The organism is Rhodococcus sp. DMU2021, assembly GCF_019641445.1.
Classification (GTDB): domain Bacteria; phylum Actinomycetota; class Actinomycetes; order Mycobacteriales; family Mycobacteriaceae; genus Rhodococcus; species Rhodococcus pyridinivorans.
On the sequence record NZ_JAIFKB010000014.1, the window covers coordinates 57,672 to 115,342 of the forward strand.

The 57,671-nt window shown below is 68.4% G+C and carries 47 protein-coding genes (2 of these 47 cut by a window edge); 27 read left to right on the forward strand and 20 right to left on the reverse strand.

The window, feature by feature from the left end:
- Positions 1-5,144, forward strand: the 3' end of a protein-coding gene (locus K3M35_RS18255) for a non-ribosomal peptide synthase/polyketide synthase (protein ID WP_220666844.1). 25,417 nt of this gene lie to the left of the window's left edge; 5,144 of the gene's 30,561 nt are visible here — the last part of the coding sequence; its start codon lies off the left edge, out of view; it ends in the stop codon at positions 5,142-5,144.
- Between the two features lie 7 nt (positions 5,145-5,151).
- Here K3M35_RS18255 and K3M35_RS18260 read toward each other — a convergent pair whose 3' ends face one another.
- Complete coding sequence (locus K3M35_RS18260) at positions 5,152-6,030, reverse strand: triacylglycerol lipase (protein ID WP_217579500.1); 879 nt, start codon at positions 6,028-6,030, stop codon at positions 5,152-5,154.
- Between the two features lie 115 nt (positions 6,031-6,145).
- On the opposite strand from K3M35_RS18260, the gene K3M35_RS18265 reads away from it, so the two are divergent.
- On the forward strand, positions 6,146-7,120 hold the full coding sequence (locus tag K3M35_RS18265; protein WP_217579501.1) for an alpha/beta hydrolase family protein: 975 nt from the start codon (positions 6,146-6,148) through the stop codon (positions 7,118-7,120).
- 94 nt (positions 7,121-7,214) lie between these two features.
- On the forward strand, positions 7,215-8,165 hold the full coding sequence (locus K3M35_RS18270) for a hypothetical protein (protein ID WP_138844359.1): 951 nt from the start codon (positions 7,215-7,217) through the stop codon (positions 8,163-8,165).
- Positions 8,166-8,223: 58 nt separating this feature from the next.
- Here K3M35_RS18270 and K3M35_RS18275 read toward each other — a convergent pair whose 3' ends face one another.
- The gene (locus K3M35_RS18275; protein ID WP_220666845.1) at positions 8,224-11,403 is read right to left on the reverse strand and encodes a (Fe-S)-binding protein; all 3,180 of its coding nucleotides are present in this window, start codon (positions 11,401-11,403) and stop codon (positions 8,224-8,226) included.
- 434 nt (positions 11,404-11,837) lie between these two features.
- Between K3M35_RS18275 and K3M35_RS18280 the strand changes: the two genes are divergently transcribed.
- Positions 11,838-12,536 carry an ammonium transporter gene (locus tag K3M35_RS18280; RefSeq protein ID WP_193902579.1) on the forward strand — a complete coding sequence of 233 codons (699 nt, stop codon included), beginning with the start codon at positions 11,838-11,840 and terminating at the stop codon, positions 12,534-12,536.
- Between the two features lie 332 nt (positions 12,537-12,868).
- Here the strand turns inward: K3M35_RS18280 and K3M35_RS18285 are convergent, their stop codons facing one another.
- The 5 genes from K3M35_RS18285 to K3M35_RS18305 all read right to left on the reverse strand — a co-directional run bounded on the left by K3M35_RS18285 (position 12,869) and on the right by K3M35_RS18305 (position 21,688).
- Positions 12,869-14,176: a S1 family peptidase gene (locus K3M35_RS18285; protein ID WP_006553038.1), complete on the reverse strand. Its 1,308-nt coding sequence runs from the start codon at positions 14,174-14,176 to the stop codon at positions 12,869-12,871.
- Positions 14,177-14,342: 166 nt separating this feature from the next.
- Positions 14,343-15,674, reverse strand: a complete 1,332-nt coding sequence (locus tag K3M35_RS18290; protein WP_064256522.1) for a S1 family peptidase — start codon at positions 15,672-15,674, stop codon at positions 14,343-14,345.
- Between the two features lie 138 nt (positions 15,675-15,812).
- The gene (locus tag K3M35_RS18295) at positions 15,813-17,390 is read right to left on the reverse strand and encodes a hypothetical protein (RefSeq protein WP_254707498.1); all 1,578 of its coding nucleotides are present in this window, start codon (positions 17,388-17,390) and stop codon (positions 15,813-15,815) included.
- Complete coding sequence (locus K3M35_RS18300; RefSeq protein ID WP_094980087.1) at positions 17,381-19,858, reverse strand: LuxR C-terminal-related transcriptional regulator; 2,478 nt, start codon at positions 19,856-19,858, stop codon at positions 17,381-17,383. The genes K3M35_RS18295 and K3M35_RS18300 overlap by 10 nt, the downstream gene beginning before the upstream one ends.
- A gap of 9 nt (positions 19,859-19,867) precedes the next feature.
- Positions 19,868-21,688 (reverse strand): Hsp70 family protein, encoded by a 1,821-nt coding sequence (locus K3M35_RS18305; RefSeq protein ID WP_259444212.1) that lies wholly within the window; start codon positions 21,686-21,688, stop codon positions 19,868-19,870.
- A 265-nt stretch (positions 21,689-21,953) separates the two neighbouring features.
- On the opposite strand from K3M35_RS18305, the gene K3M35_RS18310 reads away from it, so the two are divergent.
- The 4 genes from K3M35_RS18310 (at position 21,954) to K3M35_RS18325 (ending at position 28,193) form a co-directional block, all read left to right on the forward strand.
- Complete coding sequence (locus K3M35_RS18310; protein ID WP_217579504.1) at positions 21,954-23,972, forward strand: IniB N-terminal domain-containing protein; 2,019 nt, start codon at positions 21,954-21,956, stop codon at positions 23,970-23,972.
- A 71-nt stretch (positions 23,973-24,043) separates the two neighbouring features.
- Entirely contained in the window at positions 24,044-25,861 is a 1,818-nt protein-coding gene (locus K3M35_RS18315; protein WP_064061282.1) for a dynamin family protein, read from the forward strand.
- Positions 25,858-27,321: a dynamin family protein gene (locus K3M35_RS18320; protein WP_217579505.1), complete on the forward strand. Its 1,464-nt coding sequence runs from the start codon at positions 25,858-25,860 to the stop codon at positions 27,319-27,321. Before K3M35_RS18315 ends, K3M35_RS18320 begins: the two co-directional genes overlap by 4 nt.
- 95 nt (positions 27,322-27,416) lie before the next feature.
- Positions 27,417-28,193, forward strand: a complete 777-nt coding sequence (locus K3M35_RS18325) for a MerR family transcriptional regulator (RefSeq protein WP_006553030.1) — start codon at positions 27,417-27,419, stop codon at positions 28,191-28,193.
- Positions 28,194-28,248: 55 nt separating this feature from the next.
- On the opposite strand, the gene K3M35_RS18330 is transcribed toward K3M35_RS18325, so the two are convergent.
- On the reverse strand, positions 28,249-29,160 hold the full coding sequence (locus K3M35_RS18330; RefSeq protein ID WP_006553029.1) for a hypothetical protein: 912 nt from the start codon (positions 29,158-29,160) through the stop codon (positions 28,249-28,251).
- A gap of 388 nt (positions 29,161-29,548) precedes the next feature.
- On the opposite strand from K3M35_RS18330, the gene dnaK reads away from it, so the two are divergent.
- From dnaK to K3M35_RS18355, 5 genes are all read left to right on the forward strand, one after another.
- A complete protein-coding gene (gene dnaK / locus K3M35_RS18335; protein ID WP_024101921.1) occupies positions 29,549-31,390 on the forward strand; it encodes a molecular chaperone DnaK in 1,842 nt (613 codons plus the stop codon).
- Positions 31,387-32,031 carry a nucleotide exchange factor GrpE gene (gene grpE / locus K3M35_RS18340; protein WP_024101920.1) on the forward strand — a complete coding sequence of 215 codons (645 nt, stop codon included), beginning with the start codon at positions 31,387-31,389 and terminating at the stop codon, positions 32,029-32,031. Before dnaK ends, grpE begins: the two co-directional genes overlap by 4 nt.
- Before the next feature lie 32 nt (positions 32,032-32,063).
- The gene (gene dnaJ, locus K3M35_RS18345) at positions 32,064-33,236 is read left to right on the forward strand and encodes a molecular chaperone DnaJ (RefSeq protein ID WP_064061281.1); all 1,173 of its coding nucleotides are present in this window, start codon (positions 32,064-32,066) and stop codon (positions 33,234-33,236) included.
- The gene (locus K3M35_RS18350) at positions 33,236-33,640 is read left to right on the forward strand and encodes a heat shock protein transcriptional repressor HspR (RefSeq protein WP_024101918.1); all 405 of its coding nucleotides are present in this window, start codon (positions 33,236-33,238) and stop codon (positions 33,638-33,640) included. The genes dnaJ and K3M35_RS18350 overlap by 1 nt, the downstream gene beginning before the upstream one ends.
- 143 nt (positions 33,641-33,783) lie before the next feature.
- A complete protein-coding gene (locus tag K3M35_RS18355) occupies positions 33,784-35,319 on the forward strand; it encodes an FAD-binding protein (RefSeq protein ID WP_033096233.1) in 1,536 nt (511 codons plus the stop codon).
- Between the two features lie 80 nt (positions 35,320-35,399).
- Here K3M35_RS18355 and K3M35_RS18360 read toward each other — a convergent pair whose 3' ends face one another.
- From K3M35_RS18360 to K3M35_RS18380, 5 genes are all read right to left on the reverse strand, one after another.
- Complete coding sequence (locus K3M35_RS18360) at positions 35,400-35,852, reverse strand: hypothetical protein (protein ID WP_220666846.1); 453 nt, start codon at positions 35,850-35,852, stop codon at positions 35,400-35,402.
- Between the two features lie 96 nt (positions 35,853-35,948).
- Complete coding sequence (locus tag K3M35_RS18365) at positions 35,949-36,938, reverse strand: LLM class flavin-dependent oxidoreductase (RefSeq protein WP_019291024.1); 990 nt, start codon at positions 36,936-36,938, stop codon at positions 35,949-35,951.
- 98 nt (positions 36,939-37,036) lie between these two features.
- Positions 37,037-37,531, reverse strand: coding sequence for a flavin reductase family protein (locus K3M35_RS18370; RefSeq protein ID WP_006553021.1), 495 nt, complete (start codon positions 37,529-37,531; stop codon positions 37,037-37,039).
- Positions 37,532-37,609: 78 nt separating this feature from the next.
- On the reverse strand, positions 37,610-37,999 hold the full coding sequence (locus K3M35_RS18375) for a nuclear transport factor 2 family protein (RefSeq protein ID WP_024101913.1): 390 nt from the start codon (positions 37,997-37,999) through the stop codon (positions 37,610-37,612).
- Positions 38,000-38,104: 105 nt separating this feature from the next.
- Complete coding sequence (locus K3M35_RS18380) at positions 38,105-39,007, reverse strand: LLM class F420-dependent oxidoreductase (RefSeq protein ID WP_064852469.1); 903 nt, start codon at positions 39,005-39,007, stop codon at positions 38,105-38,107.
- A 31-nt stretch (positions 39,008-39,038) separates the two neighbouring features.
- On the opposite strand from K3M35_RS18380, the gene K3M35_RS18385 reads away from it, so the two are divergent.
- From K3M35_RS18385 to K3M35_RS18395, 3 genes are read left to right on the forward strand one after another with little or no spacing between them, the layout of a single operon-like run.
- A complete protein-coding gene (locus tag K3M35_RS18385; RefSeq protein WP_006553018.1) occupies positions 39,039-39,920 on the forward strand; it encodes an alpha/beta hydrolase in 882 nt (293 codons plus the stop codon).
- A gap of 47 nt (positions 39,921-39,967) precedes the next feature.
- Entirely contained in the window at positions 39,968-41,680 is a 1,713-nt protein-coding gene (locus K3M35_RS18390) for a 3-ketosteroid-delta-1-dehydrogenase (protein WP_220666847.1), read from the forward strand.
- Positions 41,681-41,709: 29 nt separating this feature from the next.
- Positions 41,710-42,228, forward strand: a complete 519-nt coding sequence (locus K3M35_RS18395; protein ID WP_064061275.1) for a hypothetical protein — start codon at positions 41,710-41,712, stop codon at positions 42,226-42,228.
- A gap of 25 nt (positions 42,229-42,253) precedes the next feature.
- Here K3M35_RS18395 and K3M35_RS18400 read toward each other — a convergent pair whose 3' ends face one another.
- On the reverse strand, positions 42,254-43,045 hold the full coding sequence (locus tag K3M35_RS18400) for an FAD-binding oxidoreductase (protein ID WP_019291028.1): 792 nt from the start codon (positions 43,043-43,045) through the stop codon (positions 42,254-42,256).
- A gap of 197 nt (positions 43,046-43,242) precedes the next feature.
- Between K3M35_RS18400 and K3M35_RS18405 the strand changes: the two genes are divergently transcribed.
- Positions 43,243-44,796 carry an AMP-binding protein gene (locus K3M35_RS18405; protein WP_033096228.1) on the forward strand — a complete coding sequence of 518 codons (1,554 nt, stop codon included), beginning with the start codon at positions 43,243-43,245 and terminating at the stop codon, positions 44,794-44,796.
- Between the two features lie 99 nt (positions 44,797-44,895).
- On the opposite strand, the gene K3M35_RS18410 is transcribed toward K3M35_RS18405, so the two are convergent.
- Genes K3M35_RS18410 through K3M35_RS18425 form a run of 5 tightly spaced genes read right to left on the reverse strand, consistent with a single transcriptional unit; the run spans position 44,896 to position 46,810 of the window.
- Positions 44,896-45,420 (reverse strand): hypothetical protein, encoded by a 525-nt coding sequence (locus K3M35_RS18410; RefSeq protein ID WP_232512559.1) that lies wholly within the window; start codon positions 45,418-45,420, stop codon positions 44,896-44,898.
- 55 nt (positions 45,421-45,475) lie between these two features.
- On the reverse strand, positions 45,476-45,754 hold the full coding sequence (locus K3M35_RS18415; RefSeq protein ID WP_064061273.1) for a hypothetical protein: 279 nt from the start codon (positions 45,752-45,754) through the stop codon (positions 45,476-45,478).
- Positions 45,755-45,786: 32 nt separating this feature from the next.
- Positions 45,787-45,936: a hypothetical protein gene (locus K3M35_RS26275; protein WP_254707500.1), complete on the reverse strand. Its 150-nt coding sequence runs from the start codon at positions 45,934-45,936 to the stop codon at positions 45,787-45,789.
- Complete coding sequence (locus tag K3M35_RS18420; protein ID WP_254707501.1) at positions 45,936-46,490, reverse strand: hypothetical protein; 555 nt, start codon at positions 46,488-46,490, stop codon at positions 45,936-45,938. Before K3M35_RS18420 ends, K3M35_RS26275 begins: the two co-directional genes overlap by 1 nt.
- Positions 46,487-46,810, reverse strand: a complete 324-nt coding sequence (locus K3M35_RS18425) for a hypothetical protein (RefSeq protein ID WP_232512561.1) — start codon at positions 46,808-46,810, stop codon at positions 46,487-46,489. Before K3M35_RS18425 ends, K3M35_RS18420 begins: the two co-directional genes overlap by 4 nt.
- A gap of 226 nt (positions 46,811-47,036) precedes the next feature.
- Here K3M35_RS18425 and K3M35_RS18430 point away from each other — a divergent pair, with 226 nt between their 5' ends.
- From K3M35_RS18430 to K3M35_RS18440, 3 genes are all read left to right on the forward strand, one after another.
- Positions 47,037-47,504 carry a hypothetical protein gene (locus K3M35_RS18430; protein WP_228044656.1) on the forward strand — a complete coding sequence of 156 codons (468 nt, stop codon included), beginning with the start codon at positions 47,037-47,039 and terminating at the stop codon, positions 47,502-47,504.
- Positions 47,505-47,549: 45 nt separating this feature from the next.
- A complete protein-coding gene (locus tag K3M35_RS18435; protein ID WP_220666848.1) occupies positions 47,550-48,116 on the forward strand; it encodes a hypothetical protein in 567 nt (188 codons plus the stop codon).
- Positions 48,117-48,283: 167 nt separating this feature from the next.
- Positions 48,284-48,781, forward strand: a complete 498-nt coding sequence (locus K3M35_RS18440) for an ester cyclase (protein WP_374107776.1) — start codon at positions 48,284-48,286, stop codon at positions 48,779-48,781.
- On the opposite strand, the gene K3M35_RS18445 is transcribed toward K3M35_RS18440, so the two are convergent.
- Positions 48,762-49,922, reverse strand: a complete 1,161-nt coding sequence (locus K3M35_RS18445; RefSeq protein ID WP_024101900.1) for an FAD-binding oxidoreductase — start codon at positions 49,920-49,922, stop codon at positions 48,762-48,764. The two genes, K3M35_RS18440 and K3M35_RS18445, sit on opposite strands and share 20 nt — an antisense overlap.
- 270 nt (positions 49,923-50,192) lie before the next feature.
- On the opposite strand from K3M35_RS18445, the gene clpB reads away from it, so the two are divergent.
- The 7 genes from clpB to galT form a co-directional block, all read left to right on the forward strand.
- Complete coding sequence (gene clpB, locus K3M35_RS18450) at positions 50,193-52,748, forward strand: ATP-dependent chaperone ClpB (protein ID WP_217579508.1); 2,556 nt, start codon at positions 50,193-50,195, stop codon at positions 52,746-52,748.
- A gap of 67 nt (positions 52,749-52,815) precedes the next feature.
- Entirely contained in the window at positions 52,816-53,763 is a 948-nt protein-coding gene (locus K3M35_RS18455; protein WP_217579509.1) for a hypothetical protein, read from the forward strand.
- A 29-nt stretch (positions 53,764-53,792) separates the two neighbouring features.
- Positions 53,793-54,452 carry a hypothetical protein gene (locus tag K3M35_RS18460; protein WP_217580286.1) on the forward strand — a complete coding sequence of 220 codons (660 nt, stop codon included), beginning with the start codon at positions 53,793-53,795 and terminating at the stop codon, positions 54,450-54,452.
- A gap of 157 nt (positions 54,453-54,609) precedes the next feature.
- Positions 54,610-55,392, forward strand: coding sequence for an SDR family oxidoreductase (locus tag K3M35_RS18465; protein WP_019291039.1), 783 nt, complete (start codon positions 54,610-54,612; stop codon positions 55,390-55,392).
- A 184-nt stretch (positions 55,393-55,576) separates the two neighbouring features.
- Positions 55,577-56,164, forward strand: a complete 588-nt coding sequence (locus K3M35_RS18470; RefSeq protein WP_019291040.1) for a LemA family protein — start codon at positions 55,577-55,579, stop codon at positions 56,162-56,164.
- A gap of 86 nt (positions 56,165-56,250) precedes the next feature.
- The gene (pyrE, locus tag K3M35_RS18475; protein ID WP_006552999.1) at positions 56,251-56,790 is read left to right on the forward strand and encodes an orotate phosphoribosyltransferase; all 540 of its coding nucleotides are present in this window, start codon (positions 56,251-56,253) and stop codon (positions 56,788-56,790) included.
- Positions 56,791-56,794: 4 nt separating this feature from the next.
- Positions 56,795-57,671 carry the 5' portion of a galactose-1-phosphate uridylyltransferase gene (gene galT, locus K3M35_RS18480; RefSeq protein WP_217579510.1) on the forward strand. Its footprint extends 239 nt past the window's final position, so 877 of the gene's 1,116 nt are visible here — the first part of the coding sequence; the start codon lies at positions 56,795-56,797; the stop codon falls past the right edge of the window.

Here is a 57,671-nt window from a genome sequence, read left to right on the forward strand (position 1 = left end):
AGCAGTTCGATGTCGGACCCTCCGATGTGGTGTTGCTCAAGACTCCCGCGACCTTCGACGCTTCGGTGTGGGAGTTCATGCTGCCGCTGATCTCCGGTGCCCGCCTCGTGATCGCATCGCACGACGGACACCGCGACCCCGCCTATCTCGCTCGGGCGCTGGTGGACTTCGACATCACGATCGCACAGTTCGTACCGATCGTGCTCGACGCCGTGCTCGATGAGTCGACGGAGCCGACCCCGGCATTGCGAGCGGTGTTCGCCGGCGGAGAAGCATTGTCGTCGGCGACCGTCGAGCGTGCCCGTTCGAAGTTCGGCGCGGACGTGCACAATCTCTACGGCCCAACCGAGGTGACGATTCAGGCGACGCACCGTGAGGCGAGCGCCGACGACGACGTCGTGGTTCCCATCGGTACACCTGTATGGAACACGCACGCGCGTGTTCTGGACGCGCGACTGCGCCCCGTGCCCGTCGGCGTGATGGGCGAACTGTATCTGTCGGGCATCCAGGTCGCGCGTGGATACGAGGGACGTGCGGGACTGACTGCCGAACGTTTCGTGGCCGACCCGGCCGGTGGTACCGGCGAGAGGTTCTACCGCACCGGCGATCTCGTTCGGTGGAACCGCGACGGCGAACTCGAATACGTCGGTCGCAACGACCTGCAGGTCAAACTGCGCGGCCAGCGCCTCGAGATCGGCGAGATCGAAGCGGTGCTGCGCGGCACGGATCGGATCGCGGCAGCAGCGGTCGACGTCCGGTCGGATCAGCTGGTCGGTTACATCGTTCCGGTGGGTGACGTCGACGCGACCCAGCTGCGTGGCGCTCTAGGCGAAGTGCTGCCGTCGTACATGGTTCCGACACAGTTCGTCGTGCTGGATTCGTTGCCCCTCAATGCGTCCGGAAAGCTGGATCGGAAGGCGCTACCGGCTCCGGAGCTCGAGGAGCGGGAGTTCCGTGCCCCGGTCACGGAAACCCAACGTGCTGTCGCATCGGTGTTCGCAGACGTACTCGGTGTCGAGCAGGTCGGCCTGGACGACGACTTCTTCGCCCTCGGCGGCAACTCCCTCGTGGCGACCCAGGTCGTGTCCCGTCTCGGAGCGGCCGTCGAGGCGCGGGTCCCGTTGCGTTCGTTGTTCGATGCGCCGACCGTCGAAACTCTCGCTGCGAACCTCGAAGGACGGGCCGGTGCCGGTGCTGTGGTTCCGCTGGTGGCACAAGAACGTCCCGATCAGATTCCGCTCTCACTCGCCCAGCAGCGGATGTGGTTCCTGAACCGGTTCGATCCGGAGTCGGCGGCGTACAACATTCCATTTGCAATTCGCCTGAGCGGCGACCTCGACATCGAGGCCCTCGAGAGAGCGATGCGGGAAGTGATTTCCCGGCACGAGGTGCTGCGCACGGAGTATCCGGAAGTAGACGGCGTGGGCACCCAGAAGGTGCTTCCTGCAGGTTGGATACCGGCCGGCCTCGAACCTGTTCGGGCGGCTGATGAGGACGAGCTACGACTCCGCGTCACCGAGCTTCTCACCAGTGGTTTCGACGTCACGAACGCGCCGCCGATTCGTGGTGCACTACTGCGGATCGACGAGGACGAACACGTCCTTGCGCTGGTTGTGCACCACATCGCTGCCGATGGGGTTTCGATCGGACTGTTGGCGCGGGACGTCGTCGTTGCCTACACCGCTCGCATCGCAGGGCAAGCTCCCGCATGGCCACCGCTCGAGGTGCAGTATGCGGACTTCGCACTGTGGCAACGTGCCGTGCTCGGTGACGAATCCGATCCGGACTCGATGATATCCCGACAACTCGATTACTGGACCGGGTTCCTTGCGGATCTGCCGGACGCATTGGATCTTCCTACCGATCGGCCACGCCCGGCGACTCGGGGCGGGTTGGGCGCACGCGTCGATTTCACGGTCCCGCCGGAAGTCGTGGCTCGCGTCAGGCAGCTCGCCGCCGCGCAGCACGCTACTCCGTTCATGGTGGTGCACACGGCCTTGGCGGTGCTGCTGGCCCGATTGTCAGGTACCGCCGATATTGCGATCGGCACTCCGGTGGCCGGTCGTGGTGAGCGCGCGCTGGATGACCTGGTCGGGATGTTCGTCAATACTCTGGTGTTGCGGACCGAGGTCGACCCGAGCTCGTCTTTCCGTGAGTTGATGACGGCCACGACCCGGGCGGATCTCGAGGCGTTCGCGCATGCGGATGTACCGTTTGAGAAATTGGTGGACCGGATCAACCCGGTACGGTCCCAGTCGTTCTCTCCATTGTTCCAGGTGATGCTGGCCTTCCAGAACTACACCCAGTCTGCAGTCGAAATCCCCGGACTTTCCCTTTCGGCGTTGGAATTCGATCGCAAGTCCGCGCAGTTCGATTTGTCCTTCAGTCTTGCCGAGACGCCGGGCGGTGACGGGTACCTCGGTCAGATCGACTACGCCACAGACATTTTCGATGCAGACACCGTCGATCTGATGGCGGAGCGCCTGGTCCGGCTTCTCTCGACGACGACCGCCGATCCGGATCTCTTCATCGGTGATGTGGACGTAATGGAGGATGCCGAGCGGCACCGCATCCTGACAGAGTGGAACGACACCGCGGTACCGGTAACCGATGCTCTCCTGCTCGACGGGTTCACCACTCAGGCGCAGCGCACGCCGCACGCACCGGCAGTTGTGTTCGGCGACGGTGTCCTCGACTACGGCGAGTTCGATCGTCGGGTCGACGCGCTCGCCGGGTACCTCATCGGACATGGGGTCGGGCCCGAAGTGTTGGTCGGCGTCTGCATGAGTCGGTCGCCGAACATGCTGGTCGCGATCTATGCGATCCTGCGTGCAGGTGGGGGATATCTACCGATCGATCCGGAACATCCGCTCGACCGGACGGCGTACGTCCTCGCGACCGCAGCACCGTTGCTGACTCTCACCACGGCAACGGATGGAGCTTCGCTTCCGGCGTCTGCAGTCGCGGTGGACGTCGAGACGATCGATCTCGATGCGCACGACGTGAGCTCGGTTCTCCCGGTTGCGCCGCACCCGGACAACACGGCGTACGTCATCTTCACGTCGGGATCGACGGGGCGACCGAAGGGCGTCACCGTCTCGCACCGATCGGTCGTCAATCAGATCGCGTGGATGGCGGAACGGTACGGCCTGGGTCCGGGAGATACCGCGCTTCACAAGACACCGATCACGTTCGATGCCAGCGTGTGGGAGCTGTTCTACCCGCTGCAGATGGGTGCGCGTCTCGTGATCGCGGAGCCCGGCGGCCACCGGGACCCGGAGTATCTGGTGCAGGTCGCACGTCGGTGGGATGTGTGCATCATGGAGTTCGTCCCATCGATGTTGGCGTTGTTCGTTGCGGACGAAGGACTCGAGCTTCCGTCGTCGCTGCGGTATCTTTCGGCGGGCGGTGAGGCGCTCTCGCCGGATCTCGTTGCACGTGTCGTGTCGCGTTCGGATGCGGTACTGGACAACACCTACGGCCCGACCGAGGTGACTGTGACGTCTACGGCGTTCCGATGTGTGGGCACGGAATCCGTGTCGGTTCCGATCGGTGTACCGCTCCGCGGTGTCCGTGCCTACGTGCTCGACGGACGTCTGAACCCGGTCCCGGTCGGAGTGCAGGGCGAGTTGTACCTGTCGGGCGTCCAGGTGGCGCGCGGGTACATCGGACGAGCCGACCTGACGGCCGAGCGCTTCGTCGCGGACCCGTTCACGACCGGAGGTGGCCGGCTCTACCGCACCGGTGACAGGGTGCGATGGAACGCCGACGGCATGCTGGAGTACCTCGGCCGCACCGACTTCCAGGTCAAGGTGCGCGGTCTGCGGATCGAACTCGGGGAGATCGAGACGGCTCTGACGGGCCTGCCCGAGATCGGACAGGCAGCCGTCGTGGTGCACGAAGGTGAATTCGGTCCGCAGTTGGTGGCCTATGTTGTTCCTGCTGCGGGCATAACCGTCGAACTCGACAGCGTTCGTGACGCACTGGGAGCATCCCTTCCCCGGTACATGGTCCCGGCGCAGTTCGTCGTTCTGGATGCGCTACCGCTCAATGCGTCCGGGAAGCTCGATCGCAGGGCATTGCCGGAGCCCGAACTCGCGGCGCGGGAGTTCCGGGCGCCGGTGACGGACAGCGAGCGTGCCGTGGCATCGGTGTTCGAGGACGTGCTCGGAGTCGAGCGGATCGGCCTGGACGACGACTTCTTCGGACTCGGTGGCAATTCGTTGGTTGCAACCAAGCTCGTCTCCCGGTTGAACGCGGAACTCCCCACGCGAGTACCTCTGCAGTGGCTGTTCCGGGAACCCGGCGTCGAAGGACTCGCGGCGCTCATCGATCGTGAAAGTGCCGGTGACGTCGAAGAGTCCGTGGCCCCGGTCCTGCCGATCCGGAGGCAGGGTGCGGGTACGCCGCTGTTCTTCGTCCACCCGATCGTCGGATTGTCGTGGTGTTACACCGCCCTCGCGCGTCAGCTCGATCACGACGCACCCGTCTACGGTCTGCAGACCCCGGCCGTCACCGAGGACGACTTCGAGCCCGCCACCCTCGACGAACTCGCGGCGCGCTACGTCGATGAACTGCGGGCCGCGCAGCCCGAGGGGCCGTATCGGTTGTTCGGCTGGTCGCTCGGCGGCGTGATCGCCCACGCGATGGCCGTTCGTCTGCAGGCGGAGGGGGAGCGTGTCGACACGTTGGTGATGCTCGACAGCTTCGCCGGCAACGGTGCACGGACGGGCGAGTCGAGCGATGTGTCGATGAGCGAGCTGCTCGCCGGATTCGGACTCGACGATGCAGACGCAGCCGGCGCTGAGGACATCGACGACCTCGTCACGTCCGTCGCCTCACTTACGGGCAACACCGAGGACGACACGAGACGTGTGATGACCAGGCTGGTCGCGGCGGCACAGCGGAACTCCGAGCTGATGGCGGGCCATCGGCCGGGGACGTACGACGGCGACATCGTCTACTTCACCGCCGCAGCCGACGACCCGACCGGAACACGCGGCGCGTCCGGCTGGAACGCGGCCGTGACGGGTGCCGTCGACAACCATCAGGTGCCGGCGACGCACTGGCAGATGACCTCACCCGACGCGCTCGACGTCATCGTGCCCGTGCTCGACGCGGTGCTCTCCGAGCGGGAGAGCTGAGGTGCTGTCAGTCGACGCAGCCGGTCGGCGCCGGAACGGTCTCGTCGAGGGTGGAGAGCACGAGCTCCGCGGTTAGCCGGTCGGCGAGCATCTCCAGGTGCGTGGTCTTCGCGGAGGAGCACACGTCCTGCAGAACGATGTCGGTGACGTTCGGGTCCTCGCCCAGGCCGCTCGTGTACGGCTGCACCACGTCGTCGTGGGCGGTGAGGATGTTCGTGTACTCCACCGACTCGACGAAGCGGCCGGTCGCGGCGAGATCCTCGAGGAACTGCGAGCCGGGAAGCATGTCGGCGCAGGCGGGGCAGGTCGCGTATTCGAAGTCGCGCATCATACCGTCGCTGGTGACGATGGTCGTTCCGTCCCACAGGGGAGCGAGCGACACGAGCCGGTCGACCTTGCCGGCGCCGCCGTCACCGATCCACTTCGACGCGACCAGCGTGCCCTGCGAATGGCCGACGATGTCGACCTTCTCGGCGCCGGTCTGCGCGAGCACCTCGTCGACGAATGCGGAGAGCTGATGTGTGCTCGGCTCGAGCGGCGCCATCCCACCCAGAGCGCTGACGGGCCACGGACCGGGGAACGCGCCGAAGGTCGGAGCGAAGACGCAGTAGCCGGCGTTGGCGAGCAGAGGCGAGAACGTCTGCCACGCGACCTGCCGGTTACCGCTGGTGTTGTGGACCAGCACAACAGGATTGGGCTTGTCGGGGGTCGGGCGGCAGTTCGGGTCGTTCGATCCGGGAGCCGAACCACCCGGATTCTCGAGCTCCAGAGCCACCGTGTCGGGAAGTTCGTACGGCACGGGCAGCGTGGCAGGCGAGGCGGCCGCCGTGCCGGAGCCGAGAAGACCCGCGGCGAGAACGGTCAGCAGGAGCGATCGGCCAAACACGGGTCATCCTTCGAACAGTGACGACTATCGGTAAGTGCACTGCGGCCCTATAAGGTGTTCCGGGGGCTGCGCAGGGGAACGGAATCGGAGTATATCTATGCGGCGGATATCCGCGTTGGCTGTCGTGACGACCGTCGTGGCGTCGACCTGGGGACTCGGAGCGTCGACGGCGTCCGCAGAACCCGATGAGGCCCGGCTCGTGAGCACTACGGTCGTCGACGACCAGCAACTCGACATCGAGGTCTACTCGCCGTCCATGGACGAGAACATCGAGCTGCGGATCCTGCGCCCCACCGACACCGTCACTCCCAGCCCCACGCTGTACGTGCTGAGCGGCGTCGACGGCGGGTCGTACAACAACAGCTGGATGGACCAGTCCGACATCGTCGACTTCTTCTCCGACAAGCACGTCAACGTCGTCATCCCGAAGGGCGGCGAGTCGAGCTACTACACCGACTGGAAGCACGACGACCCGAACCTCGGCCGCTACAAGTGGGCCACCTTCCTCACCGAGGAACTACCGCCCGTCGTCGACAGCACCTACGCGACCACCGGCACCAACGGCCTGATCGGCTTCTCGATGTCGGGCACGTCGTCGCTCAATCTCGCGATTGCCGCACCGGATCTGTACGACGCGGTGGGCAGCTTCAGCGGCTGCGCACGCACAAGCGACCCCCTCGGCCAGGCCTTCGTCACCACGACCGTCGTCAACTTCTTCGGCAACCCGCTCAACATGTGGGGTCCGTTCGACCACCCCACCTGGGTCGCCAACGATCCGTACATCAATGCGGAGAAGCTGCGCGGCACCACCTTGTACCTGTCGTCGCGCACCGGCCTGCCCGGCCGCTACGACAATCTCGAATCCGAGTGGATCAAGGACGAGGAAGACCTTACCGACGTGGTCATCAAGGGCGGACTCATCGAAGCCGCAGCGGCCGACTGCACCCGACGCATGGCGACGCGCCTCGACGAACTGGGCATCCCCGCCACCATCGACATCCACGACGACGGCACCCACAACTGGGGCTACTGGCAGGACGACCTGCACAACTCGTGGCCCGTCCTCGGTCCCGCGATCGGCGCGTCCTGACGGTTCATCCACAGGCGGTCGGTTCATCCACAGATCCGGCCGATTCGTCCTCGTAGGCACCTGCGGCCCGGGGCGACGGGCGATGCTAGGCGCCATGGGGGAGTTGATTCTGCGGCGCGAGGCAAATGCGCGCGGCGTCACCGATGCGGAGATCCGACGTCTGGTGCGGAACGGAACGTGGACTCGGCTCGCGTCGGGAGTCTTCGTCCAGTCCGACCAGTATGCGGGGGCCGACGATCACGCTCGACATGCTCTTCGGGCACGGGCGTTCATCGCCAATGCAGGACCGACCTCGGCGCTGAGCCACGTATCGGCCGCGGTGCTGCACGGGCTCGACGTCTGGCAGATCCCACTCGACGATGTGCACCTCACCCGCAACGCGCCGAGTGGAGCGCGGAGGACGCCCGGCCGCGCCATGCACGCGGCGCTCTTCCGTGAGGCGGACGTCGTGGATCGGAGGGGAGCGCGGGTGCTGTCGGTCGCACGGACGATCACGGATGTGGCCGCAACGGTGCCGGTGGAGCAGGCCGTCGTACTTGCCGACAGTGCGCTGCGAGCGGGGCTGGTTGCCTCCGACGAGCTGACCCGTTCCGTGGAACGGATGGGGAGTCATCCCCGCATCGCGCATGCGCGTCGTGCCGTGCAGCTGTCGAGCGGGTGCAGCGACAGCGCCGGCGAGTCGCGGAGCAGGGTTCTGTTCGTCCGTGAGCAGATCCCGATGCCGCTCACGCAGGTGGACGTCTTCTGCGCCGACGGCAGGTGGCTCGCTCGCGTCGACTTCCTGTGGCCGGAGCACGGTGTGATCGGCGAGTTCGACGGTCGGATCAAGTACCGCCGCGACGGGGTCGCGACCACCGCCGCCGAGGACGTGGTCTACCGCGAGAAGCTGCGGGAGGACGCACTGCGTCACGCGGGGTGGACGGTGGTGCGGTGGACGTGGCAGGACCTCGGGACCCGCGGCGCCGTCGCAACGAAGGTGCGGGAGGCGTTCGCACGGGCGGCGCGGGGGAGCGGGCCGACGGGGAGGTACGCAACAAAGAAGTAAGGCTCGCAACGCCAGCAGTCACTGCCAGCGTTGCGAGCCTCAACCTCGCGTTGCGTACCTACTTGCGGCCGGGTGCCTTCGCGCCGGGCTTGAAGCCGAGCGCGCCCGGCTTCGCCTTCGGTGCCTCGACCTCCGGCTTCGCCGGGGTCGCGGGCGCCTCGGGCTCAGCCGGAGCCTCGGCGACCGGCTCGGGTTCCGGCGTCGGCTCCGCCTTCGCCGGAGCGGCAGGCGCAGCCTTCTTCGCGCCCGGACCCTTCAGACCGCTCTTGAGCTGCAGTCCGCCCGGCTTCGCCTGCGGGATCGCCGACTCCTTCGGCTGCTCCGCAGCAGGCGCCTCGGCCGTAGACGACTCCGCCGCGGGAGCCTCGGCAACAGGTGCCTCCTCGGCAGGTGCAGCCGGAGCTGCGGACGCCGCCGGAGCCGCCTTCTTGGCGCCCGGTCCCTTCAGGCCGCTCTTGAGCTGCAGTCCGCCCGGCTTCGCCTTCGGCACCGTGGGTGCTTCGGCAGCGGGAGCTTCCGACGACTCGGCAGGAGCGGCGGGAGCAGCAGGTGCGGCCGGCTTCGCAGCGCCCGGGGCCTTCGCGCCCGGTGCCTTGAGACCGCCCTTCATCTGCAGCCCACCCGGCTTCGCCTTCGGCGCTGCCGGTGCCTCGGCCTCAGGAGCAGAAGAAGCCTCGGACGACGCGGCCGGAGCCGCAGCCTTCTTCGCGCCCGGACCCTTCAGGCCACCCTTCATCTGCAGTCCGCCCGGCTTGGCCTTCGGCGCTGCCGGCGCCTCGGCAGCCTCGGCAGCAGGAGCCTTCGCGCCCCCGGGAGCCTTCGGTCCGCCCGGAGCCTTCAGACCGCCCTTCATCTGCAGGCCGCCGGCCTTCGGGCCACCGGTGGTCTTCGGAGCAGCCGGCGCTGCCGCTGCCGCCTCGACCTCCTCGACGCGCTCCTTCTCGACCTCTTCCGCGGTCTCCTCGACCTCGACCGGAGTCTTCGGCTGCTGGACCACCTTGAGGTTGTCGCTGAGCTTCGCGGCCTCGACGCGAGAGATCGACTCGAGCATGAGCTGCGCAACGTCGATGACCTCGACGCCCTCGCCCTTGCCCTCTTCCTGACGCGCCGTCACACCGTCGGTGAGCATGACGCGGCAGAACGGGCAGCCCGTCGCGATCTTGGCGGGATTCGTGGTGAGCGCTTCGTCGACACGGTCGATGTTGATGCGCTTACCGATCTTCTCCTCCATCCACATGCGGGCACCACCGGCACCACAGCACATGGACCGCTCGCCGTGACGCGGCATCTCGACGAGCTTCGCACCCGACGCCGCCATCAGCTCACGCGGAGCGTTGTAGACCTTGTTGTGCCGTCCGAGGAAGCACGGGTCGTGGTAGGTCACGTCCTGGCCGACGGCCTTGACCTGGACCAGCTTCTTCGCCCGCACCAGACGGTTGAGCAGCTGCGTGTGGTGGACGACCTCGTAGCTGCCACCCACCTGCGGGTACTCGTTGTTCAGCGCGTTGAAGCAGTGCGCGCAGGTCACGACGATCTTGCGCTTGCTCTGCTCGACGCCCTCGAACACACCGTTGAGGACCTCGATGTTCTGCTGCGCCAACTGCTGGAACAGGAACTCGTTGCCCGCGCGGCGAGCGGAGTCGCCGGTGCAGGTCTCCTCGGCGCCGAGGACCATGAACTTCACGCCAGCGGTCGCGAGGAGCTCGGCGACGGCCTTCGTGGTCTTCTTGGCGCGGTCCTCGTAGGCACCGGCACAGCCGACCCAGAAGAGGTACTCGTAGCCGTCGAAGCTGTCGGCATCCTGGCCGAAGACCGGGATGTCGAACTCCATCTCGTTGATCCAGTTGAGACGGTCCTTGGCGTTCTGCCCCCAGGGGTTGCCCTTGTTCTCGAGGTTCTTGAACAGACCCGCGAGCTCGGACGGGAAGTCCGACTCGATGAGCACCTGGTAGCGACGCATGTCGATGATGTGGTCGACGTGCTCGATGTCCACCGGGCACTGCTCGACGCACGCACCACAGTTGGTGCACGACCACAGGGTCTCGGTGTCGATGACGGGAGCGAGCTCGCCTGCTTCCAGCAGTCCCTCGGTCTCGCCGACGAGCTTGCGACCCGACTCCTCGCGAGCCGACGCCGGGATCTTCGCCAGCTTGGCCTCGTCCGGGTTGCCCTCGGCGTCGACCAGGCCGACCTCGTCGCCACCGAGATCGGTGCGACCACCGGCGAGCAGGTAGGGAGCCTTGGCGTAACCGTGGTCGCGCAGCGACGTGATGAGCAGCTTCGGCGACAGCGGCTTACCGGTGTTCCAGGCGGGGCACTGCGACTGGCAACGACCGCACTCGGTGCAGGTCGTGAAGTCCAGCCAGCCCTTCCACGTGAAGTCCTCGATGCGGCCGGCACCGAAGGTGTCCTTGTCCGGATCGGCGTCTTCCATGTCGACGGGCTTGCCGCCGGACATCATCTGACGTGCGGCACCGAGGGCGGGACCGCCGTCGTCCTCACGCTTGAAGTAGATGTTGAAGAAGGCCGAGAAGCGGTGCCATGCGACACCCCACGTGATGTTGCGGCCGACGATGTAGAGCCACACCATGCCCGACATGAGCTTGATGAACGCGAAGACCGACACGAGTTCAGGGCTCTCCGGAAGGATCCGGGCGACCTGCATCGTGAAGAAGTCGGTGTAGGCGTTGTGGTGGTGGTAGGTGGCGATCTTGCCGGCCTTCACCAGGATCATGCCCAGGCCCTCGAGCAGCACGACCGCTTCGACGAAGTAGGCGGCCTTGAAGTTCGAGCCGCTGAAGCGCGACATCCGACCGGGCTGACGTGGATGATTGCGCTGGCGGATGTAGATCAGCGTCAGGATGCCGATCACCGTGCCGAGGCCGAGGATCTCGTCGATGAAGTGATAGACGACGGTGTCACCGATGAGGGGCCAGTGGAAGCTTGGGTCGAACGTCTGGCCGTAGGCCTCGAACCAGACGATCGCGCCGAGCATGAAGCCGACCATCACCAGCCAGTGCGCCCAGCCGACGGTCCGGAACTTGACCATCTTCGTGTGCGCGAGGAATTCGACGACCATCTGCTTGAAGCGCGGGAAGAACGGCCGCCAGCGGTCCGGGGCCGGCTGGCCGACCCGGATCGTGTTGACCATCTTCAATGCGCCGCTGATGAACGCGAACCAACACACGAGGCTCAGCAGCACGCCGATCGTGCCCAACGTAATCGTCAGGGCATTCATACGTGGCCTTTCGTGTCGGGGGCGGCGTCGTGCCGCCTGGTATGAGTCACCGCATCGTAACGCAAGCTAAGTTACCCACCGGTAACTTGGTCTGAACTGGAGTTACCCGCCAGTAGCAAAATCTGCGTCGAATCGGAGACCGTGTGCCCGGACACGCTAGAGGTCAAACGCGATACCGCCGTCGCGCAGGATGTCCTAACTCGCCCGAAACGAGGCGTGTGTCACACGGAGGTCACGACACGCTCTACCGGCCACGATGCGGTATCCATTCGGACAAAGGGGTATAACGCTCCGGATGTGATGTCGGTTATGATTTGCCCGGTACGTGGGGTTCGCACGTGGGATGTACACGTCGGGGGACGTAGAACTCCAGGTCGATACAGCAGAATGGGGGCGTCTTAACAGGCGTGCGCCATGTCACAGAACGGAAAAAGATGAAGCTGAAGAAGCTTGCCGCTGTGGCGACGATGACGATCGCCGCCATGGGCATCACCGCCGGAACTTCGTACGCCGCTCCGGCCGCAGCCGACGAAGACGCGATCAACTACGAGGTCCGGCCCGAGGGTGAGTCCGTCGTGACCGTCATCGACGCAGGTTCCTTCCAGGTCTCCGGAGACGGAAAGAGCGTCGAACTGCAGGACGACGAGGGTGACACCGTCCTCAGCCTGCCGCTCGCGATCCAGCTCGGCGATCTGCAGCTGCCCTTCGAGCGTGAGGTGAGCGAGGACGGCAAGACCCTGACGCTGACCCCGGTCACCGACTTGTCCAAGACGGTCCCGGTTGCTCCCGAGGACAAGGTCGGACCGTCGCTCACCCCGGTGGCGCTGAAGCTCACCGATGTCGCATCGCCCGAAGAGAACCTGAAGTCGCAGCAGAACTTCGTGTCGCAGTTGGGCATGGCCACCGCTATCGGCACTGTCGCGGGCGCGATCATCGGTTGCATCGTCGGAGCGATTCCCGGAACGATCGTGCCGGGCGCAGGGACCATCCTCGGCTGTGGTGCCGGTGCGGGCGTCGGTGGCACCATCGGCGCGTTCACGGCTGGCGGCCCGACGGCTGTCATCGCGGGTATCGCGGTGGTCCAGGATCTGCTGGCGGCTCCGGGAACCACGCAGTGGGCCGAAGGTAAGTAAGCAGTAGTACGAAACGGCCCCGTCGCCCTGCAGGGTGACGGGGCCGTTTCGTATGCAGATCAACCGGCCAGGAAAAGCCTGATCAGATTCCACAGCACCTGCTGATCCGTGAGCAGCACCGCAATGCTGCCCACGATCGATGATCCCAGCACTTCGATCTCCCTCTGTCCCTGCGGTCCACTCGTCCGGTCCGACCGATCGGGCGAGCCTATCCGATTCGATCTTGGTGCCCGAACGACGCTCCGAGAAGGGCGCAATCTGCGGAGATGAGACGAAACGAGGCCCGGCCTCCGCGGTGCGGAAGCCGGGCCTCGTCGTCGTGTGGACTCGCGCTACCAGGTGCGGACCTTCAGGCCCGGGTTCTCGGCCAGGACCGTCTTGATCGGCGTGGCGAACAGCTCGGGGCTCTCACCGAGCAGGCCGCTGACGAACCCGGCGATCTCGCACATGCCGTACTGGCCGACGTTCGAGGCGCTGGAGATGCCGAGGGCGAGAGTGCCGGTGACGAGGGTGCCACCGCTGTCGCCCTGCAGGGCACACAGGTTGGTGGAGAAGCCGTTCTCGAGCACGCGGTGGCCGATCTCGACGTTCTGATTGGCGGCCGTCACGACGCCGCAGCTGTAGCCGGTGCGCAGGCCCGACTTGCAGACCGGAGCGCCGACGACGGGATCCGCGACGCCCGTGATGGTCAGCGGAGCGGCGAACGGAACGCGCACGCCGTTGTTCTCGAAGCGGGCTGCGGCCTCGGCGGAGGGACGGATCAGCGCGTAGTCGCTGCGGTCGAGTACCGTCTTCTCGAACGAGCCGAGGTGCTGACCCAGGTTGTCGCCGACGAGCTGGTGGACCTGGGACGCCCATCGCGTACCGGCCTGGGCGCGGTTGGGGTCGCAGTGACCGGCGGTGATGTTCACAGGACGTCCGCTGCCGTCCTCGGCGTTGAAGCCGAGCGAGCAGCGGAGCCCTTCGCCGGCACCGAGCGCGGCGTAGGCGTCGCCGCCGAAGAGCGCGTCGGGCGCGCCGAGACCACCGGCGATGGGCTGCAGGTCGGTTGCGCCCTCCGGGGTCAGTTCGGCGGGAGCGAACAGCACGCGCACGCCGTCGAGGAAGTCGGGGAGCTCGACGCCGGACACGTTGTCGGTGCGCACGACGACATCGTTGTTGACCACGTCGACGGCGATGCCGCGGATGACATCGGCGACGGCGGGCGGCTGGGTCTCGAGCCAGTCGCCCAGCGCGCCGAGCTGATCTTCGAGGGCGTCCTCGCTGCGCTCGGTCTCGGCGACGGTGAATCCGGCATCCTCGGCGGCCTTGCGGGCCTCCTCGAAGCCGTCACCTTCGGTGAGGCCGACGGTGGCGGTGCCCTGGTCGTCCAGCCACACACCGGCGAAGACGGCTTCGAACTGCTCCCGTGCCTTCTCGGCGAACGCGGCGAGATCCTGGCTGCGCTGCGCATCGGCGAGGAAGCGCTCGGCATCGATGTTCAGGTCGCGCTGCAACGCCTCGACGAGCTCGGCCGGCAGAGACGATGTCTGCGCCGGTTCGGTCTCGGGTTCGGCCTGCGCGATGGCAACGGCAGGGCCGAGGAGCAGCAGTGCGGTCGAACCGATGACGGCCGTCCGACGTGCGAAGGTGCGTCGCATGGATACCTTTCTCGTTCCTTCGCGCATGCACGCGCGAAGGCGCCGTTCCCCCGCGGATCGGCGTCCGTCCGATCCTAAGGGGTGATCGCGGAAGTACGTAGCTACTTCTCGGTTACGTATGAGACTCGTGTGACTGTTGTGACGAACGGCCCAGGTGTTCCGGGCATTATGACGGGTTCGCCGCAGTACGGACTCGGGCGCCGGTGGCGTTCTCGATCTCTTGGATCGGGATGCCGAGGCTGGAGGTGCCACCGTTGGGCGCGAGTACCAGATTCGCCTCGACGCAGTTCGGTGCGCCGGCGCTGTTCGATCCGCTGATCACGCCGAGGGCGAGGGTGCCGGTGACGATGGCACCACCGCTGTCACCCGCGAGGGTGCAGGCGGAGGTCGCGAAGCCGCGGATGGTGCTCGAGAAGCCCGAGTCGTAGGTCAGCTGGGTCTCGATGCGATCGGCGACGACGAGCCCGCACGTGAACGACGACGACTGTCCCGACTTGCAGACGGGCGCGCCGACGACCGGAACGGCCGTGCCGGTGACCGTGAGGGTCGAGCCGTTGCCGCCGCGAACCGCCGGGCGGTCCAGGCCCGCCTCGACGCCTGCCTTGTCGAGCGAGACGATGCCGTAGTCGAGGGTGCTGTCGGTACCGACCGTGGACTCGGTGAACTTGCCGATCCGGACGCTCTCGTCGATGTTGGCGCGATTGGGCAGGTAGACCGCCGAACCACCGTCGGAACGAGCCACCGCGTCGCAGTGACCGGCGGTGAGGTTGACTGCATTACCGTCGGCGTCGACACCGTTGAAGCCGAACGAGCAGATGCCGATGCGCTCGATGGGCGTGGCGCGGACGTCACCGTCGGCGGTGATGTAGGTGTCGCCACCCATCGGGGCCGGATCGTTCGGCGGCATGCCCGGCGACAGCTGGACCTGCACGTTCGCCACCAGCGACGGCAGGTTCAGTGCGCGCCCGATCGGCGAGTTCACGATGTCGAGGACGATCTGGTTGTTGAGCACATCGATCGACGCGGAGTTGATCTGCGACGACACCTCGCGCGGGAGCCCCGCCACCCAGCGGTTCAGTTCGGCGAGGGCCTGCTCGAGTCCGTCGGCCGAGACCGGCGCGACCGTCGCCCGGTAGCCGTCCTGGGCTGCCTTCTCTGCGGCCTCGGGGTTCGTGACGGCGATGACGGGCTTGCCGTCCTCGCCGAGCCAGGCGCCTGCGAACTCGGAGGGACGCTCGGAGCGGAAGTCGCGGGCGTAGTCACCGAGTTCCTGCGCCCGCGCGGCGCGATCGAGGTATTCCTCGGGCGTCAGACCCAGGTCGCGCTGGATCGCTTCGACGAGCTCGGCGGGAAGTTCAGCGGAAGGCAACTGTTCGGCGGGCGCGGCGTTCGCTGTGGCGCTCAGAGGCACAGCCAGCAGAACCGCGGAGGCCGCTGCGACTGCGACGCGGCGGGTGGTGGAACGGACTGCGGCGCGCGACGCCGACGAGAGACGCATGGAGGCCTTTCATGTGTGCTCGATGTGCTCTTGAACAGGTGCTTCGTGGAATCGGCGAGCCGACCCGCGGGACAGCCTACGGGACGGCCCGGCGACCGCCGATAGTGCCGTAGGTCACCACTCGGATAGCCGCGCTGTCTAGCTGCCGGTCTCAGTCTCTGTCGTTTCCGGAATGTCCGTCGAGGGTGGTTCCTCAGAAGGGTCGGGATCGGTCGGGGCGGTCGTCGGCTGGGTCGTCGTGGTGGTGGTACTGCCACCGCTCCCGCCGCTGCCACCACTGCCGCGTCCGCCACCCGAGGAATCATCGGGCTGGTTCCGCCGCGACCAGCCGGTGCTCGAGGTGGTTGAGGACGTGCTCGAGGTGGTCGAGCCGGGCGACGACGACGAAGAGGACTGTTCGCTCGTGCCGGTGGTGGGATCGACCCAGGTCTGCTGCACGACCGGCGGGGCCACCGGGACCGCCTGCTCGGCGGTGGCCGGCTCGGTCGACTCCTCGGTGGTGGTCTCCTCGGTGCTGCGGGGAGCCGGCGGCTTGCTCGACTTCGAGGTCGTCGTGGTTGCGGGAGCGGTCGGGGTCTCGGCGACCTGCGTGCCCGCGGTGGCCGTCGGGGAGTCCCGCAGCCCGAACACCAACGCGCCGACGCCTACCAGCAACGCGATCGCCGCAGCCGCCGCGATGGCCGTGACCTTCGACGAGCGACCCGAGGGCTTCTCGTCGGCGGCATCTCTGGCTGCGACGGCGGCGACCGTCGCCTTCGGCGTGTTCGCCGCGGCGGCAGCGGGCGTGGCGCCCGGAGGGGGAGTCGCGGTGATCTTCGAGATCACCGCGGTGATCTCGGGGTCGAGTTCGCTGCGTCGCGGTTCGGTGAGCTTGGCGGTGGGCAGGATCTGCGTCGAACCGAGGAGGTCGACCGAGCCGGCGGCCGCGGCGAGAGCGGCGCCCCGCACCATCGTCTGGTGCGGGGCGGGCGCCAAAGCACACCGCACACCGAGACCGGTCTTCACCGACTGTGCGACGAGCTGCGCGGCGCTCGGATCGACTGCTTCGTCGATCGTGACGACGATGGCGTCGAGGTTGCTCACGAGCCAGCCGAACGCGCCGAGCGCCGACGAGAGCTGCGCGGCGACCGACGGAGCGTCGTCCTCAGGGAATCGGAAGGCCTTACCCGCCGCGACTCCAGAGCGCACGAGCGTGACGGTCGAGCCCTGCGGGTCGATGTGGTAGACCGCGAGGAGCCGTCCGGTCTGGTGCGCGACCTGCGATTCGAACCATGCCGCGGCGGCCTCGGCGTCGGAGACGAGCGAGACGTGACGCAACCCGACGTAGTCGAGGGCGTTGCGCAGCACCGCGACCGTCGAGCTCGGCCAGTCGGTGGGATGCGTCGCCACAGCCGTGTACGGGGTGTCGCCGATGAGGGAGGCTGCGTCGGCGAGGAGACATTCCATGGCCGTTGCGACCAGGTCTTCGGCGCGGGAGAGTGACCCGTCGTTGGCGCGGACACCGCCGGAGTGGCCGAGGCGGTCGACGAAGCCGGTGAAGGAACTGGTGTGCCCGTCGACGACGTCGTGGTCGCCCAGCGTCGCGGTGCCGTCGGAATGCAGGTGGACGGCGGTGAACCGCTCGATCGGTGCGGGGTCCGGCCGTCCCGGCGTCGGTGAGGTGACCGCAACCGACGACACGGTGGTCCCCACCCTCAGGCCTACGCCTACGGACATGCCGGCTTTCCTCCATTCCGGTCGGAGTGCATGTGACGGGATACATCTGCGCCGTGCCCCATGGCTCGGAGCAGTGACAGGAGCTCCGAGCGGGAACCGGCACCGAGTCGGCGCCGGATACGGGCGACATGATGTTCCACGGTCTTCGCGGAAATGTACAGGTGGTTCCCGACTTCTCGGTAGGTGAGGCCCGAAACCACCAGGTCGGCCACCTGCGCCTCGCGCTCGGACAGTGCACCCGGTTTCTCCCGTGCGCCGAGGGGTGATTCGTCCGGAACGCTCGGGGGAGCGGCGGGGGCGACGTCGACCGGTGCGCGACCGGCCGGGCCGTCCTGCCGGATCGTCCGCGCGACCTGCAGCAATCCGGTGGCGACGGTGGTGTCGTCCGTCCGGAGCGCTGCTTCTCCCGCGAGCTTCGCGCCGTCCCACGGGAGACCCACGGACGCGAGGGACTCGGCCGCCTCGCGGATGCGCGTCGCGTCGACCTCACCGCGCAGCACCGAGAGCCATGCATGCCCGGCCCGCGCGAGCACCGCGGCGTAGGCAGTGGTCTCCGCGGCCAGGGCGAGCGCGCGGGCGTGCGGGACAAGGTCGGCCGGACGGTCCGCGGCGATCGCGGCCTGCACTCCGTACCAGTGCAGCGCCGCACCCCACAGCGGTGGCTCGCCGAGGGTGGTGAGCAGCGCACGGGCACCGACGACGAGGTGCGCGACCCGCGCGGACTCCCCGAGGCGGACGGCGGCCAGCCACAGTTCACCCAGGGGCAGCAATCCGAACAGGTCGACGGAGTACTCGGCGACGACCGCCTGCGCAGCCTGCCATCGCACCGTCAACGCTCCGAGGTCGGCGTTGCGTCGCGCCAGCCCGACCTGCAGGGCGTGGAAGAAGAGGAGATTGCGTTGCCCGGTCACCTCGGGAGCGACGGCTTCGGCGGTCGCCGCGGCGGCGGTGAGATCACCGCCGAGCATCTCGGTCCACGCCACCAGGATGCGATTGCGCACGGTGGGAGTCTCCGGACGGTCGAGGATCGCGCGTGCGTACCCGAGTTCGCCCGAGTGCAGACACAGCAGTGCGGCGACGGCGTCGACCGTGTCGGGCCAGGCGCGCAACGAACCGTCGGATCCGAGGCTCGTCAATGCGCGGGCGAGGTGATTCATCGCGATCCGGCCGTCGCCTCCGACGGATTCGCGCAGGCCCTCCTCGAGCAGTCGTGCGGCGGAGGCCGCAGAGGTCGGCGCACCCGAGACGGCGGCACCGCGGAGACGTTCTGCGGCCGAGGGGCGTCCGGCGGCGAGCAGCACTGTGGCGGCGAGAGGAGCGTCCGTACCGACCCGTTCGGGGCCGAGCCATTCGAACAGGTCGGCGCTGCGGTCGAGCATGCCGCGATGCGCGGCGATACTCGCGGAGATCCGGGTGGCGGCGCGCACGTCGTCGACGTCCACCGTGTCGGCGCGGTCGAGCAGCCGGTCGGTGACCTGCTCGGCTCGCTCGAGATCCCCTGCCGCAAAGGCGACTTCGGCGCGTCGCACTGCGAGGGCATCGGGATCGGCTCCCGCCGGTACCGCGGCGTCGAGAAGATCGGCGGCCTCGCGCGGCGTTGCGTCAACCGCGAACTCCACGAGCCGTCGGGCGAGATGCGGATCGGTGAGGCCGATCGTGGCGAGCCCCCGGGCGAGGTGCGGCGTGAGTGTTCCGGCGTCGATGCGTGTCGCAAGGAGGCGGCGGGCGACGGCGAACAGGTTGTGTCTCCCGAGGACCGCGGCGGGCACGCCGCTCGCTCCCGCAGTGAGACTCGCTGCATCGGCCCCGAGCAGACCGCTCGCGCGGGCCGCGTCGACGAGATCGAGGGCCCGCTCGGCGGGTACCTCGAGTACGGCGGAGAGTTCGCCGGGATCGAGCGCCGCACCGAGATCGACGAGCGCGAGGGCTGCGGTGAGATCGAGATCGGCGAGGAGCTGCCGGCGGATCCCCTCCTCGACGGCCTGCCGGACATCGGCCTCCGTCCGCACGGCTTCGAGGGCGGTGTCGACGAGATGCGGTACGCCGCCCGTCAGGCGGTGCAGGGCACGCACCTGGGGTGGCGCGAGCCGAAGCTCGAACGATGCCGCGCGACCGGCGATCTCACGGGGCGTCCACGAGCCCAGTTCCACCACTGTCCCGTTTCCCGCGAACGCTGCGGTCAGCGAACGCATCTCGGCTCGGTGGGGTCGAGCTTCGGTGGCCACGACGATTCCGGTCGGCGCATTCCGGACGTGGTCGACGAGCTCGTGCAGTTCCGCGGCGGTCATGCGGTGCGCGTCGTCGACGGTGCGGGTGTCGCCGAGATCGGTTCGGAGCGAAGCGAGTACGGCGGACTTCCCGCTTCCGGTGCCGCCGACGAGCAGCAGTCGCGGGGGAGCGGCCGCGGTCAGGGCACGCGTGACCTCCCGGGGGACCGGGCGTCGCGGAGGAGCGGGAGCGGACGTCATCGGGATCGGTCAGCGTCCGGTTCCGAGCAGTCCGCCGACGACCTGCCCCGTGCCGTCGAGGACACCCCCGACCACGTTGCCGGTGCCGTCGAGCACCCCGCCGACGCCGTTACCGACACCCTCGACGACCGCACCGGCACCCTGACCTGCGCCGGACAGGGCGTCGCCGACGCCGCTGCCACCCGTGCTCGGCGGGGTCGGTTGCGGCGCAGGCTGAGGGGCGGGCGCCGGGGCCGGAGCAGGAGCGGGTTGCGGCGCAGGCCGGGGTGCCTGCGGGCTTTGACCGGGTGCTACCGGCGCGGGTGCGGTCGGGTCCGGCGCAGGTACAGCGCCGGTGGGTGCGGCGCCGGAAGCGGGCGTCGCGGCGACCGGAACAGCGGTCACGGTGCCGTCCGGTCCCTGCACCCCGATCGGGACGGTGGTTCCCGCCTCGGACGGCTGCGCGCCAGTCGTGCCGGGAACGGTCGTACCGGGGACGGTCGCGGTGGTGGTCGAGTTGCCGGCCACGACCTCGCTCGACGGACCCACCTCCGAACCGGGTGTCTCGGCCTCCGACGACAGGGTGCCGATCGCCAGTCCACCCCCGGCGAGGACGACGACGGCAGCGACAGCGGCACCCACCAGCGCGAACGAGCGGGCACGGGCGCGTGAGGGTGTGCCGGACCCGGTGTCGACGACCGCAGGCCGATGCGCGGCGGCGACCGGCGGCGCCTCAGCGGCGGGCACCACCGGGAGCGCGACGGTCTCGGGCTCGTCGTCGACGACAGGTGCAGGAGGCGCCATCGGCACCGCGGCAGTCGGGGCACCGTCCGCGGCTGCTGCAAGCGCGGCCCCATGCGCTGCGGTGAAGGCCGGTCGCGCCGACGAGACGATCGGCAGACCCAGCTCCGACGAGATCAGTTCGGCGACGAGCGGGGTGGACGAGCCACCACCGATCAGCAGTACGCGTCCGATGTCCGCACGATCGAGCCCGGCCCCGCGGATCGCGTCCTGCACCACGGCGAGCGACGCCCCGAGCGGTTCCCGGGCGAGTTCCTCGAACTCGCTGCGCACCAGACGCAGGTCGCGGTGCAGGCCGGGCAGCGCGACCGGCACCACCGTCTCGGTGTCGCTGGACAGTGCCTCCTTCGCCGCGCGGCACCGACCGCGGAAGTCGGCGAGTGCCGCGACGGTCGCGGAATCGAACGGATCGAGGCCGGTCGAGTCCCCGCCGAGCGTTTCCAGCAGATAGGTCGTGACGAGATGGTCGAAATGGTCGCCGGAGACGTCGTCGCTGCTCAACGGGCGGCCCAGCAGCATGGGATGGGCGCCGCCCTGCACGACGGTGACGTCGAGGCTGCGCGCACCGAGGTCGTAGACCACCGTCACGTCGTCTCCCAGCGGCCCGTGTGTGGCGTCGAGCCAGCGCACCGCCGCGATCGGTTCGGGGATCGTCCGTGCGGTCACGCCGGCGCGGACGAGTGCCGCCTGTAAGGTCTCGACGGTGTGAGCCGACCACGCGGCGGGATGTGCCAGCATCGTCGGCACATCGGAGGTGCCGGTGCGGTACTGCAGGCAGGCCACGGTCGACGCGACGAGATCCTCACCGAGATAGGTGGAGCCGTCGTCGGCGAGGATGCCGACCGGATCGCCGACCCGGGCCGCATAGCCGGAGAACACCTGCGCACCGGGGGCCGGGGTACCGGCGCCGAGGACGAAGGCTCCGCCCTCGGGGAGGTGGAGTTCGGTGGGGACCGACAGAACGCTGGGATCGCCGGCTCGGGGCTGGTCGAGCACGGTGAGGGCCACCGAGTTGACCGCCCCGATCGTGACGCCGAGTCCTGAATACATGCACGCTCCCGTGTTCTGGGCGGACATCGGTCCGCGATCTCGTTCCACCGTTCGGTCTCGATGAGCCTGTCGTTCCCGCCGCGCGGCCCGTTAGCGCCCACGCCGCCACCGGCCCGATCGTAGGGACTGTCCCCTAACGACCCCCACGCCCCCGAACCCCGATCCCCTAACGGGTGACGGCGGACAGGGGGGCCGCACCCCCTGTGCCCGCGACCGGCCGTTTCGTAGCGTCGTCCGTAGATCCCGACGACTCAGGAGACACGCGATGGCCACCAACGCCGTACTCGACTTCATCCTCAGCCTGTTCCGTGACGAGAAGGAACTCGCCCGGTACTGCAACAACCCCGAGGCCGTCCTCGCCGAAGCCGGATTGGACAGCGTGTGCCACGCCGACATCGTCGCCGTCGCCCCGCTCGTTGCGGACAGTGGTCTGTTCGCCGGAACCGCCGCCGAACTGACCGCAGCGCTGAACGGTGCGGCGAACGTCGGGGCGTCGATCGCAGGCACCGCCGCAGCCGGTCTGGGCGGAGCAGCGGGCCTCGGTGGCGCAGTGGGCCTCGGTGGCGCCGCCGGCCTGGGCCTCGGTGTCGGAGCAGGCCTCGGTGGGGGCCTGGGTCTCGGTGGTGGAGTTAACCTCGGCGGCGGACTGGACCTCGGCGGGACCGTCGGCGCGCAGACCGGGATCGTCGTCGACCTCGGTGCGCAGCTCGGAGCGGCGCTCGAAGCCGGTGGCGAACTCGGCGCTTCCCTGGGTGCAGCGCTCGGTGGTGCTCTCGACGCAGGCCTCGAACTCGGCGGATCCTTCGACGTCGGAGGTGCCGTGGCCGGAGCGCTCGAAGGTGGGCTCGGCCTGGGCGTCGGTGCCGCTGCAGACCTGGCCGCGGCGATCGACGCGGCCGTCGAGGCCTCGGGCGGCCTCGGCGCAGATCTCGCCACGACCCTCGAAGGAGCCTTGGGCATCGGCGGCACCCTCGGCGCCGACATCGGGCTTGCCCTCGGTGGCCTGCTGGAATCGGCCGTCGGCGTCGGCGGCACCTTCTCGACCGAACTCACCGCGGCCCTCGAGGGCGGCGCCGAACTCGGTGCCGCACTCGGCACGACCCTCGGTGGCGTTCTCGGCGTGGGCACGGAACTGACCGGCGCGCTCGGCACGAGCCTGGGCGGCGTCCTCGGTGGTGTGGCCGATCTCGGCGCCGGACTGGGAACCGACCTTTCCGCCGGTCTCGACGCCGGTGTGGGCGCGACGCTCGGCCTCGGTGCGTCCCTCTCGGCCCTGCTCGGAGCGGGCGGTGGAGCTGCGGCCGATCTCGGCGCCGCGCTGGGGACCGTCATCGAGAACAGCGCGCAGGGCGGTCTGCTCGGCGGTGTCGACCTCGACGCGGTCCTCTCGGGTGGTGGTGAGATCGACGCTGAGGCCGGGGCGGGCGTCGAACTCGGCACGCTGGTCGGCGGGGTGCTCGGAGGTGCGCTCGGCCTCGAGACCACCGCGGCCACCGAACTGTCGTCGGCGCTGAACGTCGCCATCGGCTCGACCACCGGTATCGGCGCGACCGTCGATTCGACCGTGCAGGCGGGGACGAACCTCGGATCGGATCTGTCGTCCGTCCTCGGCTCGACCTTCGCGACCGGCGGCTCGGCCGGCGCCGAGCTCGGCCTGCAACTCGGCAGTGCACTCGAGACGGCCGCAGGGTCGGCGTCCCTCGATGCGGGGGCCGATCTCGGCACGCAGCTCGCGTCGACGATCGGCGGCAGCCTCGATGCCGGTGCCGAAGCCACCGGTCAGCTCGGCTACGCCCTCGACGGCGCACTGGACGCGGCGGCGGAACTCGGGGCCGGAGTGAACGTGGGAGCGGACCTCGGCGCGGCGATCGGCTCGGGGATCGGCGCGGCCGGTGGACTGGGAACGTCCGTCGATCTGGGTGCAGCCACCGATGTCGAGAACGGGTTGGATCTCGGTGGTGCAGCAGACCTGGGCGCGGCTGCCGACCTCGGTGTCTCCGGCGGTCTGGAGAGCGCAGCCGACCTCGGTGCCGAGCTGTCCACGCAGGTGGGGACGGCCCTGTCGGGCGGGGTCGATACGGCCCTGTCGGGCGGTGCGGACAGCTGGGCATCGGTCGGCGAGGACGTCTTCGGCTCTGCCTCGGGAGCTGCGGGCTTGTTCGGCTCTGCCTCGGGAGCTGCGGGCTTGTTCGGCGAGGGTGGTCTCACCGCGACCTCCGGTCTCGGCGGCGACTCCTCTCTCGGCGCCACCGACTCCACCGAGCTCGACGAACTGCTGCCCTGACCCGCAGCGGTGCGGGCTCCGGGACATAATGTCCGGAGCCCGCACCGACGGAAGGCGAGTCGACGCAGCCCATGCAGCATTCACCGGATACGCAGCATCCATCCGATCCTTCGAGACGCCGAGCGCTCCTCGACCTGATCGACTCCGCGATCGCGCGATCTCGCAGCGCCAGGCGCAACGATCTCACCGACCGGTTGACGGCCGCCCGTACGAAGGTCTCCGACCCGCGACTGCGGGTGGTCGTCGTCGGGGGTCTGAACCAGGGCAAGAGCCGGTTCGTGAACGCTCTGCTCGGCCTCGAGGTGTGTTCCGTCGGCGACGACGAGACCACCGCGGTCCCCACGCTCGTGCAACACGGGCAGGAGCCGTCCGCCGAACTCGTCCCGACCGGTTCGGCGCCGCGCATCGCCGTGCCCTTCGACGACCTGCAGCAGGTCGCGCCGCGCAGCGCCGGCCGGGACGTCGACCGGCTCGAGGTGAGTGTGCCGAGTCCGCTGCTCGCCGACGGACTCGTGTTCGTCGACACCCCGGGTGTGGGAGGCCACGGAAATCCGCACACAGCAGCCACATTGACGCTCCTGGCCACCGCGGATGCGGTCTTCGTCGTCTCGGATGCGAGTCAGGAGTTCACCGCACCGGAGATGTCGTTCCTGCGACAGGTGCAGACGTTGTGCCCGGCGTCGGCGGTGCTCGTCACCAAGACGGACGTGTATCCGCACTGGCGCGCGATCGTCGACGCCGACCGCGAACACCTGCAGCGAGCGGGGATCGACCTGCCGCTGCTGCCCGTCTCGTCCCTGCTGCGCGAGTACGCCCTGCGCACCGAAGACGCCTCGCTGCAGCAGGAATCCGGCTTCGACGCGATCTACGACTTCCTGCGCGAACAGGTGGTCGCGCGCAACGCCGACTCGGCGCGACTGTCGGTGGCGCACGACGTGAAGACCGTCGTCGACCATCTCGCGCTCGGATGCGAGAGCGAACTCGCCGCCCTGCGCGACCCCGACTCCGGGAACGCCGCGATCGAGGACCTGCACCGGGCACGCGCCGCGACCGAGGCATTGCGGACGCGGGCGGCGCGGTGGCAGATCACGTTGTCGGACGGCATCGCCGATCTCGCGGCCGACATCGACCACGACCTGCGCGACCGGCTGCGCACGGTGACCCGCGACGCCGAAGCGTCCGTGGACGACTGTGATCCGGGCAAGGAATGGCCGCGGCTGGGGCAGTGGCTCGCCGAACAGGTCGCCGAATCCGTCGGTGACAACTTCGTGTGGGCGCACGAACGCGCCGAGGCGCTCGCAGGCAAGGTCGCCGAGCACTTCGCACTCGACGACGACTCCTTGCCGTCGTTGCATCTCGGCGACCTGTCGAGACTGCTCGAGCCCGTCGAGAACCTGTCCGATCTCGAATCGGGCCGGATCGGTATCGGTCAGAAGGTACTCGTCGGCATGAAGGGTTCTTACGGTGGCGTGCTGATGTTCGGTCTCGTCACCACCCTGATGGGGATGGCGCTCGTGAACCCGATCTCGGTGGGAGCCGGAGTCGTCCTGGGTACCAAGGCGTATCGCGACGACAAGCAGGTGCGGCTCGCCAAGCGCCGCGTCGACGCGAAGAGCGCGATCCGCGCCTTCACCGACGACGTGAGCTTCCAGGTCGGCAAGGAATCGAAGGACCGGCTCCGGCTCATCCAGCGTCAGTTGCGCGATCACTTCACCGAGATCGCAGAGCAGACACTACGTTCGCTCGACGAGTCGCTCGAAGCGGCCCGCCAGGCCGCGACCGTGCAGGAACAGGAACGCCGCCGTCGGATCGGTGAACTCGACACGCAGGTCGCGGAACTGGGCCGATTGCGCGAGCGCGCCGCGGAACTCGCGGGAGTGTCGGCGTGACCCCGACTCTCTCGCGCGCCCGCGACCTGCTCGACCGGGCACGCGCGTCGTACGGCGGGAACCCGGCCGTCGCGGACCGGCTCGACCACTGCGCCGCGCGACTCGATCAGCCGTTGCGGATCGCGCTCGCCGGATCGCTCAAGGCCGGCAAGTCGACCCTACTCAATGCGCTTGTAGGACAGGACATCGCGCCCACCGACGCGACGGAGTGCACGCGCGTCGTCACCTGGTACCGCAACGGACCCGTGCCGACGGTGAACGCCTGGTACGACGGGAACCGCCGCATGCCGGTGCCCGTGCAGCGTCCCGACGGCCGTTTGACCTTCGACCTCGGCGAACTCACCGCCGACCGCGTCGACTTCATCGACGTCGAATGGCCGGCCAGCGCGCTGGCGCAGACCACCATCATCGACACCCCGGGCACGTCGTCGTTGTCGCAGGACGTGTCGGCGCGGACCCTGGCGCTGCTCACCCCGGAGGAATCGGCCTCCGGTGCCGACGCCGTCGTCTACCTGATGCGTTCGCTCGGAGCCGCCGACGTCGAGTTCCTCGAACGGATCGGCCGGCACGTCGGCGGGGGATCGGGACCGCTCGGCATCGTCGGGGTGGTGTCGCGCGCCGACGAGGTCGGTGCGGGTCGTGCCGACGCGATGATGTCGGCGAAGCAGGTCGCGGCGAGGTTCACCGACGAACTCGAACGCACCGGACTGTGCCAGGCGGTCGTGCCGGTCGCCGGGTTGCTCGCCCTCGCCGCACGGACCCTGCGGCAGAACGAGTTCGCGGCCTTCGAGGCGCTCGCACAGGTGCCGGTGGAACAACTGCAGGTCGCGATGCTGTCGGCCGACCGTTTCGCGCGGCCCGACGTCGACCTGCCCGTCGACCCCGGGATGCGGGCACGTCTCGTCGACCGGTTCGGTCTGTTCGGCATCCGCACCGCAGTGCTGCTCGTGCAGCTCGGCGCGCGCGATTCACCGTCCCTCGCCGCCGAACTCGTCGCGCGCAGCGGGCTCGACGAGCTGCGTCAGGTCATCGACGTGCAGTTCGGTCAGCGTGCCGATCAGCTCAAGACCCATTCGGCGCTGCTGGCGCTCGAGCGGGTGTTGCACGCGTGCGGCGACCACGAGCTGCTGGGAGCCGTGCGACGCGAACTGGCCGACGACCACGGCTTCGCCGAACTCCGCCTGCTGGGCAGACTGCGGTCGTCGTCGGTGTCACTGCCCGACGAGGAGGTCCAGGCGCTGCAGCGCGTGGTCGGTGGATCCGGGATCGGCGCCACCCGGCGCCTCGGTCTCGCCGACGGCGCCTCACCTGCCGAGATCCGCGCTGCGGCCGTCGATGCGGTGCGGCACTGGCGATCCCGCGCCGAACATCCGCTGCTCGATCCGTTCACTGCGAAAGCCGCAGCGGTGGCAGCGCGCAGTGCGGAAGGGCTGGTCGCGGGAGCCGGCCGACAGATGTGAGCTGTAGCCGAACGATTCGGCTTGCACCTCACGTAACGTGAGGTCATAGCGTCGATCGTGCCGGCGCACGGAGTGCCGGTGGAAGTGGGTGGACGATGCCGGCGACTGGTTCCGGGCAGCAGACACGTTCCGGACAGCACTGGAAGGTGGGGCGTCTCGCAGCGGAGACAGGCCTGACCGTGCGGACCCTGCATCACTACGACGACATAGGCCTCGTGCGGCCGTCGGGTCGGACGGCGTCGGGCCATCGGCTGTACGAGGAGTCGGACGTCGAGAGGCTGTACCAGGTGCTGGCGCTGCGTCAGCTCGGGCTGTCACTGGACGCGATCGCCACGGTCACCGACGGCGACACCTCGCTGTCGGAGATCCTCGACGCGCACCGTGCCTACCTGGACGATCAGCTCGCGGCGACCCGCACGCTGCGTGCGCAGGTCGAGATGCTCTCCCGCACGGTCCGAACGTCGCCGGATGCATCGGTCGCCGACTTCCTTCACGTGATCCGAGGAGTGATCGAAGTGGACGACATCTTCGAAAGGTATTTCGACAAGGGACAGATCGCAGACCTCGCGGAACGACGCGCGATGCTGGGCGACGACGTCATCACGGCGGCAGAGACGTCGTGGCAGGAACTCATCCCGCGTGTCGACGCTGCGCTGAGTTCGGGGATGGATCCGGCCTGTTCGGAGGCCCAGGAGATGGCACGGCAATGGATGGATCTGCTCGAGCAGTTCCACGGCGGCGACGAGGGCCTACGCGACAGCCTCTACCGCATGCACGAGGACAACGCGCAGCAGATCGAGCAGGAGTTCTGCGGGCCGAGTCGCGAACACATCGAGTTCATCACGAAGGCGAACGAGGCGCGATCTACGTAAGCACAGGGACGGATGCTCGATGTCGTCATCGAGCATCCGTCCCCGAATCGTGCAATCAACGTCGACGGGCTCTGCCGGCGGCGCGAACCAGGCGGGCGTGGACGGCCTCGAAGCGGAACAGATCCGCCCACGTCCATCGCACGACCTCGAAGCCCAGAGCCCTGATCGCATCCTCCCGCAGCTTCTCGCGATGGACGGTCTCGGCCGTCGCGCCGGGCTCGTCCGAGCCGTACTTGCTCCTTCCGTCGAATTCACCGACCACGCCTTCGTCCTCCCAGAGGAAGTCGGGACGAGCGACGAATGCTCCGGAAGGGGTCCGCAGCTCGTGCTGCAGCTTCGGCGCCGGTAACCCCGCCGACCGGATCCGTAGTCGGCTGAGCGACTCGCCGGGACTTTCGCTGCGACCGTCGAGGAAAGCAACGGTCCGCCGGGCAGCGGCGATCCCGTGCCGCATGCCGGACGATGCCAGCGCATCGAGGAGCAGGGGCGCGATATGGGGATGCGCCCGCAGCGCCGCGTCGCCGGCGATGACTGCCGAGTCCACCGACAGTGTTCGTGCCAGGTCGACAACCGTCCGCGCGACGGTCGTGGTGCGCAGACCCGCGACGACGCAGACCTCGTCGGGTTGGTAGGTGCACCTGTGTACATGGAGGGTCGGGGTGCGGCGTCCGCTCGACGGCCGTTCGCGGCTGATGTGCACCGGGGAGAGGTCGACGTCCCAGAGAGGAAGGCCGTGCAGCACCGCAGCGGAGACATGGCTGACGACGGCGTCCGGGGTGATCCGTCCTTGTCGCGCCAGTACGCGCGCATGGTGCAGGGTGAGCGGGTCGAGGTCCGCGCCACCGTCGACGTACACACCGCGCGTGACGTTCCGCAGTCGTCCCACACGGACAGCCTGACGGATCTCGTCCGAGGTCGTCCCGCCGGCCAGCAGGTCGGAGCGCAGAAGGAAGTTCGGTTCGTCCATGCAGCGAGGGTCGTGTACGGCGACGACGGACCCGGAGCATCGAAGCCCTCGACCCGACCACCTGTGGATCGACGGGGTCCCTGTGGACAACCCGTCCTTGCGCACCGGTGCGGACAGTGGCGCCTTGTCGACATCGGGTATCGGTCCTCGAATCGAGCAGATGCGACCGATCGAAGTGATGTGCGCCACCCTCGGAACAAAAGTCCACGACCTGCCGTTGGATGAGTCAGACAACTTGAGCGCATAAGACTCAACTTCACTTGACGGCGTGGACCGCTCGGGTGCAGGCTTGAGTCGACCGCGCTCACCTGAGCCGAACGGGCTCAGGTCGGGCATGGAACGTTTTCGCGGCGCGCACGCGTCGCGGCAGGAACATTGGAGGAAAATTATGGCTCGTGCGGTCGGCATCGACCTCGGAACCACCAACTCGGTCGTTTCCGTTCTGGAAGGCGGCGAGCCCGTTGTGGTCGCCAACGCCGAGGGGTCCCGCACCACCCCGTCCGTCGTCGCATTCGCGAAGAACGGTGAGGTTCTGGTGGGTCAGCCCGCCAAGAACCAGGCGGTCACCAACGTCGACCGCACCATCCGTTCGGTCAAGCGCCACATCGGCACGGACTGGACCGTGGCCATCGACGACAAGAAGTACACGCCGCAGGAGATCAGCGCCCGCACGCTGATGAAGCTCAAGCGCGACGCGGAGGCCTACCTCGGTGAGGACATCACCGACGCGGTCATCACCGTCCCGGCGTACTTCAACGACGCCCAGCGTCAGGCCACGAAGGAAGCCGGCACCATCGCCGGTCTCAACGTCCTGCGCATCGTCAACGAGCCCACCGCGGCTGCCCTCGCCTACGGTCTCGACAAGGGCGAGAAGGAGCAGACCATCCTGGTCTTCGACCTCGGTGGCGGCACCTTCGACGTCTCCCTCCTCGAGATCGGCGACGGCGTCGTCGAGGTCCGCGCGACCTCCGGCGACAACCACCTCGGTGGCGACGACTGGGACGAGCGCATCGTCAACTGGCTCGTCGACAAGTTCAAGGCACAGCACGGCGTCGACCTGACCAAGGACAAGATGGCCATGCAGCGTCTGCGTGAGGCTGCCGAGAAGGCCAAGATCGAGCTGTCGTCCTCGCAGTCGACCTCGATCAACCTGCCGTACATCACCGTCGACGCGGACAAGAACCCGCTGTTCCTCGACGAGCAGCTCACCCGCTCGGAGTTCCAGAAGATCACCGGCGACCTCCTCGAGCGCACCCGCGCTCCCTTCCAGCAGGTCGTCAAGGACGCCGGCATTTCCGTCGGCGACATCGACCACGTCGTGCTGGTCGGCGGCTCGACCCGTATGCCCGCCGTCACCGACCTGGTGCGCGAGCTCACCGGTGGCCGCGAGCCCAACAAGGGCGTGAACCCCGACGAGGTCGTCGCCGTGGGTGCAGCCCTGCAGGCCGGCGTCCTCAAGGGCGAGGTCAAGGACGTGCTGCTGCTCGACGTCACCCCGCTGTCGCTGGGTATCGAGACCAAGGGCGGCGTGATGACCAAGCTCATCGAGCGCAACACCACGATCCCCACCAAGCGGTCGGAGACCTTCACCACCGCCGACGACAACCAGCCGTCGGTGCAGATCCAGGTCTTCCAGGGCGAGCGTGAGATCGCGGCGCACAACAAGCTGCTCGGCTCGTTCGAGCTCGGCGGCATCGCGCCGGCTCCGCGTGGCGTCCCGCAGATCGAGGTGACCTTCGACATCGACGCCAACGGCATCGTCCACGTCACCGCCCGCGACAAGGGCACCGGCAAGGAGAACACGATCAAGATCCAGGAAGGCTCCGGCCTGTCCCAGGAGGAGATCGACCGGATGGTCAAGGACGCCGAGGCGCACGCCGAGGAGGACCGCAAGCGTCGCGAGGAGGCCGAGGTCCGCAACCAGGCCGAGTCGCTCGTGCACCAGACCGAGAAGTTCATCAAGGAGAACGAGGACAAGGTCCCGGCCGACGTCAAGGAGAAGGTCGAGGCTGCGATCAAGGAAGCCAACGACGCCCTCGCCGGCTCCGACATCAACGCGGTCAAGGCCGCCGTCGAGAAGCTCGCGACCGAGTCGCAGGCCCTCGGCCAGGCCATCTACGAGGCGCAGGGCGCCGAGGGTGCCGCTGCCGGTGACGGCGCGGCCGCAGGTGCCGACGACGTCGTCGACGCCGAGGTCGTCGACGAGCCGAACGATTCGGAGAAGAAGTGAGTGCCGACAAGCCCGAGCAGGAACCGGTGACCGTCACCGACAAGCGACGGATCGACCCTGAGACCTTCGAGGTGCGCGACCCCGCCGAGGAGCCGCGCGCCGAGGAGGGCGAGGTGATCGAGTCGGTTCCTGCGGAGGGCGACGCCGAGAAGGCCGAGCGGACCGAAGGACAGTCGCAGGAGGCGAAGGAACTCGCCGAGCGCACCGCCGACCTGCAGCGCGTGAGCGCGGAGTACGCGAACTACCGTCGCCGCGCCGAGGCGCAGCGCACGGCGATCGCGGAGGAGGCCAAGGCCTCCGTCGCGGCGAAGTTCCTCGACGTCCTCGACGACCTCGACCGGGCACGCGCCCACGGCGACCTGGAGACGGGTCCGCTGAAGGCACTGTCCGGCAAGCTGACCGGTGTGTTCGACAGTGTCGGACTCGTCGCGTTCGGTGAGGAAGGCGACGCCTTCGATCCCGAGTTGCACGAGGCCGTCCAGATGGAAGGCGACGGTCACCACCCAGTGCTCGGGACGGTGCTCCGCAAGGGTTACCGCTTCGGCGACCGCATCCTGCGGCACGCGATGGTGACGGTCACCGACGGCGATCCGGCGGACACGCCGGGTGACGCGCGGTCGGCGGAGCCGGGCACAGAGTAAGAACAAGAAAACGCGAGAGGAGGAGACGCCCGGTGAGCCAGCGGGAGTGGATCGAGAAGGATTTCTACAAGGACCTGGGCGTCTCCCCCGACGCAACGCAGGACGAGATCAAGAAGGCCTACCGGAAACTGGCGCGGGACCTGCATCCCGACGCCAACCCCGGTGACGCCAAGGCCGAGGAACGCTTCAAGGCCGTCAGCGAGGCCAACGCCGTCCTGTCGGATCCCGCCAAGCGCAAGGAATACGACGAGACCCGGCGCCTGTTCGCCTCCGGCGGCATGCCGGGTGGCTTCCGTCCCGGCGCCGGCGGATTCTCCGGTGGTACCGGAGCGACCTTCGACATCGGCGACCTGTTCGGCGGTGGCGGCGACGGTGGGCTCGGCGACCTCTTCGGTGGCCTGTTCAACCGCGCCGGTGGCGGCACTGCTTCCACCGCCGGCCGTTCGCGTCCACGCCGCGGATCAGATGTCGAGACCGAGACGACGCTCGACTTCCGCGATGCCGTCCAGGGCGTCACGGTTCCCCTGCGGATGACCAGCCCGGCGCCGTGCACCACCTGCCACGGCAGCGGTGCCCAGCCGGGAACGAGCCCGCGGGTCTGTCCGAACTGCAACGGAAGCGGTGTGGTCTCCCGTAACCAGGGCGCCTTCGGATTCTCGGAACCGTGCGACGACTGCCGGGGCAGCGGATCGATCATCGACAACCCCTGCAGCGACTGCCGCGGTACCGGCGTGCAGAACCGCACCCGCACCATCACCGTGCGGGTCCCCGCAGGCATCAAGGACGGTTCGCGCATCCGCCTCGCCGGTCAGGGCGAGGCCGGTCTGCGCGGCGCCCCGTCCGGCGACCTGTTCGTGACGGTGCACGTCCGTCCCGACCGCGTGTTCGGGCGTGAGGGCGACGATCTGACCCTCGTGCTGCCCGTCAGCTACGGCGAACTCGTCCTCGGCGGCACCGTCTCGGTGCCGACCCTCGACGGCCGCGTCGGGCTGAAGATCCCGCCGGGAACGGCCGACGGCCGGGTCCTGCGGGTCCGCGGACGCGGCGTCCCCAAGCGCGGGGGCGGCGCCGGTGACCTTCTCGTCACGGTGAAGGTCGCGATCCCGCAGAATCTCGACGAGAAGGCGACGGAAGCGCTGCACAACTATCTTCGTGCAGAAGAGGCAAGCGGTTTCGATCCTCGAGAGGGATGGGCAGGTGCGTGATGAGCGAGACGAGAATGCCACGGAATCTGTCACCGGATCCCGATGCGCGCGTCTACGTCATCTCGGTGGCAGCAGAACTCGCCGGGATGCATGCGCAGACGCTGCGTAACTACGACCGGCTCGGACTCGTCACCCCGCACCGCACCAGCGGCGGCGGCCGCCGGTACTCGCCGCGCGACGTCGAACTGCTGCGCGAAGTGCAGCGCCTCTCCCAGGACGAAGGTGTCAACCTCGCCGGGATCAAACGGATCATAGAGCTGACCAACCAGGTCGAGGCACTGCAGCAGCGCGTCGCCGAACTCAACGCCGAGGTCGCCCAGTTGCGTTCGACACGCGGCGATCTGGTGCCCATTCCGCGCAGCAACGCCCTCGTCGTGTGGAAGCCGCGCAACAGGCGCGACTGACCGCACCGCGGTCGAGCGGGACTGATCCGCCGGATCGGTCGAGAACGAAAATCTCCCGCCCAGCGAGACGATCGCCCTGTGGAGCCTCGACGTCTGCCTAGTGTGGCGTGTTCCACACGAACGGTCGACGGAAGGCAACAGTCATGGCGGAGTGGGCGGAAGAATGCGACGTCCTCGTGGTGGGGTCGGGAGCCGGAGGGTGCTGCGGTGCGTACACCGCTGCGCGCGAAGGACTGTCGGTGATCCTCGTCGAGGCATCCGAGTACTTCGGCGGCACCACGGCGTACTCCGGGGGCGGCGGCGTCTGGTTCCCCACCAACGCGGTCCTGCAGCGTGCCGGTGACGACGACACCCTCGAGGACGCACTGACCTACTACCACGCGGTCGTCGGCGACCGCACCCCGCGCGAACTGCAGGAGGCGTATGTCCGCGGCGGCGCCCCGCTGATCGACTACCTCGAGTCCGACGACGATCTCGAATTCATGGTCTACCCGTGGCCCGACTACTTCGGCAAGGCGCCCAAGGCCCGTGCCCAGGGACGTCACATCGTCCCGTCGCCGCTGCCCATCGCCGCCGATCCCGAGCTCAACGAGTCGATCCGCGGCCCGCTCGGCCGCGAACGCAACGGCGAACCCCTGCCCGACATGCTCATCGGAGGTCGCGCGCTCGTCGGACGATTCCTCATCGCCCTGCGCAAGTACCCGAACGTGGAGCTGTACCGGAACACCCCGCTCGAAGAACTGATCGTCGAGGACGGTGTGGTCGTGGGCGCGGTCGTCGGGAACGACGGCGAGCGACGGGCGATCCGCGCGCGCAAGGGTGTCGTCCTCGCCGCCGGTGGCTTCGATCGGAACGACGAGATGCGCAGCAAGTACGGGGTGCCCGGCGCCGCGCGGGACTCGATGGGCCCGTGGTCGAATCTCGGCAAGGCCCACGAGGCGGGCATCGCCGTCGGCGCCGACGTCGACCTGATGGATCAGGCCTGGTGGTCGCCGGGACTGACCCACCCGGACGGACGCTCGGCGTTCGCGCTGTGCTTCACGGGCGGCATCTTCGTCGACCAGGACGGTGCGCGGTTCACCAACGAGTACGCACCCTACGACCGTCTGGGCCGCGACGTCATCGCCCGCATGGAGCGCGGCGAGATGACGTTGCCGTTCTGGATGATCTACGACGACCGGAACGGTGAGGTCCCACCGGTCGGGGCGACGAATGTGCCGCTCGTCGAAACCGAGAAGTACGTCGACGCGGGACTGTGGAAGACCGCCGACACCCTCGAGGAACTCGCCGAGCAGATCGGTGTGCCAGCCGAATCCCTGAAGGCGACCGTCGCGCGGTGGAACGACCTGGCCGCGAAGGGAGTCGACGAGGACTTCGGCCGCGGGGACGAGCCCTACGATCTCGCCTTCACCGGCGGTGGGTCCGCGCTGGTCCCGATCGAACAGGGCCCCTTCCACGCGGCACAGTTCGGCATCTCCGACCTCGGCACCAAGGGCGGTCTGCGGACCGACACCGTCGGGCGGGTGCTCGACAGCGAGGGTGCTCCGATCCCCGGCCTGTACGCGGCGGGCAACACGATGGCCGCACCGAGCGGCACCGTCTACCCCGGCGGCGGCAATCCGATCGGCGCGAGCGCACTGTTCGCGCACCTGTCCGTGATGGACGCTGCGGGACGCTGACACACAGAGGCGGGACGCCGACGCACATACGAACCGGGCCCGGAGGATACGCAGGTATCCTCCGGGCCCGGTCCGTCGTCTCAGGGTCGGGTGACGGCGAAGTCCGCTGTCATGAACGGATATCCGTCCTCCACAGTGGTCGCGACCTCGAAGCGGTGCCGGTTGGCACCGCCGATGTGGGTGCCGTCGCCGTTCGCGACGCCCGTGCCGTAATTGTTGGCCATGAGCGCCACGGTCGCGTCGCCGGGCATCGTGTAGTCGATCTGGATGCCGAACCCGCGCCGGTCGGCGCTGCTCGCCGAGACCGTCTCGGTGGAGCGGGCCGACACCACGGTGGCCGGCTCGTCCACCCATGTTCCGTAAGGGTTCTCGGTCGACGTGAGCACCATCGGCGCATCGGTGTCGTTGCGGATCGTCAGCGTGATGGTGGGCCCGTCGGTGGGCAGGGAATCGGCGGCCGCAGTGGCGGGTGCGGTGATCGCCGCTGCAGCGGTCAGAACTGCCGCTGCGACAGCGCGGGTGCGGTACTTCATCGTGCTCCTGGCGGTTGACGACTCGTGGTTCTCAGCCGTGCCTGGCCGGCCGCTGAAGTGTACCCGTCGGTAGCCCGATCCGTCGGTCTTCGGCGATCAGGCCGGGACGAGGTCGCTGACCTGCGCAACAAGCTCCAGCGAACGCAGCCACGCGTCGCGTCCGGGAGCCGACGACACGACGATCAGCTCGTCGGCCTGCGCGCGCTCGGTGAACCGGTCGAGGTAGTCGCGCACCTCCTGCGGCGTACCCACGGCGGTGTACCGAAGCATCTCGAGCACCTGCATGCCGGCGGGGGAGTCGAGCAGCATGTCGATCTCCTCCTCGCTGAACGTGCGCCCGCGTCCGACCATCTGGACGACCCGCGCCCGCTTGGTCGCCTCGAACAGCGACTGCGCCTCCTCGGCGGTATCGGCGGCGATCACACCGACACCCGCGATGACGTACGGCTCCGAGTGGTCGGGGGAGGGCTGGAACTCGCGGCGGTACAGCCGCACCGCGTCCTCGAGGGCCTGCGGCGCGAAGTGCGACGCGAAGGCGTACGGAAGACCGAGCAGAGCAGCGAGTTTCGCGCCGAACAGCGACGAGCCCAGGATGTACAGCGGCACATCGGTGCCCTTACCGGGGATCGCGTCGACTCCAGGGATCCGCGACTCACCCTTCAGGTAGGCCTGCAGTTCGAGGACGTCCTGCGGAAAACTGTCGGCCGACGTCGGGTCGCGGCGCAGCGCCCGCATGGTCTTCTGGTCGCTGCCGGGAGCGCGGCCGAGACCGAGGTCGATGCGGCCGGGATGCAGCGTGGCGAGAGTTCCGAACTGTTCGGCGATGGTCAGCGGCGAGTGGTTCGGCAGCATGATGCCGCCGGCGCCGAGACGGATCGACGAGGTGTGCGCGGCGACGTGCGCAATGAGTACGCTCGTCGCCGACGAGGCGATCGTCGGCATGTTGTGGTGTTCGGCGTACCAGATGCGCCGGTAACCCCACTGCTCGGCGAGCTGGGCCATCTTCACGCTGGCGTCGAAGCTCTCACGGGCGGTCTCGCCCTTGCCGATGTGTGCGAGGTCGAGGATGGAGAGGGGAACGGTCACCGGTAATCCTTCGCGTCGGGGCCCGGTATCGGCCGCCGGGCACACCTTCGGAGCAACCTCGACCGGTGACCGTCTATTCCCTCACCTGTCGTTCGGCGTCACCGCCGTTCGAAACCGCCGTAGGTGCCCTGGAAGAACAGGAGCGGACCGCGGGAGTGCAGCGACGTCAGCCCCGTGACCCGTGCCAGCACGATCGTGTGGTCGCCGGCCTCGTACTCGGTCTCCACGGTTGCCTCGACCCGCGCCAGGGCTCCCTCGATCGCCGGAGCGCCGTTGTCGCCCGGCTCCCAGCGCACCCCGCGGAACTTGTTGCCGCCGCTCACCGCGAACGCACCGCACAGGGTGCGCTGGCTCTCGGCCAGGACGTTGACGGCCAGGTTGCCGACCTCCCGGATCTTCGGCCAGGTCGTCGACGTGCGGGCGGGACAGAACGAGATGAGCGGCGGGTCCAGCGAGACCGACACGAACGACTGACAGGCGAATCCCAGCGGTTCGTCGCCGTCGAGCGCGGTGATCACCGTGACACCCGTGCAGAAGTTGCCCATCACGTCGCGGATCCGTCGGGGATCCAGTACCGCGTGTTCCGCTGTCATCGAAACTCCAATCGATCGGCGTTCGTTCCAGTGTCCGTCACCGACGACACAGTGTGCGAACCCTGTCCCGCCGACCGGTCAGCGAACACGCATGTCGCTGGGAGCCCAGACCGCCCGCATGCTGGTGATGCGTCCCTCGTCGTCGAACGTCATGACGTCGATGGGCTCGATCTCGTAGGTCTGCTCGCCCGCCTTCGTGACCACACGGAAGTGGAAGGCCGCGGTCGACCCGGCGATCCGGAGCGTGAGCAACTCGGTGGTGTTCTCGGTGGCCTCGACACCCTTGTAGAACTCGGCGATCGCTGCCCGGCCCACGCGAGGCTCGCTTCCGGCAGGATCCTCGAGGGTGGCGTCGTCGGCGTAGAGGGCGGCGATGTCGGCGGCCACGCCTGCGGCCACGGCATCGAGATAGGCGTGCACGGTGGTGCGGATGCGCTGAGTGCGGGCGTCGGTGTCGGAAACGGTCACGGTCGCTCCTGTGTGGTGCGGGACGAAAGGTGTCGCGTCGACGCTGGCTAGCGACCCGCTGGCGCACCGCATCGCCGTTCTCCCGGCCAGCGGGAGATGCCGACCTCACCCCACCCCGAGATCGCCGAATTCCCTGCCGAACAGGTCGGCGAGGGCGACGAGCTGGTCGCAGTAGTGGTCGGCGGATCCGGCGTCCACACCGGCACCGACGATCGTCGCGCCCGCTGCGATCGCGCGGCCGAGTCGTCTGCGCGTCGCGTCGGGGTCACCGAGCGGGTCGAGCCGCGTCACCGACAGCACGACCTCGAAGCCGGGCGGCGGCTGCCTCTTCGCGAGCATCGTTTTCACGTCGTCGAAGGGGAGCCCGAAAGGTACCCAGCCGTCCCCGAACTCGCACGCGCGTCGCAGCGAACGCGGGGTGCGGCCGCCGATCCATAACGGAACTCGCGGCTGCACGGCGCAGGGATCGACCACCACATCCGAGTACTCGAAATACTCTCCGTGATAGGAGGGTTCGCGTGTCGATAGAGATGCGCGCAGGGCGGCGAGAGCATCGTCGGCGCGTGCGCCGCGATCAGTGAAGGGGGCTTCGAGCAACGCGAACTCCTCCTCGAGCGAACCGACGCCGAGACCGAGGGTCAGGCGTCCACCGCTGACCGTGTCGAGCGTGCCGTAGCGCTTCGCGATCTCCAGAGGATGGTGGTAGCCGAGGACGAGAACCTGGGTGACCAGTCGGATCCGGTCGGTGCGCGCTGCCAGGAAGCCGAGGGTCGCCAGCGGATCCCAGTACGTCCCACCGCGCGTCGCGGCCACGGGCGCCGGTACGGCGACGTGTTCACTGCAGGTGAGGTGGTGGAATCCCGACCGATCCGCGGTGACCGCGATCTGCGACAGTTCCTCGATGCCCGCGCCGGCCTCCCAGTCGCCGGAGGCCCCGGGGACCCGGGTGACGACCGGGCTGGTGATCCCGATGCGTACTGCCGGCATGCGGTTCGATCCGTCGGTCATACGCTCTCCTTCGTCGATCGGTCCGTCAGGAGTGTGCGCTCGGACGGGCTCGCGGAGCACGTCCGGTCCCGCTCGCCGATACACGACCAGTGAGGTACACGATCTCGTCGTCGACGGACCGGGAGGCGGCCTCGCGTTGCGCCTCTACCGTCCCGAGTCCTCCGAGGCCGCGCGCCCGGTCGTCGTGTTCGCGCACGGTGGAGGGTTCGTCTTCTGCGATCTCGACAGTCACGACGAGTTCTGCCGGTCGATGGCGGAGGCTGTCGGGGCCGTCGTCGTGTCCGTCGATTACCGCCTCGCTCCCGAACACCCTGCCCCGGCCGCGCACGACGACCTGTACGCCGCGCTCGAATGGACGGCCGCGACCGTCGCGTCGTACGGGGGAGACCCGGCGCGCATCGTGCTTGCCGGCGACAGTGCCGGTGGAAACCTCGCCGTGACCGTCGCGATCGCCACCTGCGACAGGGGCGGACCGGCGGTGCTCGGTCAGGCGTTGTTCTATCCGGTGATCGACGACGACTTCGACACCGAGTCGTACCGGAAGTACGGGGTGGGCTACTACAACTCCGCCGCGGCGATGCGGTGGTACTGGGAGCAGTACGCACCGGACGGCACCGACGATCCCCGCCTGATCCCCACCCGCGCCGAGTCGCTCGCCGGGCTGCCCTCGGCGGTCGTCGCCACCGCCGAACTCGATCCGCCGTGTTCGTCCGGCGACGACTACGCCGACCGTCTCGCCGCGGCCGGGGTGTCCGTGCAGCACCGCAGATTCGACGGCCTGTTCCACGGATTCCTGACCTTCCCCGCGTTGTCGCTCAGCGAGCCGGCGCGGCAGGAGGTGTGGAAGATGGTGCGCGCCCTGGTCGACGGGCCGGATCTCCCGGTGACCGGGACGAGCGGCTTCGCGTCCTGAGCAACTGTCCTAGCGTCCCGCAGACAACGACGAGAAGGAGACTGTCGATGGCGCCGACATCCGTACCGCCCGTGGCACCCGCCCAGGACACCACCGTCGACCTGCTCGTGATCGGGTCCGGTACCGGCATGGCCGCCGCACTCACCGCGCACGAGGCAGGACTGTCCGCCCTCCTCGTGGAGAAGTCGGCCTACGTCGGCGGATCGACCGCCCGTTCCGGCGGTGCGTTCTGGGTGCCGGCCAATCCGGTACTCACCGCGGCGGGAAGCGGCGACACCGTCGAGCGCGGCCACACCTACGTGCGGACGGTCGTCGACGGCACGGCGCCGGTCGAACGGGGCGAGGCCTTCGTCGACAACGGTGTCGCCACCGTCGAGATGCTCCAGCGCACCACCCCCATGAAGCTGTTCTGGGCTGAGGGCTACTCCGACTATCACCCCGAACTGGCGGGTGGTTCGGCGGTCGGCCGCAGCTGCGAGTGCCTGCCCATGGACCTGTCGGTCCTCGGTGAGGAGCGGGGTCGACTGCGTCCCGGCCTCATGGAGGCGAGCCTGCCGATGCCCACCACCGGTGCCGACTACAAGTGGATGAACCTCATGTTGCGCGTGCCGCACAAGGGTTTTCCGCGTATCTTCAAGCGGCTCGCACAGGGGGTCGCCGGTCTCGCCGTCAAGCGTGAATACGTCGCCGGTGGGCAAGCGATCGCCGCCGGCCTGTTCGCGGGTGTGCTGAAGGCCGGTGTGCCGGTGTGGACCGAGACGTCGCTGGTGCGTCTGCTCACCGACGGGGATCGTGTCACCGGTGCCGTCGTAGCGCAGAACGGACGTGAGGTGACGGTGACCGCTCGTCGCGGGGTGGTGCTTGCCGCGGGGGGGTTCGACCACGACATGGAGATGCGGCGCAAGTTCCAGTCCGAGCGTCTGCTCGACCACGAGAGCCTCGGGGCGGAGACCAACACCGGCGACGCGATCAAGGCGGCCCAGGAGGTCGGTGCCGATCTCGCCCTCATGGATCAGGCATGGTGGTTCCCCGCCGTCGCGCCGACCCGTCCGGGCAAGCCGCCGATGGTCATGCTCGCCGAGCGTTCGCTGCCCGGCTCGTTCATCGTCGACCAGACGGGACGCCGGTTCACGAACGAGTCGTCCGACTACATGTCGTTCGGACAGCTGGTGCTCGAACGCGAGCGTGCCGGCGATCCGATCGAGTCGATGTGGATCGTCTTCGACCAGAACTACCGCAACAGCTACGTGTTCGCGGCCGGGGTGTTCCCGCGCCGGCCGCTCCCGGAGGCCTGGTACGAGGCGGGCATCGCCCACCGCGGCACCACCGCTGCGGAACTCGCGGCGTCGATGGGTGTGCCGGTGGACACCTTCGCCGCGACGTTCGGAAGGTTCAACGAGGACGCCGCGGCGGGAACGGATTCCGAGTTCGGACGTGGCGGCAGTGCCTACGACCGCTACTACGGTGACCCGACCGTCCAGCCGAACCCGAACCTGCGACCCCTCACGCACGGCCCGCTCTACGCGGTGAAGATGACGCTGAGCGATCTCGGCACGTGCGGTGGCGTGCGCGCCGACGAGCGGGCGCGGGTCCTCCGCGAGGACGGCAGCCCCATCGCCGGTCTCTACGCCATCGGCAACACCGCGGCCAACGCGTTCGGCCACCGCTATCCCGGTGCCGGTGCCACCATCGGGCAGGGCCTGGTCTTCGGGTACATCGCGGCACGCGACGCAGCATCGTCGGACGCACCGGTCGCCTGAGTGGACGATCCGAAAGGTAGGGAGGGCATGTGACGATCACGAACGGGGACGTCCGTTCCCTCCCGACCGTGCTGTCCCTCTGGGGAGCCGGGCCCCGTCTCGAAGACGGCCCGGTGGACGAAGTGGACATCGTGTTCTTCGCGCCACCCACCACCGAGGCGCTGGCCTGCCGGTCCCGCGACAACCGCGACGAGGCGTCCGGTCGGCTCGACCGGACACTCGGACACGTCGATGAGATCGGGCGGTTGGTCGCCGAGGTCTACGTGTCCGGATCGGCGCGTCCGGTCGGTGAGCACGGTGCGTCCGTCCCGCTCGCCGACGAACTGCTGCATTCGGTTGTCGAACGGTTCGACCTCGCCGATGTGCGGCGACTCCGGATGCGGTTCTACGGACATTCCGCGGGTCCCGGATCACAGACCTGGTCGGTGACCGTGTTGCAGCGTTACCGCACCGATCACGAGGACGTCGAGGACGTCGCGCTCATCGGCACGGATCCTTCCGGATCCGTCGTCGCTCGTGCCTGGGTGACCGTCGCAGCCGATCGCTGAAGAGCCGGCCGGACGTCGGGCGCACTCAGTACGGGTCGTAGCGGATGTTCTCGACCGGGGTGCCGGTCTCGATCAGCCGCTGAGCGGTGGTGCGCACCATGGCCGCCGGGCCACACACGAGCACCTGGTGGTCGCCGAACGCACCGTAGGACGTGACGACCTCGTCGACGCTGCCCTCGAGCAGTTCGTCGGGGTCGGGTCCGAACTCGTCGATGCGCGGGGCGATGCGATCGAACCAGGGGTCGGGGATGTCGGGGATCTCGAGGGTCTCCACGACCGGCACCACCGTCAGCCACGGCAGCGCCTCGGACAGGAGCATGAGCATGTCGGCGGCGTACAGGTCGCGCGGGTTGCGGGCGCCCGTGAACAGGAAGGTGCGGGGCGGATCCGGGTGACGCGCCGTGTCGAGGATCAGCGACCGCAGCGGCGCGAGGCCCGTGCCGCCGGCCACCATGATGACGATGCGGCCGGTGTCGTCGATGTGGAGGTCGCCGCCGCGGGCGGCGCCGATCTGCCACACGTCGCCCGGTTGGGTGTCGGCGACGATCGCGCCGCTCACCCAGCCACCCGGGACCGTGCGCACGTGGAACTCGAGCTTGCCGTCCAGCGACGGTGGCAGCGCGGGGGAGAGGCGACGCGGCAGCGTGGGACGCTGCGGCACGGCCACGTCGACGTACTGCCCGGGGCGGAAATCGACGATCGCGTCGTCGCATTCGAGACGCACGACGGCGAGGTCGTGCCGGAGCCGATGATGTTCGACGACGGTTGCGGTGACTGCCGTTTCGGTCTCGCTCGGTGACGGCGTGGCCGACTGCATGCGTGATCCCCCGGTGGTGTGCTGTGACGTGCCCAAGACTCTAGGCGAGAAGTCGCCGAAAAGGCAGAGTGGAACGTGTTTCAGTTTTCGGCCTCGGGCGGTTATCGTGACGAACGGCAGGTGATGGTCACCACAGCGGAGAACGCCAACCGGTGACGTCACACAACGGACCGTCACAGCACACCGGAAGGACGACCATGCCCGAGGAGTACGCCGACCTCTACCGCCCCGCATTCACGCCCGATCTCCTCATCACCGCGCTCGACCGCAGCGCCGACCGGCCCGCCCTGCACCTCGGTGACGTCGTCCTCACCGGAGCCGAGATGCGCGCCGCCATCAGCCGGTTCCAGCAGGCGCTCGCGTCCGTCGGGGTCGGCCAGGGAACGGCGGTCGCGATGCTGTCCAAGAACCGGCCCGAGGTGCTCATCTCGATGGGCGCCACGATGGTCGCCGGCTGCCGCACCACGGCCCTGAACCCGATGGGCTCGCTCTCCGACCACCTGTACATCTCGACCGACGCCGAGATCGAGACCCTGATCTTCGATCCCCGCCACTTCGAGGAACGCGCAGCGGAGCTGCGCGAGCAGGTGCCGACCCTGAAGAACCTGTTCTCCCTCGGCCCGTCCTCGGTGGGCACCGACATTCTCGCCCTGTCCGAGGAGTTCACCGAGCAGCGCCTCGTGTCCGCGCCCGTCGACATCGAGGACACCTCCTCCATCGTCTACACCGGCGGCACGACCGGGAAGCCGAAGGGCGTGATGGGCTCGTTCCGTTCGGGCGCGGCCCTGAACCAGATCCAGATGGCCGAGTGGCAGTGGCCCGAGCAGCCGCGCTTCCTCGTGTGCACCCCGCTCTCGCACGCCGGTGCGGCGTTCTTCGTCCCCACGCTCCTGCGCGGCGGATGCCTCTACGTGCTGCCGCACTTCGATCCTGCGCTCGTGCTCGAAGCGATCGAGAAGCATCGCATCAACGCGACCATGCTCGTGCCGACGATGATCTACATGCTGCTCGACCATCCCGATTTCGACAGCCGCGACCTGTCGAGCATCGAGACCCTGTTCTACGGTGCGTCGGCGATGTCGCCGTCCCGCCTGCGCGAAGGGATCGAGCGGCTCGGCCCGGTCTTCTTCCAGTTCTACGGCCAGTCCGAATGCGGCATGACCATCTCGGTGCTGCGCAAGGAAGAACACCTCCCCGACGATCCGAGCCGCCTCGCGTCGTGCGGCCGCCCCGTGCCGTGGCTCGACGTCCGCCTGCTCGACGACGACCTGAACGAGGTGCCGCAGGGCGAACTCGGCGAGATCTGTGTGCGCGGCCCGCTCGTGATGAAGGGCTATCTGAACAAGCCGGAGGAGACCGCCGAGGCGCTGCGCGGCGGATGGCTGCACACCGGCGACGTCGCGCGCGCCGACAAGAACGGCTTCATGACGATCGTCGACCGCAAGAAGGACATGATCGTCACCGGCGGCTTCAACGTCTTCCCCCGCGAGATCGAGGACGTCATCTCGTCGCACCCGGCGGTCGCGTCCGTGGCCGTCGTCGGTGTGCCGGATACCAAGTGGGGCGAGGCCGTCAAGGCGTGTGTCGTGCTGCGCGACGGTCAGTCGGTGCCGGTCGAGGAACTGATCGAGAAGGTGCGTGCCGCAAAGGGTTCGGTGCACGCCCCCAAATCGGTCGACTTCCTCGACGCCCTGCCGTTGACGCCGCTGGGCAAGCTCGACAAGAAGACGCTGCGGGCGTCCTATCGCTGACCTCGTTCGCGTGGCGGTCGGTCCCGGCAACCGGTCGTGGTTGCCGGGGCCGGCTGTTTGTCACCAGGACTCGTGGATTCGGAATGCCGCTGTCCTGCCTCACCACTGGTGCGCGACGTCCAGCACCACCCGTGAACCGCTACCGGGACCGTCGAGGGTGAACACCCGGAACGGCAGCCGGGCCCGTACCCCGACACCGAGGGTGGTCTGGCCTTCGAAACTGTTGGCCCACGCCACCTGTCGCAGGGTGCGGTATCCGCTCACGTCGACGACCTCGCGCCGGTTCGCCGGTACGTAGTAGGCGGGCGCGAGGACGACCACCTGGAGGTAGGCGCCTCCGCGCAGCGGGACCTCGAACCCCGATCCGTCCTCGTGGACGGCGGGGACGTAGCCGACGCGGTAACCCGCGGCCGGCCCGGCGAGATCGACGACGGTCCGGTCGAAGCACTCGTGCCGTCCTGCCCGCACGGCGGTGAACGGTGAGGCGACCATCGTCGGGTTCACCTTGTCCAGCGAACCCCAGTGGATGCCGCAATAGGGCGTTGCGGCCGACGCGGTCGGGCCCGTCAGCCCGATCCCCGCGATGACGACGATCATCGCGAGCCACACGTGAATCCTGCTCATGTCCGTTCCTCTGTGTGTGGCTGATGATGGATCATCGCGAGGAGTGTGAGCTGCGTTACATTCGAGGGTCGGGACGCTCCTCGACGAGGTCCTCGAAGGTCGTCTCCTTCAGCGACTCGAAGACCGGGGCGACCAGACGGTCGAGCATCGACGAGAACACTTCTGTACCGGCGAGTTCCCGCACCCCCAGCTCACCCGACGTCACCTGCTCGACGAGCTTCGCGAAGGCCGGGTCGCCCGTGGCATCGGCGATCGACCGCAATGACGTGACGATCTCGCGGGACAGGGTGGTATCGCCGCGCGCGACGTCGACGACGATCTCGGATTCGTCCATGTCTTCTCGATTCCTGTGCGGCACCGTGGTGCCTAGACTGCGGGGAGGCCGGGGATCTCGATGTTCTCGATCTTCGCGAGATTTCCGGTGAGCACACCGATGAGGCCCTGGATGGACGTCCACACTGTGGTGTGGACGTCGATCGCCTTCCTCCACTGGTCGCTGATGATCACCAGGTCCACTACGGAGGACGCTGCAATGGCCGCCGAGCCCAGAACTCCGACATCGCCGGGCTGCCCGAAGAACTCGTCGCCGCGATCCTGATCAGAACCCTGATGGCTGCATCGGTTATGACCGAGAGGATTTCGGCGAATGCTTGGTTCAGTTCGTACATCGACACGGCGATCTTCTCCAATTGCTCAGAGATCCCGTGAACGGCCCGGGCCTGTTCGTCGAGGGCGTTCTGCAGATCGGTGAGATAACGACCGGCGGCCCCGCCCGCCGATCCGTCCCACGGGGCAACCGTGCCGTGGACGTCGTCTACGGCCGTCGCGTACGCACGGTGGAAGGTGGCCAGCCTGTTCACGCCATCGCTCGTGCGCAGCACCGACTCCCAGTCGCCACCGCAGTGCTGGGCCGCGTACACCCACGGATCCGTGCCCACCACGAACTTGCAGAGTTCGGCGACGTAGAAGCTCGGGGAGAGGTAGTACATCCCCAGGGTGCGTTCGATCAGGTCCGGTATGGGATCGGACGCGGTGGGTTCGACGAGCGCATCGTCCGGACGAGCGCTCACCGGCCGATGTCCGGACCGGTGCGCTCGAACTGTGCCGAAGTGCCCAGTTCGGTGTCCTCGTATGTCCGTGCGGATTCGGTCATCGCCGTCGCCGCTCGGTCGATCGCCACACCCAGCTCGTCGTAGAGAGCCGTCAGCCGGGCACGGGCCGTGTGCACCCGTTCGACGACATCGAAGTAGATCAGTCCCCCGGTCTCAGGAGGCGTCAGCCAGCGATCGGCGTAACGGCGTGCACCATCCGCCTGGTCGGCCAGATCGCGCAGATCATGTGTTGCAGCGCGCAGGTCGTCCGGGTCCACATACAGATTCGATCGTGTCAAGACATCCCCCAGTCGTGATCGGACGAGAGTGTAGGCCATCGCAACGGCGTTTGCGACGCCCGCTACAGTGCACGACGTGACAACCGGGGGGAACACGAAAAATGTTCTTGCGCATGTGCGTTTCGAGACACAGGACCGTGACGATGCGATACCGACACGACTGGGGGGCCGACCCGTCCAGCTGACGGTGAAGGATGAGCTTCCACCCGTGTGTCCTGTGCACGGGGTGCCGGAGGTCGAGCGCGTGCACACCTGGGTCACCACCTATCGCAAGATCCGGCACAGTCGCGCGCAGATCCGCATCATCGGTACCGAAGCTGCGGCGAAGGCCAGTACGTGGCGTGCACGTGCGCAGCACAAGCCACACGTGATCGCGTTCGATGTACCGATGTGTGCGCGGTGCGTCCGGATCGATCGGCTGACACGGTGGGCGATGTGGCTGTGCATGCTGGGCGGACTGGTCTGCCTGCTCGTCGCGGTGCAGATGGCGGCCCTCGGCTGGGCCCGCGAGTACATGGCCCTGTGGTCGCTGCTCGTGTTCGGAACCTTCCTCGTTCCGACCCCGGCGATCTTCGTCAGACAGATGCGTCAGGGCTGGTGGGGTTTCGAGGCTCCGATCGACGGGTCGGCCCTCGTTGTCGCGTACGCCCACCCGAACTTCGTGGCCGAGACGGAGAGGCGACGCGGCCGATAGATCCTCGGCTTTCACCGGGGAGTGCGGCCTGACATACTCCCTCGCATGGTGAACGGGGACGTCCAGCGGGTCGAGGTGCGGTTGGCAGTCGAATATCCGGGCTCGGGAGCGACGAGCACGCTCGGAGACGGTTCGATGCGACCGATCGATCCCATCCCCCCGATCTGCCCGCGCCACGGAGAGCCCGAGACCGGACGTGTCCGGGTGACGGTCGCGGCCGACGCATCGGAGCCCCGCCAGGGATCGAACCGGTTCGGTTCGGCGCTCGAGGCAGCCTACACGGTGCAGGTCGCCGCGGTGGACTGGCCCGTGTGTGCTCGCTGCGTCGCCGTCCGCACGCGCTGGCAGATCGCCGCCGCCGCGACCTGCACGGTCCTCGGCGTCATCTTCCTCGCGCTGGTGTTCGCGCTCGTGCAGGGCGCTCCCGAGATCTACGGTCTGGCGCTGCTCGGTGTCTTCGGTCTGTCGTTCCTCCCGATCTACGTCGCCTTGCGGGTGCTCGAGCCGAAGCGGGCCTCTCTGGGAATGTCCGTGACCGAGGACGGTTCGGAACTCGTCATCTCGCAGGCGCATCCGGAGTTCGCGCGGGCGGTCGCGGCGCAGCGGATGTAACCACCGTTCCCTTCTCCTGCGGCGTTGACTTCTGGACCGGCCGGTTCATACTCGAACCGGGGGTCGATCGTCTCGTTTCACAGGCAGGAGAAGTGCCGTGAAGATCGAACATTCCACTCCGGCGTCCACCCCCGGAACTCGGATCCGAGGAGAAGAAATCTCTCGCCGTGCGGGCTCTGATGATGATGGCCGACGGTGATCGCAGCGTTTTCGGCGAGGTGCTGTCCGCGGACGCGGTCAATCGCGAAGCAAAGAGTGAACCGCCTCCCACCAGAGTCCACGGACCCGACGGTTTCTTCGCGACTGCACTGTGGTTGCGTGACGCCTTCGCAGATCTGAAGTTCGAGGTGAAGAACGTTGTGGAGCAGGACGATCTCGTCGTCCTCGACACCGTCATGTCGGCGCGACACGAAGGACCCTTCGCCACCTACGACGAGCAGGGCCGCGTCGATCAGGTGTTCGCGCCGACGGGAAAGAGTTTCACGGTGCGTCAGGCCCATTGGATGCGGGTGGCCGACGGCAAGATCGTCGAGCATTGGGCCGTGCGCGACGACCTCGGAATGGCAAAGCAGGCGGGATGGGTGCCACCGAACCCGATCTCGCTGACGCGGAACGTTCTCGCAGCACGGAAGCTGCGCAAGCAGATCAGAGCGGGTCGAAGCTGATGTTCTGACGCGGGGTGCCTGCCGCCGACAGCGCGTACAGCGTCGTGCGGATCATCGACGGCGACCCGGCGATCTGGATCTGACGGTCGGCCCACGTGCCGAACTGCCCGGCGACCTTACCGAGCTTGCCGTACATCGGCCGGTTGAGGCCGGTGGGCGGTTCCTTCGCGGGAACCGGGTGCCACCAAGGGTTCTCCTTCTCCTCGAGCACCGGCACGATGGTCAGCCACGGGTTGGTCGTGGCGATCTGCCACAGGGTCTCGAGGTCGTACAGGTCGCACGGATACTTGCCCCCGTAGAACAGGTGGACGCGCGGGTTGTCGCCGCGCATCGCCATCTCCATGATCTGGGCGCGCATGGGTGCGAGACCGGTGCCGGACGCGATCATCAGCACGTCCCGGCCGCTCTCGCGGTCGACGTGCAGGCCACCGAGCGGTGGGCCGATCGTCCACCGGTCGCCGACCGCGGTCTCGCCGACGAGCGCGGGGCTCACCCATCCGGTGGAGACCCGTCGAACGTGGAATTCGATCTGCCCGTACGGATTCGGCGGGATCGCTGCCGACAGGTATCGCCACATGTGCGGGCGCTGCGGGATCTGCACGCTCATGTACTGGCCCGCGTAGTAGGGGATCGAGCTGTCGGCCTCGAGCCGGATGATGGCCAGATCGGGGAGCACGCGTTCGTGGCCGACGACGGTGGCCCCCCACGAGGCAGGCAGGTCGTCGGTGGCCGCGGCGGTCGCCATCGTCTCGACGACTCCGTCGACGACCTCGGCCCAGGTGCGTTCGAGCGCGGCCGTCCACAGGATCAGGGGAGTGCATTCGCGGACCGCGGCGAGCAGTGCGTTGCCCGCGACGCGGTAGTGCAGCGGCTCGACCCCGTACTTACGGTGGTCGCGCGCGAGCTGGGCGAGGAACCTGTCGACGGTGCCCGGTTCGTGGAGGCGGGCGACGACCCAGCCGACCGCGGTCGCGAACCGCTGTCGCATCGACTCCATGCCGGCGGGGAACAGTGAGCGGATGCCGGTGGACTCGCTCCACATGGCGTTGTAGAACGCCGTCGCGAACCGTTCGGCTCCGGTGGGGGTGGCGATGATCGACGCGAAGCTGAGCTGAACCCGGGCGATGGCGAAAGCCTCCACGCCATCCTCCCTGTATCCGTGCTGCGCGAACGCCGCCACTGTAGTCGGTTGCAGGGCGCCCGGCCACTGACCGCCGGGTCCGTCACAACCTGCGAGCGGTTTGTGAGCAGAATCACTGCACTCAGGAAAGTTGAGTGGAACAAACTCAACTTATGATCCGTTGAAGAATTCGACATCACCGAGACCTGCCCGAGGCAGGGAATCGGCTGCAGAATCGACATGGGGCACTCGCCTGCGCGTGGGGTGCACCGAGAAAGAAAGGGGCGCGCAGTGGACTCGTTCAATCCGACGACCAAGACCCAGGCCGCACTCACCGCTGCACTTCAGTCGGCGTCCGCTGCGGGCAACCCGGAGATCCGTCCGGCACACCTGCTCGTGGCACTGCTCGACCAGACCGACGGCATCGCCGGCCCGCTGCTCGAAGCGGTGGGCGTCGACCCGGCCGCGGTGCGCAGGGAAGCCGAGGACCTCGTCCGTCGTCTTCCGCAGACCAGCGGGGCGACCACCACACCACAGCTCGGGCGTGAGGCGATCGCGGCCATGACCGCGGCACAGAAACTCGCCACCGAACTCACCGACGAATTCGTCTCCACCGAGCACGTCCTCGTCGGCCTCGCCGGTGGCGACTCCGATGTCGCGAAGCTCCTCGCCGGGCACGGCGCAACGCCGGCCGCCCTGCGCGACGCCTTCACGACCGTCCGCGGCAACCGCCGCGTGACCTCCGCCGATCCCGAGGCCAGCTATCAGGCCCTGGAGAAGTACTCCACCGATCTGACGGCGCGGGCGCGTGAAGGCAAGCTCGACCCGGTCATCGGTCGCGACAACGAGATCCGCCGTGTCGTCCAGGTGCTCTCCCGCAGGACCAAGAACAACCCGGTCCTCATCGGTGAGCCAGGCGTCGGTAAGACCGCCATCGTCGAGGGCCTCGCCCAGCGCATCGTCGCCGGGGACGTGCCCGAGTCGCTGCGCGGCAAGACCGTCATCTCGCTCGACCTCGGCTCGATGGTCGCGGGCGCGAAGTACCGCGGCGAGTTCGAGGAACGCCTCAAGGCCGTGCTCGACGAGATCAAGGAATCGGCCGGGCAGATCATCACCTTCATCGACGAGCTCCACACCATCGTCGGCGCCGGCGCGACCGGCGAGTCGGCGATGGACGCCGGCAACATGATCAAGCCGATGCTCGCCCGCGGTGAGCTGCGGCTGGTCGGTGCCACGACCCTCGACGAGTACCGCAAGTACATCGAGAAGGACGCGGCCCTCGAACGTCGTTTCCAGCAGGTCCTGGTGGGGGAGCCGAGTGTCGAGGACACCGTCGGCATCCTGCGCGGCCTCAAGGAGCGCTACGAGGTGCACCACGGCGTGCGCATCACCGACTCCGCGCTCGTCGCGGCGGCGACGCTGTCCGACCGGTACATCACCTCGCGCTTCCTACCCGACAAGGCGATCGACCTCGTCGACGAGGCAGCCTCGCGCCTGCGGATGGAGATCGACTCGCGTCCCGAGGAGATCGACACCGTCGAACGCGTCGTCCGTCGCCTCGAGATCGAGGAGATGGCGTTGCAGAAGGAGAGCGACGAGGCCTCGAAGGAGCGCCTCGAGAAGCTGCGCGCCGAACTCGCCGACGAGCGGGAGAAGCTCAACCAGCTCACCACGCGCTGGCAGAACGAGAAGACCGCGATCGACTCCGTGCGGGAGATCAAGGAACAGCTCGAATCCCTGCGCGGTGAGGAAGAACGCGCCGAACGCGACGGCGACCTCGGCAAGGCCGCCGAGCTGCGCTACGGCCGCATCCCCGAGCTGGAGAAGAAGCTCGAGGCGGCAGCCGCCGCGTCGGGTACCACCGCCGGTGGCGCCCTGATGCTCAAGGAGGAGGTCGGCCCGGACGACGTCGCCGACGTCGTCGCGGCATGGACCGGCATCCCCGCCGGCCGCATGCTCGAGGGCGAGACCTCCAAGTTGCTGCGGATGGAGGACGAACTGCGCAAGCGGGTCGTCGGCCAGGACGTCGCGGTGCAGGCCGTCTCCGACGCGGTGCGTCGTGCACGTGCCGGTGTCGCCGACCCGAACCGTCCGACGGGGTCCTTCCTGTTCCTCGGCCCGACCGGTGTCGGCAAGACGGAGCTGGCGAAGGCGCTCGCCGACTTCCTGTTCGACGACGAACGTGCCATGGTGCGGATCGACATGTCCGAGTACAGCGAGAAGCACTCGGTGGCACGCCTCGTCGGTGCGCCTCCGGGCTACGTCGGCTATGAGGCCGGCGGTCAGCTGACCGAGGCCGTGCGGCGTCGCCCCTACACGGTGGTGCTGTTCGACGAGGTCGAGAAGGCACACCCGGACGTCTTCGACACGCTGCTGCAGGTGCTCGACGACGGTCGTCTCACCGACGGCCAGGGCCGCACGGTCGACTTCCGCAACACCATCCTGATCCTCACATCGAACCTCGGTGCGGGTGGCGATCGGGAGCACATCATGGCGGCGGTGCGGGCGGCGTTCAAGCCGGAGTTCATCAACCGGCTCGACGACGTCGTGATCTTCGACCCGCTCTCGGAGGAGCAGCTCGAGAAGATCGTCGACATCCAGCTCGACCAGTTCGCCGACCGCATGTCGGCGCGGCGACTGACACTGGACGTCTCGAGCACCGCGCGGTTCTGGCTGGCGGTGCGCGGCTACGACCCGCAGTACGGTGCACGTCCGTTGCGCCGCCTGATACAGCAGGCGGTCGGCGACCAGCTCGCCAAGAAGCTGCTCGCCGGTGAGATCAAGGACGGAGACACCGTCCACGTGGGCGTCAGCGAGGACGGCGACCACCTCGTGATCAGCGCCTGACGGCGCCCGTGCGCGGCCTCGGCGGCAGGAGCTGCCGGGGCCGCGCGCGCCTACTCTGGAAGGCGCTATGAAGAATCCCCAGGATCCGCGCACCCCGCAGGAACGGGCCTACGCACTCGACGAGTCGTCGAACGGGACGGACCCCGACGCGACCCGCGTGCTGCACACCGACGACGCGACCGAGGCGTACGGGCGGCCGGTCACCAACCCGACGGTCGCGTACACCCGCTACGAGCAGTGGGGCGCGCAGGGGAGCGAGTACCAGCCCACCCAGGCCTATCCCTCCCCGCAGGGTCCTCCGTCGCAACAGGGTTCTCCGTCGCAACAGGGTCCTCCGTCGCAACAGCCGTATCCGCCTCAGCCGGGCTACCCGCCCCCGCACGGCTATCAGCCCACACAGGTGCTCCCCGGATACGACCCCGGTAACCCGCAGACGGCGATGAATTCGGGACCGGGAACGCGGGGGCACGGAATCCCCGGGCAGCCACCCACGGGTCCGGCGCCCGGCACGGATGCCGGGAAGCCGCGCGGCCCGCGCTGGGGACTGATCACGCTCGCCGCGGTGGTCCTCATCGCGCTCGGCGGCACCATCGGGTTCCTGCTCAGCCGGCCCGACGACTCCACCTCGCGGGTCGCGTCGGATCGCGCCCCGGCCACCGTCGCGCCCCCGCCGACGGCGACTCTCCCGCCGGCACCCGAACCGACCACACCGGGACTGCCGCTCGACCGGATCCCCGGCGGACTCGGCGAGGTCATGGGCGACGCGGGCGCGGTCGTGGGCACGATCACCGCTAACGACGGCGGCAGCATCACCCTCGGCGTCATCGGTGGTTCGACGGTCACCGTCGTCCTCACCCCCGACACCGAGATCATCACCCTGACCGGCGACACCGCCGACAGCCTCGAGGTCGGAGCGACCGCCGTGGCGACCGGCAGTGCCGTCGAGCAGGGACGGATGACCGCCGAGACCGTCGTCAGCGCGTCCCTCCCATCCTTCGGTGGTTCGGGCCGCTGACCCGCTAGGCTGACTCGACGATGACTGCCATGTGGTTCTCTCTGGCCGCGGTCGCACTGCTGGGTGCGGTCGCGCTGCTCTACGTCGACCGGACGCGGCGAGAACAGTCGGGTCGTATCCGGGAGATCTGGGCCAAAGCGCAGGGCTACAAGTACACCTCCGCCGAGGACCACCTGCCGTCCACCTGGCACCGCGCGGCGCTCGCCAAGCAGGAATATCTCGGCGCGATCGACATCGTCCGTGGGGTTCGCCGCGGCGAGGAGTTCGTCCTGTTCGACATCGAGGAGACCGCGACGATCATCGCGGTCCGGCGCAAGGTCGGCTCCGACGTCGACATCGATCTGCGGCTCAAGTCGACGCCGCCGCCGAAGGACCCCGACATGAACCTGCTCGGTTCGATCGGCCCGCGCATCGTCTTCGCCACCGACCTCGAGATCGCGCGACGCGTGTGCGACCAGCGGATGGTCGCGTTCACCGAGTCCATCCCCGACCACTTACAGATGCTGTGGAGCGAAGGCGAGTGGACGCTCGGCTCGATCCCCGTCGGCAGCTCCGGACGCGAATGGGACTCGGCCATCGAGACCGTCGCGCGTTTGTCGGGCATCCTCCACGTGCTGCCGCCCGTCGTGGAACCCGAGGAACTGGACCGGGGTTCGCAGGATCCGGGCCGGCCCTCCGCCCGTCACTGAGGCGGAACGCCGAGAATTGTCACTGAGGCGGAACGCCGAGGATTGTCACTGCGGCGGAACGCCGAGAATTGTCACTGAGGCGAAACGCCGAGAATTGTCACTGAGGTAAGTCCTCGGGAGGTGGTCGCGCGCGTCGCGTGTCGTTAGTGTGGCGGCCATGACTTCCGTCCGCCCCGTCGCGCTCGTGACCGGACCCACCTCGGGAATCGGTGCGGGTTTCGCCCGCACCCTCGCGAGTCGCGGTTACGACCTCGTGCTCGTCGCCCGCACCCGTCCCGCCCTCGACGAACTCGCCGCCGAGCTGAAGCAGAAGTTCGGGGCGGCATCGGAGATCATCGTCGCCGATCTGGCGGCCGTCGACGGTCGCGATCTCGTCGTCGAACGCCTCGGTCGCGGTGTCGAGATGCTCGTCAACAACGCCGGCTTCGGCACGACCGGCGAGTTCTGGACCGCCGATCCGGGCCTGCTGCAGGCGCAGCTCGACGTCAACGTCACCTCGGTCGTCGCGTTCACCCGCGCCGCGCTCCCGTCGATGATCGAGGCGGGCAGAGGCGACATCGTCAACGTCGCGAGCGTGGCCGGTCTGCTGCCCGGTCGCGGTTCCACCTACTCCGGCAGCAAGGCCTATGTCGTGTCGTTCACCGAAGGGCTGGCCGGTGGCCTCGCCGGCACGGGCGTGCGGGTGCAGGCACTGTGCCCCGGCTTCGTGCGCACCGAGTTCCATCAGCGTGCCGGGATCGACATGTCGTCCACCCCGAACCTGATGTGGCTCGACGTCGACGAGGTGGTGCGCACTTCGCTCGCCGACCTCGACAAGGGCAAGGTCCGCAGCATTCCGGGGCTGCAGTACAAGGTGCTCGCCACGGCGGGACGACTGGTGCCGCAGAACCTCGTGCGGAAGCTGACCAACACCTTCGGCAACGGTCGCGGCCGCACCTGATCGGCTGCGGCCGCGACAGCACCCGATCGCCACGGACGAACTGACGGCGGGCGTTGCCAGATCACGGTACGGATACACCGCGCAGGACACGCCGGGTGCAGTCTTCGACGGGGTTCGTGCGCTCGGTACATTTCTGCGCGTGACGTCTGTGGCTGTGGTGCTCTGTGTTGCTGTCGTGGTTGCGGTGGTGCTGTGGTTGCGCGCAGGCGTGCGCCGTCTTCGGACGTTGCAGCAACGCCACCGGGAGAGCCTGCGCCTGCTCCTCCACGAACTCGACGACCGCTACGATCTCGTGCCCGCGCTCATCGCGGCGTCGGCCGGCGCCGGTGTAGAACGTGAGCGCATCCGGCCCGTCGTCGGCGCCCGCTCGCTCGCCATCGGTGTGCGCGACCAGCGCCTGGGTCTCACCGAACGCGCCGGTGCGGAGAACGCGCTGTCGGCGACGCTCCACGAGCTGATCGGTGGACTCGGAGGGGTCAACCACTGGCCGTTCATCCGGGTCGCCCGGGAACTGCAGACCCGCGAGCAGCGCATCGCCGGAGCCGTCCGCGTACACAACGACCTCGGTGGCGCACTGAACACCGCGGTCGGCGGATTCCCCACCTCGCTGTTCGCGAAGCTCGCGGCCGTCGGACCTGTCGTGCTGTTCGAGGCGCCCGCGCCCGTCGCCGCATCCGAGCCGGCCCGCAGGCACGAGACCGTCGATGCGGAGGTTGTCGAGAACGACGTCCGGTCGGAGTCCGAGGCGACCTCCGACACCGTCGCTGCCTGACCTGCGACCCGCAGCGACTAGGCTCGTTCCCCGACACGAGCGCGACCGCACCGGCGTCGCGCCGCCGAACGACGGGTGAGGACGCAATGAGTGACCGCGACGAACTGGCAGCACTGGTACGCGAGCTGGCGGTGGTACACGGCCGCGTGACCCTGTCGTCCGGTAAGGAAGCCGACTATTACGTCGACCTGCGCCGCGCGACCTTGCACCACAAGGCCGGCCCGCTCATCGGCACGCTCCTGCGCGAACTCGTCTCCGACTGGGACTTCGACGCCGTCGGAGGCCTGACCATGGGTGCCGACCCCGTCGCCCTCGCCGTCATGCACGCCCCCGGCCGGCCCATCGACGCCTTCGTCGTCCGCAAGGCCGCCAAGGCCCACGGCATGCAGCGGCAGATCGAGGGACCGGACGTCACCGGCAAGCGCGTGCTCGTCGTCGAGGACACCACCACCACCGGCAACTCGCCGCTCACCGCCGTCAAGGCGCTGCGCGATGCCGGCGCGATCGTCGTGGGTGTCGCGACCGTCGTCGACCGCGCGACCGGCGCCGACGAGGTCATCGCCGCCGAGGGCGTCGAGTACCGTTCCCTGCTCGGCCTCGCCGACCTGGGTCTGGACGACAAGTAGCCGCGTGGGGGCGCGGGTCCGGCAGACCGTCACGCATCTCGCGGACGGCCGGGAACTGATCTATTTCGACGACACCGAGCCGTTCGTCTCCGGTGCCGCGACCCGCGACCTCCACGACCGCCGCGACCTGCCGCCGGTCGCGGCGACCTCCGAGATGCGCGGCGACCCGCTGACGGGGGAGTGGGTCACCTTCGCGGCCCACCGCATGGACCGTACCTTCCTGCCGTCGGCCGTCGACTGCCCGCTGTGCCCGAGCAGGGCGGACGTGTGTACCGAGATCCCGGCCGACGACTACGACGTCGTCGTGTTCGAGAACCGTTTTCCGTCGCTCGGGGCGCCGTCGGCCGGTGAGGATCTCGTCGACGACGAAGGTCTGTGGCCGCGACGACCGGCGACCGGCCGCTGCGAGGTCGTCGCGTTCACCCCCGACCACGACGCCCGATTCGCCGACCTCTCCGTGCCGCGGGCGCGCACCGTCATCGATGCGCTCGCCGCCCGCACCGCCGCGCTGTCGAAGCAACCGGATGTCGAGCAGGTCTTCTGCTTCGAGAATCGCGGCGTGGAAATCGGTGTGACACTGCAACATCCACACGGGCAGATCTACGCCTACCCGTTCGTCCCACCGCGCTCACGCGCCCTGCTCGACCGCGCCCGTGAGTATCGGCAGCGGACCGGCAGGTCGCTGCAGGGCGCCATCCTCGACGCCGAACGACGCGCGGGCACCCGACTGGTGGTCTCCGGCGACGCGTGGTCGGCCTATGTCCCCGCCGCGGCACGCTGGCCCGTCGAGGTGCACCTCGTCCCGCACCGCGACATCCCGGATCTCGCCGCCCTCGACGAACACGAACGCGACGAACTCGCCGCCGTCCAGCGCGACCTTC

Bases quoted from the DNA above. Each gene is read 5' to 3' on its own strand.
- K3M35_RS18270 (WP_138844359.1), top strand. From the start codon at position 7,215: ATGGGGGAGTTGATTCTGCGGCGCGAGGCAAATGCGCGCGGCGTCACC.
- K3M35_RS18275 (WP_220666845.1), bottom strand. From the start codon at position 11,403: ATGAATGCCCTGACGATTACGTTGGGCACGATCGGCGTGCTGCTGAGC.
- K3M35_RS18280 (WP_193902579.1), top strand. From the start codon at position 11,838: ATGAAGCTGAAGAAGCTTGCCGCTGTGGCGACGATGACGATCGCCGCC.
- K3M35_RS18285 (WP_006553038.1), bottom strand. From the start codon at position 14,176: ATGCGACGCACCTTCGCACGTCGGACGGCCGTCATCGGTTCGACCGCA.
- K3M35_RS18290 (WP_064256522.1), bottom strand. From the start codon at position 15,674: ATGCGTCTCTCGTCGGCGTCGCGCGCCGCAGTCCGTTCCACCACCCGC.
- K3M35_RS18295 (WP_254707498.1), bottom strand. From the start codon at position 17,390: ATGTCCGTAGGCGTAGGCCTGAGGGTGGGGACCACCGTGTCGTCGGTT.
- K3M35_RS18300 (WP_094980087.1), bottom strand. From the start codon at position 19,858: ATGACGTCCGCTCCCGCTCCTCCGCGACGCCCGGTCCCCCGGGAGGTC.
- K3M35_RS18305 (WP_259444212.1), bottom strand. From the start codon at position 21,688: ATGTATTCAGGACTCGGCGTCACGATCGGGGCGGTCAACTCGGTGGCC.
- K3M35_RS18310 (WP_217579504.1), top strand. From the start codon at position 21,954: ATGGCCACCAACGCCGTACTCGACTTCATCCTCAGCCTGTTCCGTGAC.
- K3M35_RS18315 (WP_064061282.1), top strand. From the start codon at position 24,044: ATGCAGCATTCACCGGATACGCAGCATCCATCCGATCCTTCGAGACGC.
- K3M35_RS18325 (WP_006553030.1), top strand. From the start codon at position 27,417: ATGCCGGCGACTGGTTCCGGGCAGCAGACACGTTCCGGACAGCACTGG.
- K3M35_RS18330 (WP_006553029.1), bottom strand. From the start codon at position 29,160: ATGGACGAACCGAACTTCCTTCTGCGCTCCGACCTGCTGGCCGGCGGG.
- dnaK (WP_024101921.1), top strand. From the start codon at position 29,549: ATGGCTCGTGCGGTCGGCATCGACCTCGGAACCACCAACTCGGTCGTT.
- K3M35_RS18350 (WP_024101918.1), top strand. From the start codon at position 33,236: ATGAGCGAGACGAGAATGCCACGGAATCTGTCACCGGATCCCGATGCG.
- K3M35_RS18355 (WP_033096233.1), top strand. From the start codon at position 33,784: ATGGCGGAGTGGGCGGAAGAATGCGACGTCCTCGTGGTGGGGTCGGGA.
- K3M35_RS18360 (WP_220666846.1), bottom strand. From the start codon at position 35,852: ATGAAGTACCGCACCCGCGCTGTCGCAGCGGCAGTTCTGACCGCTGCA.
- K3M35_RS18370 (WP_006553021.1), bottom strand. From the start codon at position 37,531: ATGACAGCGGAACACGCGGTACTGGATCCCCGACGGATCCGCGACGTG.
- K3M35_RS18380 (WP_064852469.1), bottom strand. From the start codon at position 39,007: ATGACCGACGGATCGAACCGCATGCCGGCAGTACGCATCGGGATCACC.
- K3M35_RS18390 (WP_220666847.1), top strand. From the start codon at position 39,968: ATGGCGCCGACATCCGTACCGCCCGTGGCACCCGCCCAGGACACCACC.
- K3M35_RS18400 (WP_019291028.1), bottom strand. From the start codon at position 43,045: ATGCAGTCGGCCACGCCGTCACCGAGCGAGACCGAAACGGCAGTCACC.
- K3M35_RS18405 (WP_033096228.1), top strand. From the start codon at position 43,243: ATGCCCGAGGAGTACGCCGACCTCTACCGCCCCGCATTCACGCCCGAT.
- K3M35_RS18410 (WP_232512559.1), bottom strand. From the start codon at position 45,420: ATGAGCAGGATTCACGTGTGGCTCGCGATGATCGTCGTCATCGCGGGG.
- K3M35_RS18415 (WP_064061273.1), bottom strand. From the start codon at position 45,754: ATGGACGAATCCGAGATCGTCGTCGACGTCGCGCGCGGCGATACCACC.
- K3M35_RS18435 (WP_220666848.1), top strand. From the start codon at position 47,550: ATGGTGAACGGGGACGTCCAGCGGGTCGAGGTGCGGTTGGCAGTCGAA.
- K3M35_RS18455 (WP_217579509.1), top strand. From the start codon at position 52,816: ATGAAGAATCCCCAGGATCCGCGCACCCCGCAGGAACGGGCCTACGCA.
- K3M35_RS18460 (WP_217580286.1), top strand. From the start codon at position 53,793: ATGTGGTTCTCTCTGGCCGCGGTCGCACTGCTGGGTGCGGTCGCGCTG.
- K3M35_RS18465 (WP_019291039.1), top strand. From the start codon at position 54,610: ATGACTTCCGTCCGCCCCGTCGCGCTCGTGACCGGACCCACCTCGGGA.
- pyrE (WP_006552999.1), top strand. From the start codon at position 56,251: ATGAGTGACCGCGACGAACTGGCAGCACTGGTACGCGAGCTGGCGGTG.